At 60.5% G+C, this 54,780-nt stretch carries 62 protein-coding genes and 1 tRNA gene (1 of these 63 only partly in view); 25 read left to right on the plus strand and 38 right to left on the minus strand.

Going from position 1 to position 54,780, the window contains the following annotated elements; translation table 11 throughout:
• Positions 1-165: 165 nt before the first annotated feature.
• The 8 genes from HX875_RS16090 to HX875_RS16125 are packed head-to-tail and all read right to left on the minus strand — an operon-like array spanning position 166 to position 9,679.
• Positions 166-717, minus strand: a complete 552-nt coding sequence (locus tag HX875_RS16090; protein WP_177043890.1) for a GNAT family N-acetyltransferase — start codon at positions 715-717, stop codon at positions 166-168.
• A complete protein-coding gene (locus HX875_RS16095; protein ID WP_177043891.1) occupies positions 714-2,114 on the minus strand; it encodes an LLM class flavin-dependent oxidoreductase in 1,401 nt (466 codons plus the stop codon). Before HX875_RS16095 ends, HX875_RS16090 begins: the two co-directional genes overlap by 4 nt.
• 36 nt (positions 2,115-2,150) lie before the next feature.
• Entirely contained in the window at positions 2,151-3,809 is a 1,659-nt protein-coding gene (locus HX875_RS16100; RefSeq protein WP_177043892.1) for a dipeptide ABC transporter ATP-binding protein, read from the minus strand.
• A complete protein-coding gene (locus HX875_RS16105) occupies positions 3,806-4,669 on the minus strand; it encodes an ABC transporter permease (RefSeq protein WP_177043893.1) in 864 nt (287 codons plus the stop codon). The genes HX875_RS16100 and HX875_RS16105 overlap by 4 nt, the downstream gene beginning before the upstream one ends.
• 15 nt (positions 4,670-4,684) lie before the next feature.
• Positions 4,685-5,737 carry an NADP(H)-dependent aldo-keto reductase gene (locus tag HX875_RS16110; protein ID WP_177043894.1) on the minus strand — a complete coding sequence of 351 codons (1,053 nt, stop codon included), beginning with the start codon at positions 5,735-5,737 and terminating at the stop codon, positions 4,685-4,687.
• Between the two features lie 32 nt (positions 5,738-5,769).
• The gene (locus HX875_RS16115; protein ID WP_177043895.1) at positions 5,770-7,023 is read right to left on the minus strand and encodes an acyl-CoA dehydrogenase family protein; all 1,254 of its coding nucleotides are present in this window, start codon (positions 7,021-7,023) and stop codon (positions 5,770-5,772) included.
• A gap of 23 nt (positions 7,024-7,046) precedes the next feature.
• Positions 7,047-7,979: an ABC transporter permease gene (locus HX875_RS16120; protein WP_177043896.1), complete on the minus strand. Its 933-nt coding sequence runs from the start codon at positions 7,977-7,979 to the stop codon at positions 7,047-7,049.
• Positions 7,976-9,679, minus strand: coding sequence for an ABC transporter substrate-binding protein (locus HX875_RS16125; protein ID WP_177043897.1), 1,704 nt, complete (start codon positions 9,677-9,679; stop codon positions 7,976-7,978). Before HX875_RS16125 ends, HX875_RS16120 begins: the two co-directional genes overlap by 4 nt.
• Positions 9,680-10,102: 423 nt before the next feature.
• On the opposite strand from HX875_RS16125, the gene HX875_RS16130 reads away from it, so the two are divergent.
• Positions 10,103-12,253 carry a TonB-dependent receptor family protein gene (locus HX875_RS16130; protein ID WP_177043898.1) on the plus strand — a complete coding sequence of 717 codons (2,151 nt, stop codon included), beginning with the start codon at positions 10,103-10,105 and terminating at the stop codon, positions 12,251-12,253.
• Between the two features lie 74 nt (positions 12,254-12,327).
• Here HX875_RS16130 and HX875_RS16135 read toward each other — a convergent pair whose 3' ends face one another.
• Entirely contained in the window at positions 12,328-12,948 is a 621-nt protein-coding gene (locus HX875_RS16135) for an NADPH-dependent F420 reductase (RefSeq protein ID WP_177043899.1), read from the minus strand.
• A 52-nt stretch (positions 12,949-13,000) separates the two neighbouring features.
• Positions 13,001-13,942, minus strand: a complete 942-nt coding sequence (locus HX875_RS16140; protein WP_177043900.1) for an SDR family oxidoreductase — start codon at positions 13,940-13,942, stop codon at positions 13,001-13,003.
• A 141-nt stretch (positions 13,943-14,083) separates the two neighbouring features.
• Here HX875_RS16140 and HX875_RS16145 point away from each other — a divergent pair, with 141 nt between their 5' ends.
• Positions 14,084-14,536: a winged helix-turn-helix transcriptional regulator gene (locus HX875_RS16145; RefSeq protein ID WP_177043901.1), complete on the plus strand. Its 453-nt coding sequence runs from the start codon at positions 14,084-14,086 to the stop codon at positions 14,534-14,536.
• A 78-nt stretch (positions 14,537-14,614) separates the two neighbouring features.
• On the opposite strand, the gene HX875_RS16150 is transcribed toward HX875_RS16145, so the two are convergent.
• Both HX875_RS16150 and HX875_RS16155 read right to left on the minus strand, forming a co-directional pair.
• The gene (locus HX875_RS16150; RefSeq protein ID WP_177043902.1) at positions 14,615-15,214 is read right to left on the minus strand and encodes an NADPH-dependent F420 reductase; all 600 of its coding nucleotides are present in this window, start codon (positions 15,212-15,214) and stop codon (positions 14,615-14,617) included.
• Between the two features lie 15 nt (positions 15,215-15,229).
• Positions 15,230-15,964: an SDR family NAD(P)-dependent oxidoreductase gene (locus HX875_RS16155; protein ID WP_177043903.1), complete on the minus strand. Its 735-nt coding sequence runs from the start codon at positions 15,962-15,964 to the stop codon at positions 15,230-15,232.
• A 111-nt stretch (positions 15,965-16,075) separates the two neighbouring features.
• Between HX875_RS16155 and HX875_RS16160 the strand changes: the two genes are divergently transcribed.
• A complete protein-coding gene (locus HX875_RS16160; RefSeq protein ID WP_177043904.1) occupies positions 16,076-16,438 on the plus strand; it encodes a winged helix-turn-helix transcriptional regulator in 363 nt (120 codons plus the stop codon).
• Positions 16,439-16,522: 84 nt separating this feature from the next.
• Here the strand turns inward: HX875_RS16160 and HX875_RS16165 are convergent.
• From HX875_RS16165 to thrS, 9 genes are all read right to left on the minus strand, one after another.
• Positions 16,523-16,599 (minus strand) — tRNA-Pro (locus HX875_RS16165).
• 90 nt (positions 16,600-16,689) lie between these two features.
• Positions 16,690-17,046: a MerR family transcriptional regulator gene (locus HX875_RS16170; protein WP_003174972.1), complete on the minus strand. Its 357-nt coding sequence runs from the start codon at positions 17,044-17,046 to the stop codon at positions 16,690-16,692.
• Positions 17,027-17,329: an integration host factor subunit alpha gene (gene ihfA, locus HX875_RS16175; protein WP_002553164.1), complete on the minus strand. Its 303-nt coding sequence runs from the start codon at positions 17,327-17,329 to the stop codon at positions 17,027-17,029. The genes HX875_RS16170 and ihfA overlap by 20 nt, the downstream gene beginning before the upstream one ends.
• Before the next feature lie 3 nt (positions 17,330-17,332).
• Positions 17,333-19,711 (minus strand): phenylalanine--tRNA ligase subunit beta, encoded by a 2,379-nt coding sequence (pheT, locus tag HX875_RS16180; protein ID WP_177043905.1) that lies wholly within the window; start codon positions 19,709-19,711, stop codon positions 17,333-17,335.
• A 26-nt stretch (positions 19,712-19,737) separates the two neighbouring features.
• Complete coding sequence (pheS, locus tag HX875_RS16185) at positions 19,738-20,754, minus strand: phenylalanine--tRNA ligase subunit alpha (RefSeq protein ID WP_003219939.1); 1,017 nt, start codon at positions 20,752-20,754, stop codon at positions 19,738-19,740.
• Between the two features lie 109 nt (positions 20,755-20,863).
• Complete coding sequence (gene rplT / locus HX875_RS16190) at positions 20,864-21,220, minus strand: 50S ribosomal protein L20 (protein ID WP_003219940.1); 357 nt, start codon at positions 21,218-21,220, stop codon at positions 20,864-20,866.
• 28 nt (positions 21,221-21,248) lie between these two features.
• Positions 21,249-21,443, minus strand: coding sequence for a 50S ribosomal protein L35 (gene rpmI, locus HX875_RS16195; RefSeq protein ID WP_002553160.1), 195 nt, complete (start codon positions 21,441-21,443; stop codon positions 21,249-21,251).
• Positions 21,444-21,502: 59 nt separating this feature from the next.
• The gene (gene infC, locus HX875_RS16200) at positions 21,503-22,054 is read right to left on the minus strand and encodes a translation initiation factor IF-3 (RefSeq protein ID WP_169875357.1); all 552 of its coding nucleotides are present in this window, start codon (positions 22,052-22,054) and stop codon (positions 21,503-21,505) included.
• Positions 22,054-23,976: a threonine--tRNA ligase gene (thrS, locus tag HX875_RS16205; protein WP_048719014.1), complete on the minus strand. Its 1,923-nt coding sequence runs from the start codon at positions 23,974-23,976 to the stop codon at positions 22,054-22,056. The genes infC and thrS overlap by 1 nt, the downstream gene beginning before the upstream one ends.
• Positions 23,977-24,340: 364 nt before the next feature.
• Here thrS and HX875_RS16210 point away from each other — a divergent pair, with 364 nt between their 5' ends.
• Positions 24,341-24,655, plus strand: a complete 315-nt coding sequence (locus HX875_RS16210) for a hypothetical protein (RefSeq protein WP_177044037.1) — start codon at positions 24,341-24,343, stop codon at positions 24,653-24,655.
• A gap of 289 nt (positions 24,656-24,944) precedes the next feature.
• Positions 24,945-25,157, plus strand: a complete 213-nt coding sequence (locus HX875_RS16215) for a cold-shock protein (RefSeq protein ID WP_003179963.1) — start codon at positions 24,945-24,947, stop codon at positions 25,155-25,157.
• A gap of 73 nt (positions 25,158-25,230) precedes the next feature.
• On the opposite strand, the gene HX875_RS16220 is transcribed toward HX875_RS16215, so the two are convergent.
• Together HX875_RS16220 and HX875_RS16225 are read right to left on the minus strand one after the other, a co-directional pair.
• Positions 25,231-25,551, minus strand: a complete 321-nt coding sequence (locus tag HX875_RS16220; protein WP_177043906.1) for an I78 family peptidase inhibitor — start codon at positions 25,549-25,551, stop codon at positions 25,231-25,233.
• A 146-nt stretch (positions 25,552-25,697) separates the two neighbouring features.
• Entirely contained in the window at positions 25,698-26,003 is a 306-nt protein-coding gene (locus HX875_RS16225; RefSeq protein ID WP_177043907.1) for a hypothetical protein, read from the minus strand.
• 145 nt (positions 26,004-26,148) lie between these two features.
• Between HX875_RS16225 and HX875_RS16230 the strand changes: the two genes are divergently transcribed.
• Entirely contained in the window at positions 26,149-26,361 is a 213-nt protein-coding gene (locus tag HX875_RS16230) for a hypothetical protein (protein ID WP_003219951.1), read from the plus strand.
• Positions 26,362-26,394: 33 nt separating this feature from the next.
• Here HX875_RS16230 and HX875_RS16235 read toward each other — a convergent pair whose 3' ends face one another.
• The 7 genes from HX875_RS16235 to HX875_RS16265 are packed head-to-tail and all read right to left on the minus strand — an operon-like array spanning position 26,395 to position 33,363.
• A complete protein-coding gene (locus tag HX875_RS16235; RefSeq protein WP_010175635.1) occupies positions 26,395-27,423 on the minus strand; it encodes a nucleoside hydrolase in 1,029 nt (342 codons plus the stop codon).
• A 26-nt stretch (positions 27,424-27,449) separates the two neighbouring features.
• A complete protein-coding gene (rbsD, locus tag HX875_RS16240) occupies positions 27,450-27,854 on the minus strand; it encodes a D-ribose pyranase (protein WP_177043908.1) in 405 nt (134 codons plus the stop codon).
• Positions 27,851-28,768 (minus strand): ribokinase, encoded by a 918-nt coding sequence (rbsK, locus tag HX875_RS16245; protein ID WP_177043909.1) that lies wholly within the window; start codon positions 28,766-28,768, stop codon positions 27,851-27,853. The genes rbsD and rbsK overlap by 4 nt, the downstream gene beginning before the upstream one ends.
• A 23-nt stretch (positions 28,769-28,791) precedes the next feature.
• Positions 28,792-29,814 (minus strand): LacI family DNA-binding transcriptional regulator, encoded by a 1,023-nt coding sequence (locus HX875_RS16250; RefSeq protein ID WP_003219958.1) that lies wholly within the window; start codon positions 29,812-29,814, stop codon positions 28,792-28,794.
• A 3-nt stretch (positions 29,815-29,817) separates the two neighbouring features.
• Entirely contained in the window at positions 29,818-30,795 is a 978-nt protein-coding gene (locus HX875_RS16255; RefSeq protein WP_003219960.1) for an ABC transporter permease, read from the minus strand.
• Positions 30,792-32,345, minus strand: a complete 1,554-nt coding sequence (locus tag HX875_RS16260) for a sugar ABC transporter ATP-binding protein (protein WP_177043910.1) — start codon at positions 32,343-32,345, stop codon at positions 30,792-30,794. The genes HX875_RS16255 and HX875_RS16260 overlap by 4 nt, the downstream gene beginning before the upstream one ends.
• 58 nt (positions 32,346-32,403) lie before the next feature.
• Entirely contained in the window at positions 32,404-33,363 is a 960-nt protein-coding gene (locus tag HX875_RS16265; RefSeq protein WP_177043911.1) for a sugar ABC transporter substrate-binding protein, read from the minus strand.
• Positions 33,364-33,931: 568 nt separating this feature from the next.
• Between HX875_RS16265 and HX875_RS16270 the strand changes: the two genes are divergently transcribed.
• From HX875_RS16270 to HX875_RS16280, 3 genes are all read left to right on the plus strand, one after another.
• On the plus strand, positions 33,932-35,020 hold the full coding sequence (locus HX875_RS16270; RefSeq protein ID WP_010175648.1) for an asparaginase: 1,089 nt from the start codon (positions 33,932-33,934) through the stop codon (positions 35,018-35,020).
• Positions 35,021-35,249: 229 nt separating this feature from the next.
• Positions 35,250-35,501 (plus strand): DUF1654 domain-containing protein, encoded by a 252-nt coding sequence (locus HX875_RS16275; RefSeq protein ID WP_177043912.1) that lies wholly within the window; start codon positions 35,250-35,252, stop codon positions 35,499-35,501.
• Between the two features lie 4 nt (positions 35,502-35,505).
• Positions 35,506-36,195, plus strand: coding sequence for an endonuclease (locus HX875_RS16280; protein WP_177043913.1), 690 nt, complete (start codon positions 35,506-35,508; stop codon positions 36,193-36,195).
• A gap of 42 nt (positions 36,196-36,237) precedes the next feature.
• On the opposite strand, the gene HX875_RS16285 is transcribed toward HX875_RS16280, so the two are convergent.
• Positions 36,238-36,630, minus strand: coding sequence for an SPOR domain-containing protein (locus HX875_RS16285; protein ID WP_256390381.1), 393 nt, complete (start codon positions 36,628-36,630; stop codon positions 36,238-36,240).
• 247 nt (positions 36,631-36,877) lie between these two features.
• On the opposite strand from HX875_RS16285, the gene csrA reads away from it, so the two are divergent.
• Positions 36,878-37,072 (plus strand): carbon storage regulator CsrA, encoded by a 195-nt coding sequence (gene csrA, locus HX875_RS16290; protein WP_003192511.1) that lies wholly within the window; start codon positions 36,878-36,880, stop codon positions 37,070-37,072.
• 120 nt (positions 37,073-37,192) lie between these two features.
• Here csrA and HX875_RS16295 read toward each other — a convergent pair whose 3' ends face one another.
• Positions 37,193-37,651 carry a DUF2214 family protein gene (locus tag HX875_RS16295; protein WP_177043914.1) on the minus strand — a complete coding sequence of 153 codons (459 nt, stop codon included), beginning with the start codon at positions 37,649-37,651 and terminating at the stop codon, positions 37,193-37,195.
• 212 nt (positions 37,652-37,863) lie between these two features.
• Between HX875_RS16295 and HX875_RS16300 the strand changes: the two genes are divergently transcribed.
• Together HX875_RS16300 and HX875_RS16305 are read left to right on the plus strand one after the other, a co-directional pair.
• On the plus strand, positions 37,864-38,082 hold the full coding sequence (locus HX875_RS16300) for a hypothetical protein (RefSeq protein ID WP_371321481.1): 219 nt from the start codon (positions 37,864-37,866) through the stop codon (positions 38,080-38,082).
• A 116-nt stretch (positions 38,083-38,198) separates the two neighbouring features.
• Positions 38,199-38,513: a hypothetical protein gene (locus HX875_RS16305; protein ID WP_177043916.1), complete on the plus strand. Its 315-nt coding sequence runs from the start codon at positions 38,199-38,201 to the stop codon at positions 38,511-38,513.
• Positions 38,514-38,530: 17 nt separating this feature from the next.
• On the opposite strand, the gene HX875_RS16310 is transcribed toward HX875_RS16305, so the two are convergent.
• Positions 38,531-39,205, minus strand: coding sequence for an HAD family hydrolase (locus tag HX875_RS16310; protein WP_177043917.1), 675 nt, complete (start codon positions 39,203-39,205; stop codon positions 38,531-38,533).
• Between the two features lie 251 nt (positions 39,206-39,456).
• On the opposite strand from HX875_RS16310, the gene HX875_RS16315 reads away from it, so the two are divergent.
• From HX875_RS16315 to HX875_RS16345, 7 genes are all read left to right on the plus strand, one after another.
• Positions 39,457-39,669 (plus strand): phage infection protein, encoded by a 213-nt coding sequence (locus HX875_RS16315; protein ID WP_177043918.1) that lies wholly within the window; start codon positions 39,457-39,459, stop codon positions 39,667-39,669.
• 169 nt (positions 39,670-39,838) lie between these two features.
• The gene (locus tag HX875_RS16320) at positions 39,839-40,609 is read left to right on the plus strand and encodes an alpha/beta fold hydrolase (RefSeq protein ID WP_177043919.1); all 771 of its coding nucleotides are present in this window, start codon (positions 39,839-39,841) and stop codon (positions 40,607-40,609) included.
• A 111-nt stretch (positions 40,610-40,720) separates the two neighbouring features.
• On the plus strand, positions 40,721-40,972 hold the full coding sequence (locus HX875_RS16325; protein WP_177043920.1) for a DUF2790 domain-containing protein: 252 nt from the start codon (positions 40,721-40,723) through the stop codon (positions 40,970-40,972).
• Between the two features lie 50 nt (positions 40,973-41,022).
• Positions 41,023-41,694, plus strand: coding sequence for a heavy metal response regulator transcription factor (locus HX875_RS16330; RefSeq protein ID WP_010175671.1), 672 nt, complete (start codon positions 41,023-41,025; stop codon positions 41,692-41,694).
• Complete coding sequence (locus HX875_RS16335) at positions 41,691-43,091, plus strand: heavy metal sensor histidine kinase (RefSeq protein ID WP_177043921.1); 1,401 nt, start codon at positions 41,691-41,693, stop codon at positions 43,089-43,091. Before HX875_RS16330 ends, HX875_RS16335 begins: the two co-directional genes overlap by 4 nt.
• A 93-nt stretch (positions 43,092-43,184) precedes the next feature.
• A complete protein-coding gene (locus HX875_RS16340; RefSeq protein WP_177043922.1) occupies positions 43,185-43,730 on the plus strand; it encodes a DUF4410 domain-containing protein in 546 nt (181 codons plus the stop codon).
• 100 nt (positions 43,731-43,830) lie between these two features.
• Complete coding sequence (locus HX875_RS16345) at positions 43,831-44,334, plus strand: SPOR domain-containing protein (RefSeq protein WP_177043923.1); 504 nt, start codon at positions 43,831-43,833, stop codon at positions 44,332-44,334.
• A 3-nt stretch (positions 44,335-44,337) separates the two neighbouring features.
• Here HX875_RS16345 and HX875_RS16350 read toward each other — a convergent pair whose 3' ends face one another.
• Positions 44,338-44,763 (minus strand): GNAT family N-acetyltransferase, encoded by a 426-nt coding sequence (locus HX875_RS16350; protein ID WP_177043924.1) that lies wholly within the window; start codon positions 44,761-44,763, stop codon positions 44,338-44,340.
• Positions 44,764-44,928: 165 nt separating this feature from the next.
• On the opposite strand from HX875_RS16350, the gene HX875_RS16355 reads away from it, so the two are divergent.
• Entirely contained in the window at positions 44,929-45,843 is a 915-nt protein-coding gene (locus tag HX875_RS16355) for an SGNH/GDSL hydrolase family protein (protein ID WP_177043925.1), read from the plus strand.
• A gap of 9 nt (positions 45,844-45,852) precedes the next feature.
• On the opposite strand, the gene HX875_RS16360 is transcribed toward HX875_RS16355, so the two are convergent.
• Positions 45,853-47,055 carry an ROK family transcriptional regulator gene (locus HX875_RS16360; RefSeq protein WP_177043926.1) on the minus strand — a complete coding sequence of 401 codons (1,203 nt, stop codon included), beginning with the start codon at positions 47,053-47,055 and terminating at the stop codon, positions 45,853-45,855.
• 212 nt (positions 47,056-47,267) lie between these two features.
• Between HX875_RS16360 and HX875_RS16365 the strand changes: the two genes are divergently transcribed.
• Genes HX875_RS16365 through HX875_RS16375 form a run of 3 tightly spaced genes read left to right on the plus strand, consistent with a single transcriptional unit; the run spans position 47,268 to position 50,708 of the window.
• The gene (locus HX875_RS16365) at positions 47,268-48,671 is read left to right on the plus strand and encodes an APC family permease (RefSeq protein WP_177043927.1); all 1,404 of its coding nucleotides are present in this window, start codon (positions 47,268-47,270) and stop codon (positions 48,669-48,671) included.
• 8 nt (positions 48,672-48,679) lie between these two features.
• A complete protein-coding gene (locus HX875_RS16370) occupies positions 48,680-49,708 on the plus strand; it encodes an ROK family protein (protein WP_177043928.1) in 1,029 nt (342 codons plus the stop codon).
• Positions 49,689-50,708 carry an SIS domain-containing protein gene (locus HX875_RS16375; RefSeq protein ID WP_177043929.1) on the plus strand — a complete coding sequence of 340 codons (1,020 nt, stop codon included), beginning with the start codon at positions 49,689-49,691 and terminating at the stop codon, positions 50,706-50,708. The genes HX875_RS16370 and HX875_RS16375 overlap by 20 nt, the downstream gene beginning before the upstream one ends.
• 1 nt (position 50,709) lies before the next feature.
• Here HX875_RS16375 and HX875_RS16380 read toward each other — a convergent pair whose 3' ends face one another.
• From HX875_RS16380 to HX875_RS16390, 3 genes are all read right to left on the minus strand, one after another.
• Positions 50,710-51,186, minus strand: a complete 477-nt coding sequence (locus tag HX875_RS16380; protein WP_256348114.1) for a hypothetical protein — start codon at positions 51,184-51,186, stop codon at positions 50,710-50,712.
• A 55-nt stretch (positions 51,187-51,241) separates the two neighbouring features.
• Positions 51,242-51,871: a flagellar biosynthesis protein gene (locus HX875_RS16385; protein WP_177043930.1), complete on the minus strand. Its 630-nt coding sequence runs from the start codon at positions 51,869-51,871 to the stop codon at positions 51,242-51,244.
• A 101-nt stretch (positions 51,872-51,972) separates the two neighbouring features.
• On the minus strand, positions 51,973-52,746 hold the full coding sequence (locus tag HX875_RS16390; protein WP_177043931.1) for an AraC family transcriptional regulator: 774 nt from the start codon (positions 52,744-52,746) through the stop codon (positions 51,973-51,975).
• A 211-nt stretch (positions 52,747-52,957) separates the two neighbouring features.
• Between HX875_RS16390 and HX875_RS16395 the strand changes: the two genes are divergently transcribed.
• Positions 52,958-54,574, plus strand: a complete 1,617-nt coding sequence (locus HX875_RS16395) for an APC family permease (protein ID WP_177043932.1) — start codon at positions 52,958-52,960, stop codon at positions 54,572-54,574.
• A 30-nt stretch (positions 54,575-54,604) separates the two neighbouring features.
• Positions 54,605-54,780 carry the start of a 4-hydroxyproline epimerase gene (locus HX875_RS16400; protein WP_177043933.1) on the plus strand. 751 nt of this gene lie beyond the right edge of the window, so the window shows 176 of its 927 coding nt (coding positions 1-176); the start codon lies at positions 54,605-54,607; its stop codon lies off the right edge, out of view.

Raw genomic sequence — 54,780 nt, forward strand, 5'->3', positions numbered from 1 at the left:
CCGAAGCAGGTGAAAATAATCTTACAAGGGAACGCCGAGCCTAGGCGAGGCGCCGACAGGCGGGGCAGAGCGTTTTGGTTACTTTGCCGCTTTTTGCAAAGTGACTCGCTGTAAGAGCGAAACCCTAAGTGGCCGTTACCGAAGAAACGGATATGTACTCACACCTCACCCCACAGAAATCACCAAAGGCACCCGATAGCGCACCAACGGCAACGGCTCATCATGTTCCACCACAGTCTTTTCAGTATGCAGCTCAGCCACAAACCCAAGCGCCCGGTAGAAACCCAGAGCACGCCGATTCCCCTGCACCACCCAAACGGTCGCACTGGTATACCCAGCCTCAACCAACTGATCCCGAACCTGCCCCCAAAGCCGCGTGCCAATCCCCTGCCCCCAAATCCCGGGCAACAGATTGAGCGCACGCAACTCTCCAGTGGCCGACGACGCATCCACATCCCGACTGCTGCCAAAGGACGCCCACGCCACCAACTCCCCATCCAGCTCCACCACCCACACCGACAATGTGCCGCCGGCTAGGGCCTGGGCCAGAAAAGCCGTGCGCTGGGACACGCCACCGTTCAGGTCAGCAAGAAAACGCTCGGACAGAATCTCCCGATACGCCGCCTGCCACGTCTGCAAATGAATGTGCGCCAACTGCGGCGCATCTTCCACCCGTGCCGGCCTGAAATACAGCTCGCCCTGAAGCACCCCGCTCACGACGAAAACCGCAACGGCAACGCCGCCTGAAGCAACGCCGCCGGATCCCGATAACGCGCGCCAAAATGATCATGCGGCAACCGCGCCCGCCCAGCCCCGAACAACCGCTCCCGCAGCGTCTCCCCCTCGTTGTACCGCTCACGAAACCGCCCCCGACGACGCAACTCCGGCACCACCAATTCGATAAAATCCCGCGCCGTCTCAAACGACAAATATTGCCGCAGATTAATCCCGTCGATCCCATCCTCATCCAGCCATTTCTCAATGGCGTCCGCCACCACCGTCGGCGTACCCGCCACAAAAAACCGCTCGCGATTAAAACCACCAAGCTGCGCCAATACCGCCCCAACGGTGGAGTCCGCTTTGTACCGACTCAAACTCTCCCACCCCTTGACCTGCAGACTCACCAGATCACTGATCAACGTATCGCGCGGATACGCCGTCAAATCGATCGCAGACTGCCCATGAGCCAGCGACGCCTCGACACTCACCAGCTTGCGATAACTGTCGAGCTTGGCACTGACCTCCTCATCGGTCCGCCCAACGATCACCCCAGCCATGACGATAAACTTCACCCCCGCCGGATCGCGATCATGCTCCACCGCCTTCTGCCGCATGGCCTGGATATTCGCACGCACCTCCGGCGCATCACTTCCACCGGTGAACACCACTTCAGCATGCCGCCCCGCAAACTCGATGCCGGCAGGCGACCCGGTGGCCTGGAACAGCACCGGCGTACGCTGCCGCGAAGGCTGGCACAGGTGCGGCCCGGCAACCTTGAAGTGCTCACCCACGTGGTTGATGTAGCGCACCTTGTCCGGATCGGTATAGATCCGCCGCTCGCGGTCGACAATCACCGCATCGTCGTCCCACGAGCCCTCCCAAAGTTTGTACAACACGTCGAGGTATTCGTCGGCGATCTCGTAGCGGTGATCGTGGACCACCTCGGTGTCGTGCCCAAAGTTGCGCGCCGCATTCGGCAGGTACGAGGTGACGATGTTCCAGCCCACGCGGCCCTTGGTCAGGTGATCAAGGGTGCTCATGCGCCGCGCAAAGGCAAACGGCGGTTCGTACGTGGTGGAAAAGGTCGCGCCGAAACCAAGGTTTTTGGTCACCCCGGCCATCGCCGGAATCACCAGCAACGGGTCGTTACTGGGGATCTGCATGCCTTCACGCAAGGACGTTTCGGGGCCGTCGCGAAAGCGGTCGTAAGTGCCGATCACGTCAGCCAGGAACACCCCGTCGAAGGTGCCGTATTCCAGCAATTGCGCAAGCTCGGTCCAGTAGTCCAGGTCGTTGAAACGGTGCCGGTTGTTGTCGGGGTGTACCCACAAACCATGGACGATGTGGCTGACGCAGTTCATCTCAAACAAATTCACGTGCAGTTGCTTGGGCACCAGGAGCACTCCTTCGTAGATACTTTTTCCAGGACATCAGATCGCTACGTTCAGGTAGAACGGGACTGGCGTGTAGTCGGTTTCAAGGGTCGGAATCGCGTCGATCAGCGCGCGGGTATAGGCGTGGGCCGGGCGGTCGAACACGGCGCGTACCGAGCCGGACTCCACCACTTCACCGGCCTTCATCACCAGCACGCGCTCGCTGACGTGGTTGATCACGCCAAGGTCGTGGGAGATGAACAGGCAGGCCAGGCCGAGGCGGCGCTTGAGGTCGTCGAGCAGCTCCAGAATCTGCGCCTGCACCGACACGTCCAGCGCCGACACCGGCTCATCGCAGATCAGGATCTGCGGCTCGCAAGCCAGGGCCCGGGCAATCGCGATGCGTTGACGCTGGCCGCCGGAGAGTTCGATGGGCCGGCGCGACAAGGCGCTGGCATCGAGGCGCACCAGTTCCAGCAGTTCCAGGGCGCGGTCGCGCCGGGCATGCCGCGGTACGCCGGCCACCACCAGCGCTTCGAACAGCACACGCTGCACGGTGTAGCGCGGGTCGAAGGAGCTTAGCGGGTCCTGGAACACCACTTGCACTGCACGCCGGGCTTCGCGTTTTTGCTTGGCGTCGAGGTCGGACCAGCGCTGGCCCTTTATCCACACCTCGCCAGCGTCGGCGGTTTCCAGGCCGAGTATCAGGCGGGTCAAGGTGGTCTTGCCACAGCCCGATTCGCCCACCACGCCGAGTGTCTCGCCGCGACGCAGTTGCAACGACACCTGGTTCAACACCGTGCGGGTTTTGCCGTCGGGGCCGACAAAGGTCTTGGACAGCTCGCGCGCTTCCAGCAGTACTTCGCCCTGAGGCGCAGGCTCGGGTTCAACCGCCGTGAGCAGTCGGCGGGTGGGCTGGAAGTGCACGGCCTTGGCCGCCCGCAGCAGCAGTTGCGTATACGGATGACGCGGGTCTTGCAGGACCTGTTCGGTGCTGCCCTCCTCCACGATCACCCCGTGGCGCATCACGGCCACGCGGTCGGCCAGGCGCGAGACCACCGACAGGTCGTGGCTGACCATCAGCAGTGCGTTGTGTTCGCCGCGCAGGCTTTCCAGCAGCGCGATGACCTGAGCCTGCACCGTGGCGTCCAGTGCGGTGGTGGGCTCATCGGCAATGATCAGCCGTGGGTTGCAGGCAATGGCCGAGGCGATCAGTGCACGCTGGCGCAAACCGCCGGAGAGCTGCCAGGGGTATTGGCTGGCGCGCAGTTCGGGTTCCGGCACGCCGACATCCCGCAACAGCTCCAGCACCCGCAGGCGGCGCGCTTCCAGGCCCAATGCGGTGTGCAGGTGCAACGGTTCCTCGATCTCGGCACCCACGCGGCGCAGCGGGTCCAGCGCGCCGAGGGCATCCTGCATCACAAAGCCGATGCTGGCGCCGCGCAGCTGTTGCCAGGCCCGCTCGTTGAGCTGGCGCAGGTCGATGCCCTGGAAAGCCAGCTTGGCGGCCTGCACGTGGGCGTCCTTGCCGGTGAGGCCGGCCAGGGTGCGGGCGGTGACGCTTTTGCCGGAGCCCGACTCCCCCACCAGCGCCAGGCATTCGCCGCGATGCAACTGCAGGCTGACACCGTGCAATACCGGTTCGGCCTGACCGAAGCGTACGGTCAAGTCGCGGATGTCGACCAGTGGGCCGAGGGTATGGATATTCATCGTCATAGGGGCTTTCCTTCGCTGCGGCGCAACAGTTCGCGGCCGATGGCACTGATGGAAACAACGGTCAGGGTGATGATCAGGGCGGGCCAGGCCACCAGCCACGGCGCATTGGCCAGGAAGCTGCGCCCGATGGCCAGCATGCCGCCCCACTCCGGCGCGGGCGGCGGTGCGCCGAAGCCGAGGAAGCTCAAGGCGGCACCGGCGGTGATCGCGCCGCCGATGCCGATAGTGGCGAGGATCAGCACCGGCTTGAACGCATTCGGCAGGATGTGCCGCAGCACCACCGCCAGGTGCGATTGGCCGAGGGTGACGGCGGACTCGACGTAGCCGGCGTTGCGTACGGTGAGGGTTTGCGCCCGCACCAGCCGCGCATACCGCGGCACGCCGGCGATGCCCACGGCAAGGATCAGGTTGGCGGTGCCCTGGCCGAAAAACGTGATAATCACCAGCGCCAGCAACAGGTCGGGAAACGACAGCAGCACGTCGATCCCGCGCATCAAGGCGCCGTCCAGCCAGCGCGGGCCGAGGCCCGCGATCAGCCCGAGCAAGGTGCCCCAGGCCAGCCCCAGCGCGGTGGCGGCCAGGCCCATGAACAGCGACGAGCGCACGCCGTAAATCAAGCGGCTGAGCACGTCACGCCCATTCTCATCGGTGCCCAGCCAATGCACGTTGCTCGGTGCCTGGAATGCCAGGCGCGCCGAGGCATCCAGCGGGTCATACGGGGCCAGCCACTGTGGAAAAACAGCGGCCAGCAGCAACAGCCCGACAAATACTCCGGCGAGCAACAGCCCGGGCCGCAGTTGGGTAAACCCGGCAAGACGCAACGGGTGATTGCCGCTCAACGTTTCAATGCTTTGCGTCATGCCAGGCTCCTGGTACTAGGGCGCGGGGTTGGGAATGCGCTGGTGGATGGCCTGGATCTGCGCCTTGATCTCGTCGCTGAGGCTCACGTCCAGCGCGCCGAGGTTGTCGCGCAATTGCGCCAGGCTGGTTTGCCCGGTGAGCGCGCTGGTGACGAAGGGTTTGTCGATGATGAATGCGAGGGCCAACTGGGCCGGTGTCAGGCCGTGTTGCCGGGCAATTTCCACGTAGCCGGTGATGGCTTCCTGGGCCGAGGCGCTGTCATAACGGTTGAAGGTGCGGTACACCGCCGACAGCCGCGAACCCTCGGGGCGTGCGCCACCGAGGTACTTGCCGGTGAGCGCACCGAAGGCCAGCGGCGAGTACGCCAGCAGGCCGACACCTTCACGGTGGGTGAACTCCGAGAGGCCTCCCTCGTACAGGCGGTTAAGCAGGCTGTAGGGGTTTTGCACGCTGGCAATCCGCGGCAGGCCGAGGCGTTCACTCTGCTTGAGAAACTCGGCGACGCCCCACGGGGTTTCGTTGGAGACGCCGATATGCCGCACCTTGCCGGCCTTGACCTGATCGGCCAGCACCGCCAGGGTTTCCTCGATGGCGACGCTCTGGTTGTCTGCCTGATACGGGTATTCGCGCTGGCCGAAGATGTTGGTGGTGCGGTCGGGCCAGTGCAGTTGGTAGAGGTCGAGGTAGTCGGTGTTCAGGCGCTTGAGGCTGCCGTCCAGGGCTTCGACGATGTTGCGCCGGTCGTGGTGGCTGAGGCCGTCGCGGATGTGCTGCTGGCTGTTGGGGTCACGGGCCGGGCCGGCAATTTTGCTCGCCAGGATCACCTCGTCACGTCGACCACTGGCCGCCAGCCAACTGCCGATATAGCGCTCGGTGGTGCGCCAGGTTTCGGCCTTGGTGGGCGTGGGGTACATCTCGGCGGTGTCGATGAAGTTGATGCCTTCGGCCAGCGCCAGATCAATCTGCTGATGGGCATCGGTTTCGGTGTTCTGGTGGCCCCAGGTCATGGTGCCCAGGCCCAGCACGCTGACTTGGATATCGCTGTTGCCCAGTTGGCGGTAACGCATGGGTGATCCTTTTTTATTCAAGGGTTGGAGGCTCATACCGCACTCGCTTCGTCGCGGGCGGCCTGCTGCTCGGCGTCGGCGGCTTGCAGGCTGCGCCAGGCGGCGTTGGGAGTGACGTCGTTGAGGTAGTAATTGCCCAGGGCCCGTTCGCGAAAGATCGCCGGGTTGTGGGAGGCCAGGGTGCGGGCGTTGCGCCAGTGGCGGTCGAAGCGTCGCGACTCGCTGGTGGCAGAGGCGCCGCCGACTTCGAACAGCAGCGTGGTGGCTTCCAGCACTTGTTCCAGCACAATCTGCTGGGCTTGAAAGGCGCGGATCTCGGCCTCGGTGTAATGCTGTTCGCTGGCGTAGCCGCCCTGCTCCGCGTCGTGCACTTGCTGCAGCACCTCGGCAACGGCCAGCACCTGAGTGCGGGCCGCGTAAGCCAGGCTCGACAGGCGACCGATCACCCGCTGCACCAGCGGGTCATCCTTGGGACTCGATTGCCCCGGCACGCCAAACGCACGGGTGCGGCCTTTGACGAATTCGGTGGCGTCGCGCAGCACCGCGTTGGCGATGCCGGCCAGGGTCGCCAGGTGGAACAGTTGGTAGAACGCGCTCAGGTAGGACTCGGCACGCAGCTCGTCTTTCTTGAAGCGCCGCACGATGTGCTGCGCTGGTACGTCGACCGCCTTGAAGCGGGTGGTGCCGCTGCCGGTGAGGCGCTGGCCGAAGCCGTCCCAGTCGTCCTCGACAGTCACACCCGGCGCATCGGTACGCACCGCAAGGCTGACAAAGTCCTCGCCATCCAGGGCCACAGCGGCAATCCAGTTGGCGTACAGCGTGCCGGTGCAGTAGTACTTCTCACCGTCCAGCTGCCAGCCGGAGTCGACTGCGCTGAGGGTCACCGAGTTGCGGGTGGTGTCGGTGCGCTCGGCCATGGCGGCGCCCCACAGTTCGCCGTCGACGACTTTGGCGAACCAGTAATCCTGGGACTCGCTGTCGCGGCTGGACAGCCGGCCTTCAACAAAACCGAAATGCGCGCGCACGATCTGCGGCAGGTTTGAATCAGCCTCCCCCAGTTCAATCAACAGGCGAAACAACTGCGGCAGGCTGGCACCCAGGCCGCCCTGGGCCTGTGGCACGCGCAGGGCACCAAAGCCGGCTTCCCGCAGCCATGCCACCGCATCGTGGGCCAGCTCGCGCTGCTGCTCGCGGGCGACGGCGGTGTCGGCTATCCGTGCAAATACGTCAGCGAAACGCTGGTGCAAGTCGGCATAACTCACTTCAGCGGGGATCGAAGCACTCATGGTTTTTCCTTCTTCAAAGGCACTCACGCTTGATTGGCCCGGGGGTCGATCCAGCGGTTGATCAAATCGACAGCCAGGTTCACCAGCACGTACACCGTGGCGGCGAGCAAGGTCACGCCCAGCACCATCGGCACGTCTTTGTTGCTGGTGGCGTCGAGCATCAAGCGCCCGATGCCCTGGCGTGCAAACAGCAATTCCACCACCACCGCGCCGCCCAGCAGGCTGGCGAACACGAACCCGGCCAGCGTCACCAACGGCACCAGGGCGTGGCGCAAGGCATGGCGCAGGCGCACGGCGGTTTCCGACAGGCCACGGGCACGGGCCATGGCGATAAAGGGTTGTTCGAGGGTGTCTTCCAGGGACTGGCGCAGCAGTTGGGTCAGCACCGCCGCCACCGGCAAGGCCAGCGCAACGGAGGGCAGGATCAGCGAACGCCAGCCCACCGAACCGGAAGGCGGCAACCAGTGCCAATGAAACGAAAACACCAGCAACAGCAGCATACCAATCACAAACGAAGGCGCCGACGACAGCACCAGCTCGGTGCCTGAAGCAACCGAGCGAACCCAGCGCGAACGGTTGGCAGTGAGGATCGCGCACACCAGCGCCAACACCACCGCCAGCAGCGCGGCGCTAAGGGACAATTGAATGGTTGCGCCGATCTGCTCGGCAATCGCCTGCTGCACCGGGATGCGCAGGCGGTAGGACTCGCCCAGGTCACCGTGAGCTAGGCGCAGCAGATAATTGCCGTATTGCACGATCAGCGGTTGGTCCAGGCCGTACTCGGCCCGCACCCGCGCCAGCAGCTCCGGTGTGGGCATCGCATCCGGGCCGCCGAGGATCGCCAGCGCGGTGTCACCGCCGCTGAAGTTGACGGCCAGAAAGGTCAGCGTCGCCGCGCCCCACAGCACGCCGATGCCCGCCAGCAGGCGCCAGGCGATGGATTTGAACAGGCTCATGGTTGCCCCCGGTCCAGCCAGATGCTGGTGAAGAACGGTACGTTGTGGGAGGTATCGAAAATCACGCCCTGGACTTGTCGGCCATAGGCGGTGAGTACCTGGGCTTCCACCGAAGGCACCGACGGCACGGTTTCAGTCAGGCGCTTTTGTGCTTCGCCGTAGAGCGCCTGCAACTCAACCGGATCGCGGGATTGGCGAGCGGCGCTGAGCACGCGATCCAACTCCGCATCACGGAAGCGCCCAACGTTCTGGCCAATCCTTTTATCGGTGCTGATGGACTCGCTGTGATAAAGCACGAACATGCCGTCGGGTGTGTTGGTGTGCCAGTAACCGTCCGCCATCGCCTGGAACTTCCCGGCATAGCGCCGCTCGATCACCCGGGTCAGCGGCAGCATCTCGACGGTCATCTCAAAGCCGACTTTTTTCAGGTCGGCCTGGATGGCCACCGAAACGCTGCCGGGAAAGGCCGGGCTGCTGTAGGCCAACAAGGTCGCCTTCAGGCGCTGCCCGGCCTTGGTCCGATAGCCCTGGGCGTCGCGCCCTGTCCAGCCGGCGTCGTCGAGCAAGGTATTGGCCGCCTTGACGTCGTAGGCCAGGGCCTCTTTGTTGGGTTGATAAAACCGGGTATTCGCCGCCAGGAAATCGGCTTTGGCGATGTATTCGCCGAAGCCGGAAATCCACGCCAGACCTTCGCGGTCGACGGCTTTGGCCACGGCGCGACGTACTCGCACGTCGTCGAAGGGTGCCTGCTCAACGTTGAACACGATGCCGCGGCTGGGGTTGCCCTTGCGAATCCGGCTGCGCATCACCAGGTTGGGGTTGGCGCGGATGGCGGCGGCGTTCTGGGCTGGGGCGTCGAGGGCGAAATCCGACTGGCCGGACTCAAGTGCAGTGAAACGAATCATGGCTTCGGGGACGTAGCTCAATTCGATACGGTCCAGGTATGCCTCACCCTTGTGACGGGTCACCGGCGGCGCCCAGTTGTAGCCGGGGCGCTTGATGAACACTGCGCCCTGGTCACGGGTGTAGCTCTGCAACGTGAACGGGCCGCTGCCAATGGGATGTTCGGCGATGGTCTTCGGGGCCTCGCGGATCTGCCTGGGGGAGATCATGCTCAGCCAGGACTGCGCCAGCACATCCAGGAAGGGCGTGTAGGGTTCGCGCAAATGGGCTTCGAAGGTGTAGTCGTCGATGACCTTGCCACCCACGTACGGCGCGATATAGGCCGCTGCCAACGGGGACTTGGTCGCCGGATCGCGCATGTGTTCCAGGTTGGTTTGCAGCGCCTGGGCGTTGAATTTCTCGCCGTCGCTGAAGGTCACGTCATCGCGCAGGTGAAAGGTGTAGGTCTTGCCGTCGTCGGAGATGTCCCAGGAGCGGGCCAGCCATGGGCTGATATTGCCCTGCTCGTCCTGATACACCAGGCAATCGAAGAGAATCCGGCCCATCCACTGGATGTTGCCGTTGGATAATGCGTGAACATCGAAACTGCCGGCGTCGGAGGCGGCTGAGACTCGCAAAGTTCCACCGCTACGCCCCGGTGACGACTCATGAAAGTCCGCCGCCGAATAAGTCACTACACCGTTGGTGACCGTGCCATCAGCCGCAGACGTTTCATGTTTCGGTGCCGCAGCCGGCGAACAGGCATTGATCGCCAGGGACAGTGAAAGAACCGCCGAAAGTTTCAGGATGGTTGTCAATGACGCTTCCTTTGAGGAACTCTGAAAGTTTGCAACTACACGATGTAATGCAGTGAGCATGCCAGTCTTCAAGAAATGCCTTTTTGACCAACAGACAAGCGCATAACCCTTACAAACAGGGCTTTTCGCTACCAAATACTTATATGGTTATACCCGCAATATCACACTGGGTTGTTGGTAGCCTTACACACTGCTTATCAACTGTTGCGTTCGCGACAGTTACAGTAAACCGGCTAAAAAAGTTGACTGTTGAGAATTAAACATCGATTCAAAAAAAAGTGTCCCGTAGAACACTTCAACCCCACTAAACCACCGTATTCTTTGATAAATAGCGTTGGCACAGAAACTGCTCAGAGCGAAACAGGCATGACTATTCGAATAGAAAGCTGGGGCTCATTTATCTATTCACAAGGAACACGCTTAATGGATCCAATCTTTCGGGGAGAGTTGCAAAAGTTGACACTTGCCGTGCGGCAGGCAACTTGGCTGGCCATGTTGGGACTGGGCTCGGCCCTGGCATTTTCCGCCAGCGTACAAGCCGATGACGAAGTCACACCCGCCACCGGGACGCGGCTGAAAACGGTGACGGTAGAAGCACGAAAAATCACGCCCGTTGAGGCGGCAAAAAGTCAGTTGTCCGAAGTGCCAGGCGGTACCAGCGTGGTGGACAGCGAACAAGTGGCCAAGGGACGGACCGCCACTTTGCAGGACACCCTCGCCTATCAGCCGGGCGTGTTCGTGCAGTCCACCGGCGGCAACGACGCCGCCAAGATCTCCATCCGCGGATCGGGCGCCAACACCTCGCCGGGGTATTTCCGTGAGGGCATCAAGTTCCTGTTCGACGGCCTGCCGATCACCGGGCCGGGCGGTACACCCTACGAATTCCTCAACGGCTCGGGGGTGAACTACACCGAAATCCTGCGCGGTGCCAACGCCTTCCAGTACGGCGCGCTGAGCCTTGGCGGCGCCATCAACTTCGTCAACCAGACCGGCTACACCGCGCCCGGCCTGCGAGTGCGGGCGGAAACCGGAAGCTACGGCTACAACAAACAAAGCCTGAGCGTCGGCGGCGTAGAAGGTGCGTTCGATTACTACCTGAATGCCGACAACTACCGCAGCGACGGTTACCGCGACTACAGCCTGTCGAAAAGCCAGGGCGTGGTGGCCAACTTTGGCTACCGCTTCAGCCCGCAACTCGAAACCCGAGTGATGCTGCGTTACCGCGACGAGTTCCACAACGACCCGAGCGCCACCACCCTGGATGCGGTCAAACACCGCTCCGACCGCGCCAGTGACACCGCCGAAAGCAGCGGCGCCGGCAGCCGTCGCCCCGGTAGCGTATGGGCCGGCAGCAAGACCACCTACACCTTCGACGACGACGCCACCCTGTCGGTGGGTTTCGTCTACTACCAGTACGCCCACAACAACAGCCCGAACAGCCCGAGCAACCCCAGCTACTGGGACTGGCATGACCTGAGCGCCGTGATCAACTACGACCGCCGCGACACCCTGTTCGGCCACGAAAGCCGCTCCAGCCTGGCCTTCACCTCCACCGAACACCTCAAGGGCCAGGTCGACTCCACCTTCGCCAACAAACAGACGCGCAAGTTCGTCGACTACAGCTCCTCGTTCGATCACGTGTTCTCCGTGGGCAACGACCTGGAACTGGTGGACGGCCTGTGGCTGACCAGCGGCGTGTCAGCGATCAACGTACGCCGCCATGCCGACGTTAAGGAAGCCCTGGTGGCCAACACCACCACTTACCCGAGCGACGTGACCTACGACAACTGGAGCCTGGCACCGCGACTGGGCGTGCGTTATGAGTTCACCCCGCAACTGCAAGTGTTTGCCAACGTCAGCCGCTCGGTCGATCCACCGGCGTCGTGGGAATACTCCGGCTCCGGGCCGACCACGCCGTACGTACGGCCGCTGGTGGAGCAAAAAGCCAACACCGTGGAAATCGGCATCAAGGGTTCGTCGGGCATCTTCGACGGCAGCCTGGCGCTCTACCGTTCGTGGGTGAAAAATGAATTGCTCAACGTGCAGATCATCCCGGCCACCTCCACTGCCGCGGCGATCACCGGGGCCTTCAACGCCACGCCGACGATCCACCAAGGCATCGAGGCCGGCTTGAATACGCGCCTGTGGGAGAACACCTCGGGTGAAAAGGTCACCCTGCGCCAGGTGTACACCTATAACGACTTCTACTACCGGCACGACCCGACCTTCGGCGACAACCAGTTGCCGGGGATTCCGAAGCATATCTACCAGGGCGAGCTGCAGTATCAGCACCCGGCGGGCTTCTATACCGGGGTGAATGTGCAATCGGCGTCGCGTACGGCGGTGGATTATGCGAACAGTTTCTATGCGCCCTCCTACACCATCTTCGGGGCGAACGTGGGGTATGAGACGCCGAGCAAGGACTGGAAGGTGTCGCTGGACGTGAAGAACCTGACCAACCAGAAGTACGTGACGGCAGTGCAGCCGTTGTATGACGCGAAGGGCCAGGATACGGCGTCGTTGTATCCGGGGGATGGGATTGGGGCTTATGTGGCGGTGGAAATGAGGTACTAGGTCGGAAATGATCAAGCATCGGCGGCTGGGGTTAGTCGTAGCCCCAGCCGCCGAGCCCATCACCGAAAAAGGACTCAGCCGATATCGACATTCATGGCGATGTCCCAGGTGCCGGCGCCGTTTTTGGCCAGGCCGATCATCATCAGGCCAAGCCACTCGAGCGACTGGGCCATCTGCAGGCCGCCGACATCCAACGGACGCAGCCCGAGACTCTCGAGGAAGGTCGAGACGCGCGCCTTGGCGTCCACATCGTCCGCCGCGATGAACGCATCGAGGCGTTCACCCTTGGCAAGTACGTGGCCGAAGAGCGTATTGAACGCCTTGACGACATGCGCGGTGGCCGGGGCGACCTTGGCGATCTCCTGCGCGCCGGAGCTGCCCTGGGAAGTAACGAGACCCGAGAGATCGGCAGCGACCGGGTTGGTGATGTCGATGATCACCTTACCGTCGAGCGCTTTCCCGAAGTCGGCCAGTACCGCGAGCGCATGGGTGTACGGTACGGCGAGAATGACGATGTCGCCCGCCGGAGTGGCGCCGTAAGTCCCGGTGATCGCTCCGGATGCGAGCTTGTCGGCAAGCGCCTGGGCCTTGCCGGGATCGCGGCTGACCACCTCGACGGTGTATCCGGCCTTGGCGATGCGGCCGCCGATCGCTGTGGCCATGCCTCCCGAACCGATGATGCTGATAGTGCTCATGTGCAGTCTCCGTTTGAAATCGGGTAGTTTTCCAGCATGTGCCCTCATCCCATCAGCCGGCCGGGAAGTAATGACCGTTATCCAGGTCGGCGAAGAGTCCGGGCTGGGTCGGTTCCCAGCCAAGCAGCCGGCGCGTGATGGCATTCGATGTCGGGGTGTCCAGCGTGACCAGATTCGCAAGGAACCCGAAGTATCCGGGCTGCATCAGCACGTCTGCGGGGATTGGCACGGCCGGCAGATTCAAGCGGCTGGCAATGGCTTCGGCGATCTGACGGTATGGGATAGCGACCTCGGCGATTGCATGCCAGTTTCTGCCCGCCGCGCCTTTTTCCAGCGCCAGGCGAAATACGGTGGCGAGGTCGCGGGCATGCACGGCCCCCCAACGGTTGGCACCGTCTCCGGGGTAGCCGACGACGCCCTTTTCCTTGGCCAGCCCGATCAACAACGCAAGGAAGCCGGCGTTATCGGTGGAGCTGTGCATGATCTCCGGGATCCGCACGATAGAAGACCGTATGCCCTTTTCGGCGAGACCGATCACCGTGGTTTCCACGATGTTGCGAACCCGCAGGGTGTTCTTGTACGGATCGCCGCCAGGAAGGGGCGGATCCTCCTCGGTGGCTGGCCGGCCCAGGCCCTCCCACCCGGGCGAGCCGACGCTACCAGACACGACCAACGGCTTTGCGCTCCCGGCCAATGCTTCGCCATAGGCGAGCATGATTTCAAGCTCGGCGGCCGCAACGGCGTTGATCCCGCCGGTTGGAATCAGATCCTGCCGATGCGCGAGGTGAATGACACCGTCCGAGGCTGCGGCCGCTTCCTTCAGCCCGTCGAGATCCTCGAGATTGCCGCGACGTACCTTGGCGCCGAGCGCAGCAGCCTGCGCCGCGGCCGTGTCGGACCGAGCGAGGGCCGTGACCTCATGGCCGGCAGCGATAAGATCGGAGATGACGTATGGACCGGAATGGCCGGTGCCGCCGGTAACAAAAACATGCATGTGCGTGTTCCTCGTGAGTGATGGGGTGCGCGAAAGGTGTTGGGGACTCAACGTAGGAACCATGCTGGTCGCATCACTTGTAAAAAGCAAGTGATCTGGCGAATCTTACTTGCGCCACGCAAGTGATGCTAAGATGCGGCCATGAAAAAAACTCTCAAAGAAGACTTTCGGTCCCATTGCGCGGTGAACTACGGCGTGGAGATTTTTGGCGACCGGTGGTCGCTCTTGATCATTCGCGACATCGTTTTTGTGGGAAAGAAAACGTATGGCGATTTCCTGAAATCGGAAGAGGGAATCGCGACCAATGTGCTGGCTTCCCGATTGGCCTTTCTGGAGGAGCAAGGAGTTCTCTCCAAGGCCCCCAGCCCCGACGACAGGCGCAAGGACTTTTACACGTTGACCGAGAAGGGCCTGGACCTCATTCCCATTGTGATCAACATCGTGCTCTGGAGCGCGAAGCATGACTCGAAGTCGTACGTGCGGCGCAGCGAGGAGTTTTTTGCTCGATTAAGTCAAGACCCGATGCAGGTGAGCGAGGAAGTGAAGGCGCTGGTCCGCAATGGCGGGTGCATCTTTCCTGAGAGCGGAGGATGAACAAGGCGGCTGATGCCGCCCTGTCTATCGGCGAGGACCTGAGGTCATCTCGCATCAAAATGTGCGATCACTGATCCCTCAATCGAACTTGACCAAGTCCTTGAAGATCAGCTGACCCCAGCTGTTTCCGCGCGCCTGCACAAGCAGCCCGCCGTCCGAAAGCCCGCCAAGCTTGATCGGCGAAAAACCGAGATTTTCCGCGAGCGCACCAATCTCCGCTGCGGCGCCGTCATCGTCACTCGCCAGGAACACGACTCTCCTGCCACCCTGTACGGCCGGGTCCTGGTCTAGAACGGCAGCGGCCAGATGGTTGAAGCCCTTGACCAGTCTCGCACCCGTGAAGGCCTGCGCGACGACCCTGGAGGAAGGCTGACCTCCCAGTTCCTCAGGCGGCACACCGTAGGCATTGGTCACATCGATGACGGTCTTGCCCTTCCAGGTCGGCAGTGTCTTTGCGACATCCGGGTGAGACTCAAAACGAACGGCCAAAAAGACGGTATCCGCCTCGAGGGCTTGCGCCAGTGTGTTTGGAATAACCCCGGGGCCGATCGCGGCCGCTTCGGCTGCAAAACTTTTCGGATCGCGCGTGGTTGCAACGGATACTTCGATGCCTTTGCGGGCAAATGCCTTGGCAAGCGCCTGGCCGAGTTTGCCGAAGCCGATAATGGCGTAACTCATAAAAATCTCCTTTGGTCAGATTTGCGCCAGGCCGCCGTCGACGGCGAGCTCACTGGCAGTCATGAAGCTGCTGTCCCGGGACGCAAGAAACGCGGCTGCCGCTCCGATTTCCGCCGGATCGGCCATGCGCTGGAGCGGATTCATCGAGGCGAAGACCTTCATGCCTTCTTCGCCCATCGCTGCCTTCGCGAGTTCGGTCGCAGTCGGCCCGGGCGACAACACATTGACCCGGATACCCGTGCCCTTCAGATCTTCCGCCCACGTGCGCGCGAGGTTGCGCACGGCCGCCTTGCTTGCGCTGTAGACGCTGAATGCCGGGGCGCCCGTGGTGCCGGCGCTGGATCCGGTCAGGATGATCGAACCGCCCTGCCCCATCAGCGGCAGCGCCTTCTGGACCGTGAAGATCAGGCCCTTCACGTTGGTCTCGAAGGTTTCGTCAATGTGCTCGGCGGTGAGCTTGCCGAGCGCAAGCGGGCTACCCGCCCCGGCATTGGCGAAGACGATGTCGAGGGTTCCGCGCTCGGCCTTCACTGCCGCGTAGAGTCGGTCGAGGTCGGCCTGATCGGAGACCGAGCCCTTCACCGCGCGGGCATTGGGCCCGAGCTCGGCCACGGCGGCATCGAGCGCTTCCTGGCGGCGGCCGAAGATGAAGACAAAGGCACCCTCTTCGATGAAGCGTTTTGCTGCGGCGAGGCCGATGCCCGTAGCGCCGCCGGTGATCACGGCGGTCTTTCCATTCAGTCTGGTCATGACGTGCATCCTTCGTTGGCGTTGTACCCAAGCAGGAAATTGCTTGCTTGAGACGAGGATGCAGCGCTGCTAACCTAAGGACAAGTATGCACCTTTTGGTAAGTATCAAAAATGACGACAACATCTGAAATCTGCGACACCGGCTGCGGGCTCAACGCCACGCTGCGCATCATCTCGGGCAAGTGGAAACCGTTGGTCCTGTTTTTCCTGCGCGGAGGCCCGAAACGCTATGGCGAGCTCAAGCGTTTGATCCCTGGCGTCAGCGACAAGGTACTGATCCAGCAGTTGAAGGACCTGGAAGCCGATCAGGTGCTTGCACGGACCGACTACAAGGAAGTGCCCCCGCGCGTGGACTACACGCTGACCCCGCTTGGCCTTAGCCTGGCGGATGCGATCATCCCGCTGTGCACATGGGGAACCGAGAACGCGGCGCAAATGGCAGACATCTTTGCCAGGCGCGACGCGTTGGCCTAGGGAAGAGCCGGCTGTTCTGTGAAGGGTAAAATGCAGGCAAATAAAAAGGCCGCGAGATAAATCTCGCGGCCTTTTCAAATTATATGGTCGGGACGGAGTGATTCGAACACTCGACCCCTAGCACCCCATGCTAGTGCGCTACCGGACTGCGCTACGCCCCGACTAGGCGTGTTACTGGGTTTGCTTCGCAACGAAGCGATCAGGAATATACCGCAAGCTTTTGAAATGTGGAAGTATTTTAAAAGCCGGAATTACTTCTTCAAAACCACCAGCACATCTTCCAGTTCGGAGATCATCTGGCGGATCAGTTGCTTGTATTGGGTGGTGTCGTCTTTGGCCTCATCACCGGACATACGCTGGCGCGCGCCGCTGATGGTGAACCCCTGGTCGTACAACAACGCACGGATCTGCCGGATCATCAGCACATCCTGGCGCTGATAATACCGACGGTTCCCGGTGCGTTTGACGGGGTTGAGTTGAGGAAACTCCTGCTCCCAATAGCGCAGCACGTGCGGCTTTACCGCACAGAGCTCGCTGACTTCACCAATGGTGAAGTAGCGTTTGCCTGGGATGACGGGCAGTTCGTCGTTATGACTTGGTTCCAGCATAAGCCTCAACTCGGGCCTTCAACTTCTGCCCTGGACGAAAGGTGACCACACGGCGAGCCGTGATCGGGATTTCTTCTCCCGTTTTTGGATTGCGGCCAGGCCGCTGGCGTTTGTCCCGCAGGTCAAAATTGCCGAAACCGGACAATTTGACCTGTTCGTTGTCTTCAAGAGCGTGCCTGATTTCTTCAAAGAACAGCTCGACCAATTCCTTGGCCTCGCGTTTGTTCAGGCCCAGCTCTTCATACAGACGTTCCGCCATCTCAGCTTTCGTCAAAGCCCCCATACGTCACTTCCTTAACGTGGCGTTCAACCTTTGTTCGAGCGAGGTGAGGATATTTTGTGTCGTCGTATTCACCTCATCGTCATTAAGAGTGCGCGATGGATGCTGCCAGGTCAAGCCAACTGCAAGGCTTTTTCTATGCGGATCAATGCCTTTACCCTGATAGACGTCAAATAGCCTGAGGTCTGTAAGCCATTCCCCTGCATTTTCACGGATTACGTCCAGAACAGCACTGGCGGCAACACCTTGATCAGCAATCAGCGCCAGATCACGTCGTACTTCAGGGAAACGCGACAACTCGCTGAATTTAGGCATTTTGCCCGAGGCGACTTCAGCCAAGACTAGCTCAAAAACGAAGACTGGACGGTCCAGCCCCAGGGTTTTCGACAGTTCAGGGTGAATCGCACCCACGAAGCCCACCAGGCGACCTTCACGTTCGATACGTGCGGTCTGGCCCGGGTGCAACGCCGGGTGTTTGCCTGGGGTGAAAGTGAAGGCATCCAGCGCACCGGCAAAGCCCAGTACCGCCTCCACATCGGCCTTGACGTCGAAGAAGTCGACGGTGTCGCGCCCCTGTGCCCAGCCTTCCGGCAGACGGCTGCCGCAGACTACGCCAGCCAGCATCGGCTCTTGCTTCAGGCCATCCAGCTGACCGACAAAACGCAGGCCGCTTTCGAACATGCGCACGCGGTCTTGCTGACGGTTCAGGTTGTGGGATAGCGCTTTCACCAGACCCGGCCACAGCGACGAACGCATGGCGGCCATGTCGTTGGAGATCGGGTTAGCCAGCAACAGCGGCTCGACACCTGGGCTGAACAGTTCGAATTGCTTTGGATCGATGAAGCTGTAGGTCACCGCTTCCTGATAACCACGAGCCACCAGCAGGCGACGCAGTTCCGGCAGGTGCGCACGGGCTTCAGCTTTCGGCTGTGGCGCCAGGCGCGCTTGCGGGTAACGGACCGGCAGGCGGTTGTAGCCGTACAAGCGGGCCAGCTCTTCGATCAGGTCGACTTCCAGGCTGATATCGAAGCGATGGCTTGGCACTTCTACGTGCCACTGCCCTGCTTCACCGGCAGAAATACCGAGACCGAGTGCCGACAGCAGGCGCTCGATTTCAACCGGGTCGATCACCAGGCCAAGCATTTGCTCAACGGCCTTGGCGCGCAGGATGATCGGTGCAACCGACGGCAGGTGCTGCTCGCTGACGGTTTCGATGATCGGGCCGGCTTCGCCGCCAGCGATTTCCAGCAGCAGGCCAGTGGCGCGCTCCATGGCTTCACGGGCCAGTTGCCAGTCCACGCCACGCTCGTAGCGGTGCGAGGCGTCGGTGTGCAGGCCGTAGGAGCGGGCCTTGCCGGCAATGGCGATCTGATCGAAGAAGGCGCTTTCGAGGAAGATGTCACGAGTGGTTGCGGACACGCCGCTGTGCTCGCCACCCATCACACCGGCAATCGCCAGGGCGCGGGAGTGGTCAGCGATCACCAGGGTGTCGGCGCGCAGGCTGACTTCCTGGCCATCGAGCAGCACCAGCTTTTCGCCTTCTTCGGCCATGCGCACGCGGATGCCACCGTTGATTTCGGCGAGATCGAAAGCGTGCAGCGGTTGACCCAGCTCCAGCATCACGTAGTTGGTGATGTCGACGGCAGCGTCGATGCTGCGCACTTCGGAACGGCGCAGACGCTCAACCATCCACAGCGGGGTTGGCTTGGACAGGTCGACGTTACGGATCACACGACCCAGGTAACGTGGGCAGGCGTTGGGTGCCAGCACTTCGATGGAACGTACTTCGTCGTGCACGGCAGGGACGGCTGCAACCGCCGGACGTGTGACGACGGCGGCGTACAGCGCGCCGACTTCACGTGCCAGGCCGGCCAGGGACAGGCAGTCGCCGCGGTTCGGGGTCAGGTCGACCTCGATGCTGGCGTCTTCCAGTTCCAGGTAGACACGGATGTCCTGGCCCACTGGTGCGTCGGCCGGCAGTTCCATCAGGCCATCATTGCCTTCACCGACCTGCAGCTCCGCCTGGGAGCACAGCATGCCGTTGGATTCAACGCCACGCAGCTTGGCCTTCTTGATCTTGAAGTCGCCCGGCAGCTCGGCACCGATCATGGCGAACGGGATTTTCAGGCCCGGGCGCACATTGGGCGCTCCGCACACGACCTGGAAGGTTTCCGCACCATTGCTGACCTGGCACACACGCAACTTGTCAGCATCCGGGTGTTGCTCGGTGCTCAGCACCTCGCCCACTACCACGCCACTGAAAACACCGGCGGCCGGCGTAACGCTATCGACCTCAAGGCCGGCCATCGACAGACGGGCAACCAGCTCGTCGCGACTTACCTGCGGGCTTACCCAGCCACGCAGCCATTGTTCACTGAATTTCATCCTGCTCTCCTAAAGATCCGTTACGACTAGCGAAATTGCGCGAGGAACCGCAAGTCGTTGTCGAAGAACAGACGCAAGTCGTTCACGCCGTAACGCAGCATGGCCAGACGCTCAACGCCCATGCCGAAGGCAAAGCCCGAGAATTCTTCCGGGTCGATCCCGGACATGCGCAGCACGTTGGGGTGAACCATGCCGCAACCCATCACTTCCAGCCAGCCGGTCTGTTTACAGACACGGCAGCCTTTACCGCTGCACATCACGCATTCCATGTCGACTTCAGCGGATGGCTCGGTGAACGGGAAGAACGAGGGACGGAAACGCACCGCCAGCTCTTTCTCGAAGAACACCCGCAGGAACTCTTCGATGGTGCCTTTGAGGTCGGCGAAGTTGATGTCGCGATCAACCAGCAGGCCTTCGACCTGGTGGAACATCGGCGAGTGGGTGATATCGGAGTCGCTGCGGTACACACGGCCTGGGCAGACGATGCGGATCGGCGGCTTCTGCGATTCCATGGTGCGGACCTGTACCGGCGAGGTATGGGTGCGCAGCAGCATGTTCGCATTGAAATAGAAGGTGTCATGCATCGACCGGGCCGGGTGATGGCCTGGGATGTTGAGCGCCTCGAAGTTGTGATAGTCGTCTTCGACCTCAGGGCCTTCGGCAATGCCGTAGCCGATGTGGGTAAAGAACTGCTCGATACGTTCCAGAGTCCGGGTAATCGGATGCAGGCCGCCCGAGGTCTGGCCACGGCCAGGCAGGGTCACGTCAATGGACTCGGCGGCGAGCTTGGCCGCAAGATCGGCCTCCTCGAGCGACGCCTTGCGCGCATTGAGAACCTCTGTAACACGCTCCTTGGCCACGTTGATCAGCGCACCGACTTGCGGACGCTCTTCAGCCGGCAAATTCCCCAGGGTCTTCATCACCTGAGTCAATTCACCCTTTTTGCCAAGGTAGTGAACCCGGATTTGTTCCAGGGCATTGATATCTTCTGCGCTTTGCACAGCCTCTAGTGCTTGAGAGACCAGCGCATCCAGGTTTTCCATGTACAGACTCCAGATACAAAATAGGGGAAGAGCTTGAAGGCTCTTCCCCTATTTAAGACGTTTAACACCTTGGGCCACGAAAGCGGCCCAGGGTGACTGTCGGGGGTACTTAAGCCAAGGTGGCTTTAGCTTTCTCGACAATCGCAGCAAACGCCGCTTTTTCGTTCACTGCCAGATCAGCCAGAACCTTACGGTCGATCTCGATGGACGCTTTTTTCAGGCCAGCGATGAAACGGCTGTAGGACAGACCGTTAACACGTGCACCAGCGTTGATACGAGCGATCCACAGAGCGCGGAACTGACGTTTTTTCTGACGACGGTCACGGTAGGCGTATTGGCCAGCCTTGATAACCGCTTGCTTGGCAACACGGAATACGCGTGAACGCGCGCCGTAGTAGCCTTTAGCAAGTTTCAGAATTTTCTTGTGGCGCTTACGCGCCATGACGCCACGCTTTACACGAGCCATGAGTTACTTCCTCTATTCTTGACTAAAATTAACGAAGGCGCAGCATGCGCTCGACTTTTGCCACGTCAGACGGATGCAGCAAGCTGCTACCGCGCAGTTGACGCTTACGCTTGGTCGACATTTTAGTCAGGATGTGGCTCTTGAAAGCGTGCTTGTGCTTGATACCGTTAGCAGTTTTCAGAAACCGCTTAGCAGCACCACTTTTAGTTTTCATCTTTGGCATGTTCGGTACTCCGCATTCAGTTGATAAACATAATCAGAAGGCCTGCCGTGCCCTATTGATTACTTCTTCTTTTTCGGGGCGATGACCATAATAAGCTGGCGTCCTTCCATCTTCGGATGCTGTTCGACCGAACCGTACTCGAGCAGGTCAGCTTCAACCCGCTTGAGGAGTTCCATCCCCAGCTCCTGGTGGGCCATCTCACGGCCGCGGAATCGCAAGGATACCTTGGCCCTGTCCCCATCACTCAGGAAACGTACCAGGTTGCGCAGTTTTACCTGGTAATCCCCTTCCTCCGTCCCTGGACGAAACTTGATTTCTTTTACTTGAATCTGCTTCTGGTTCTTCTTCGCCGCGGCAATCTGCTTCTTCTTTTCGAAGATCGACTTGCCGTAGTCCATCACCCGGCAAACGGGTGGGATTGCGTCGGCGGAGATTTCCACCAGGTCCAATTTGGACTCTTCAGCAATACGAAGCGCTTCATCAATCGAGACGATGCCAATCTGCTCGCCGTCAGCGCCAATTAACCGAACCTCGCGTGCCGAGATATTCTCGTTGATCGGGGCTTTCGGTGCAGCTCGTTTATCTTGTCTCATTTCACGCTTAATAATAATTACTCCGAATCTGGGCGACCACGCCGGGAAACCGCTTGCGCGAGGAACTCAGCGAACTGGGCGACGGGCATCGAGCCCAGGTCAGCACCTTCACGAGTACGCACAGCGACAGTCTGCATCTCGACTTCCCGATCTCCGATAACCAAAAGATAGGGAACCTTGAGCAAAGTATGCTCGCGGATTTTAAAGCCGATCTTTTCATTTCTCAAGTCGGACTTGGCACGAAACCCGCTTTCATTGAGAGTTTTTTCAACTTCAGCGGCAAAATCTGCCTGTTTATCAGTGATATTCATGATCACTGCCTGTGTCGGAGCCAGCCACGCAGGGAATGCACCCTCGTAGTGCTCGATCAGGATCCCGACGAACCGTTCGAACGAGCCGAGGATCGCCCGGTGCAGCATAACCGGGTGTTTACGGCTGTTGTCTTCGGAGACGTATTCGGCTCCCAGACGGATCGGCAGGTTAAAATCGAGCTGCAGGGTACCACACTGCCAGACGCGACCAAGGCAATCTTTCAGCGAGAACTCGATCTTCGGACCGTAGAACGCGCCCTCGCCCGGTTGCAGGTCGTACGCAAGGCCCGCGCTATCAAGCGCGGCGGCCAGTGCAGCCTCGGCGCGATCCCACAGCTCATCGGAACCGACGCGTTTTTCCGGACGAGTGGACAGCTTCATTTCGACTTCGGTAAAGCCGAAATCGCGGTACACGTCCATGGTCAGCTTGATGAACGCAGCGGATTCGGCCTGCATCTGCTCTTCGGTGCAGAAGATGTGGGCGTCGTCCTGGGTGAAGCCGCGCACGCGCATGATGCCGTGCAGCGCACCCGACGGCTCGTTACGGTGGCAGGCACCGAACTCGGCCAGACGCATCGGCAACTCGCGGTAGCTCTTCAGGCCCTGGTTGAACACCTGTACGTGGCACGGGCAGTTCATCGGCTTGATGGCGTAGTCGCGGTTTTCCGACTGGGTGGTGAACATGTTGTCGGCGTAGTTGGCCCAGTGCCCGGATTTCTCCCACAGGCTGCGGTCAACGACTTGCGGAGTCTTGATCTCCAGGTAGCCGTTGTCGCGCTGAACCTTGCGCATGTACTGCTCGAGCACCTGGTACAGGGTCCAGCCGTTCGGGTGCCAGAACACCATGCCCGGCGCTTCTTCCTGGAGGTGGAACAGGTTCAGGCGCTTGCCGATCTTGCGGTGGTCGCGTTTTTCGGCTTCTTCGATGCGCTGGATGTAGGCCGCCAGCTGCTTCTTGTCAGCCCAGGCAGTGCCGTAGATCCGCTGCAGTTGTTCATTCTTTGCGTCACCGCGCCAGTAGGCACCGGACAGCTTGGTCAGTTTGAACGACTTGAGGAAGCGCGTGTTCGGCACGTGCGGGCCACGACACATGTCGACGTATTCTTCGTGGTAATACAGGCCCATGGCCTGCTCGTCCGGCATGTCTTCCACCAGGCGCAGCTTGTAGTCTTCGCCACGGGCGGTGAACACATCGATCACTTCGGCACGCGGAGTGACCTTCTTGATGACGTCGTAATCTTTCTCGATCAGCGCGTGCATGCGCTGCTCGATGGCTGCCAGGTCGTCCGGAGTGAAAGGACGCTCGTAGGCGATGTCGTAATAGAAGCCTTCGTCGATGACCGGGCCGATGACCATCTTCGCGGTTGGGTACAGCTGCTTGACCGCATGGCCAATCAGGTGCGCGCAAGAGTGGCGAATGATCTCCAGCCCCTCTTGATCCTTGGGCGTGATGATTTGCAGGCTGGCATCAGAGGTGATCAGGTCGCTGGCGTCAACCAGCTTGCCGTCGACCTTGCCGGCCACGGTGGCCTTGGCCAGGCCGGCACCAATGGATGCGGCGACCTCGGCTACGGAAACCGAATGATCGAATGAACGTTGACTGCCGTCGGGAAGAGTAATAGTTGGCATGGCGCCTCCTCTCCTAGTGGTGACCCCTACCAAAGGTCACGTGGGTTGGGATGAGCCAGTACAAGATCCAACACCAGGCCGTTCAGTGATGAACGCCTGCCTTACAGCGGCAGGAGCCTTTCGGCCAACCGATAATCGAACCAGAGTGACTGGAGTTAAACAAAAAAGACCTTGGCAAGGCGGCAAAGGGCGCGCCGGAAAATAGCCAAGCGAAAGATGCTAGCACAGATGAACGGTCATGGCGCCGGCTCCGCTTCATGAAACGCAAATTCCCGGCTTTTAGCGCCAAAAGTGAACTTGAACTGTACGGCGAGCCTCAAACACACCGAGAATCACCGTTCGTCCACGACTCCAGGAGCATTTCATTATGCGTTTTACCTCGACTTTCGCCCTTGCTGCATCCCTGACCTTCATGTCCCTTGGCGCGCACGCTGCCGCACCTTCGAACTGGCCTGCCGGCGCGCGGGACAGCTTCATCAAGGATTGCAGTGCTGCCGCCCAACAAAGCGTTGATGCCAAAACCGCCAAAGACCATTGCGAATGTGGCGCGGACAAGATCAATGCCGAATTGAGCGGTGCGGAGATCAAGGAACTCATGACCAACCAGAACGCAGATCCCGCGCTCAAGAACAAAGCTGTCGCGGCTATTTCGTCCTGCAAAGTCGTGAAGAAAAAGTAATATTCAGGCCCTGCCAGACCAGTTAATGGACCAAAAACAGCCCTGAAAACTGCCATTTCTCACAAATTACGCAGCTTTTACGGCTTTTTTTACCAGCTGATATTTCGTGCAGAAGCCCCGTAGATCGGGGCTTTCAGCCAACCAAGGCATGAAACACAACGCGATTGATTAGCAAACAATGCCTTGGGGGGGCTCCCAAGCCGAACATTTCGACTATGATAGCTCGGTGTGCCCAGTTGGCCTGAGCAGCACAGCACTACTGAAAATATATGTTTCTTGGAGATACACCATGTCTAATCGCCAAACCGGCACCGTTAAATGGTTCAACGATGAAAAAGGCTTCGGCTTCATCACTCCTCAAGGTGGCGGTGACGACCTGTTCGTACACTTCAAAGCTATCGAAAGCGACGGTTTCAAAAGCCTGAAAGAAGGCCAAACCGTTTCCTTCGTGGCTGAGAAAGGCCAAAAGGGTATGCAAGCTGCACAGGTTCGCCCAGAGTAATTTCTGCGCTGATCTAAAAAACCCCGTCCATGTGACGGGGTTTTTTATGGCCTGGATAAAAGCGCTGTAACAATCAGCCGCAATTGACCCGATTGATCACCAGGTTGTCATCGGTGTTGAGGTTCAGGCGGTCGGAGCGGTATTCCAGGGTGACCATGTCGTCTGGCTTGAGGATTCGTGCGTTCTGCGCACCGGCGCGGCTACGGGCCTGTTCCAGCAGTTGTGGCGAAGCCTTCTGGCCGATTGCGAATTCGGCCGCCTTCGCCTCACAGCGGCTATGACCGGCATCGGTCACGGCAGTGTCTTTGGCTGGCTCAGAGGTACCCGAGGTGCTGCAGCCCGTCAAGACAAGCGCAGCCAACAAAGTACCGAGTGATGCGAGCTTCCAAGGCATGAAGCCTCCTTTGAGAAAAATGGACAGAGATCGTGCGACCATGGTTTGGCCGTTTGGTTTCAGAATTGTCACAAATGGCCGTGGGCCAGTCTGCCTGAGTCGACGCTTCAGATTGGCGAATCAATCGTCACCAGATATGAACGCACTCAGTAGATGTCGATGTAATCAAACGGCGGCTTCGGCCAGTTCTGCTTGAGGGCGTTGAAAATCTGCATCACCCACACTTCATCGCTGGCCGCGACGTTGCCGACATAACCGGAACCCGCCGCCCAAGTCTCCAGGCGGAACAACAGGCCATCGATATCAACACCGCCCACCACGCCCGAAGAGATGTAGGCAATGCCGGCCTTGGTGACGCGCAATTGGGTGTGAACGTTGTCACTGGCGCTGGCAAGCAACTGCCTCACAGCGTCCAGCGTGAGGCTCTCGGGGTTGTTCAAATCGATCTGCACGCGGCTTGCCCTGGCAATTAAACAGGCCGACAGTGTCGCACAGCCCTCCCCTCATGCCTAAGTAGCAGTGTCAAACGCTGCGCAAAATGGTTAACTCCACGCGCCAGTTAATGCACCAACCGCCTTTCAGCCTCGCGAGACACCCATGACCATCGTGACGATCCACGCCGACATCAAAGCCAAGTGGCCCCACGGGCAAAGCTCCTACAGCCCGGGCAGCCCGGAGGAGTTGGCAATCATCGGTATCGACCTGCTGGTCAAGGAACTGGGAACACAGGCCGCGCAGGCATTTATCGGCCAGGTATTCGAGAAATACCCGGCCGATCACATGGGGGCACCAGACCCCGAGCGCGAATAAGACCCGGCCGACGAGCGTCGACCGGTAGACCGCTTACTTCAGGCGACCAAGACGTTCGGTCAGCAGATCGAAGAAGCCCTGGGCATCGCCGTTTTCAACCCAGAACGCGTTCTTCGGTTGTTTCAGGCCGTCGTACCAGTCGACGATGGTCTGGCCGAAGGTCGGGCCTTCACGGCTGTCCACCACCACGTTGACCTCACGGCCACTGAACAGCGAAGGCTTGAGCAGGTAGGCAATGACGGTTGCGTCATGCACCGGGCCACCCGGGATGCCGTAGTGCTCCATGTCGCCTTTGACATATTCATTAAGAATATCGCCCACCACCTTGCTCGCGTTGTTGTTCAACGCAGCAATCTGCTTCAGGCGTGCGTCGCTGGTCAGCACCTTGTGGGTCACGTCCAACGGCAGATACGTCAGCTTGACGCCACTTTTGAGCACGATCTCGGCCGCGATTGGGTCCGCGAACAGGTTGAACTCAGCCACCGGCGTGATATTGCCGCCGTTGAAGTGCGCGCCGCCCATCACCACCACTTCCTTGATGCCTTGGGTGATTTCCGGTGCCTGGGTCAATGCCAGCGCCAGGTTGGTTTGCGGGCCGAGCATGGCGATGGTGATGCTGTGAGGCTTGGCGGTGCTGAGGGTCTTGATCAGGTAATCAACGGCATTGCCCTCGGCCAGGCCTTTTTTCGGCTCATGCACGGTGACACCGGAGATACCTTCCTTGCCGTGGATGTTTTCGGCATAGATCGGCGTGCGCAGCATCGGTTTAGGCGCACCGGCGTAGACCGGGATTTCCTCGCGCCCTGCCCACTCGCGGGCCAGGCGCGCATTGCGAGAGGTCTTGTCGAGACGCACATTGCCGGCAACGGTGGTCAGCGCGCGAATCTTCAACTCATCGGGCGAGGCCATGGCGAACAGCAGGGCCACCACGTCATCGGCACCGGGGTCGGTATCGATGATCAGGTCGATTTTTTCCGCCCCATGGGCGCTTGCAGCAGTTAGCACGGACAAAAGCAGCACACTCCGGAACAGGTGTCGCAGGGTTTGGGTACCACGTTGCATGACGCACTCCTTGTCGTTGGGAAATTCTAGAACGTTACGCCGGAGACCAGCGCGATATTGCAGTAAGGCTGGCACTCGCCGGTGCGCACCACCGCCCTCGCCTTGCGGCTGAGCTGCTTGAACTCTTCGTGGCTGACCAGGCGGCGTTCGCCAAGGGCGGCCTGCTCGGTCAGGGTATTGAGATCAGCCAGGGCCGGCGGTTGCTTGAGCAGGATTTCTTCGGCAAGCACGTGGCTTTCTACCTGCATTTCGCTGAGCACGATGCGCAGGGTGCTGACGAAATCCGGGATGCCTTTGGTCAGTGCCAGGTCGATCAGCTCGACGCCCGGCGGCACAGGCAGGCCGGCATCACCGATCACCAGAATGTCGCCATGGCCAAGGGACGCGATCAGCCGCGACAGCGCGATATTGAGCAAGGGAGTCTTTTTCATGAGGGCACAAAACCTTGGACGTCATGCAATGTAGGAATGGAGGGTTGTGCGCCGGCCCGGGTCACGGACAACGCCGCCGCCACCTGGCCGAAACGAATGGCCTCGGCCTCGCTCTTGCCGTTGGCCAGCGCCGCCGCAAAACCACCAACGAACGTGTCACCGGCAGCCGTGGTATCCACCGCCTTGACCTTGGGCGCCACTAGGTGCTCAAAGCCGTGGCCGTCGGCAAACAACGCGCCTTCGGAGCCGAGGGTAATGATCACTTTGCCGGCACCGGCCTTGATCAAATGCGTGGCGGCGACCTTGGCGCTGTCCAGTGAGTCGACCACCACGCCACTCAAGGCCGAGGCTTCGCTTTCATTGGGAATCAGGTAGTCGATGGCAGCGTACCAATCCTCAGGCAGCGGACCGCTGGCCGGCGCCGGATTGAGGATCACGGTCTTGCCCAGTGCGCGACCGCGCTTGAGGGCATGGCCGACGGTGTCCATCGGTGTTTCAAGCTGGCAGACGATGACGTCGGCGGCCTGCAGCACGTTATCAAATGTCTGCAATTTGGCAGGAGTCAGCTCGCCGTTGCTGCCGGCGACGATAACGATCGCGTTCTGGCTGCTGTCATCCACCACAATCAGCGCCACACCGCTGGAACCGTCGACGGTGCTGACGGCCTGGCAATCGATACCTTCCACCAACAATGCATCGCGCAGTTGCGCGCCATAGGCATCGGAGCCCACGCAGCCAACCATCGCGACCTCGGCCCCGAGGCGCGCCGAAGCGACCGCCTGGTTCGCGCCCTTGCCGCCCGGGACGGTAGAAAACGATTGGCCGATCAGGGTTTCACCGGCGCGGGGCAGCCGGCTGGCCCGGGTGACCAGGTCCATGTTCAGGCTGCCTATTACCACTACTTTTGCTGGCATACATCAGTACTCATCAATTCGGTTCAGCGGTATTGGGCGAACACACCGGCCAACGGCGCCGTCGACTCGCGCAGGACAATACTCGGCGTCACGATGCGTTGATCGATCGGCAATTGGGGTGTCGCAATTCGTCGCAACAAAAGCTCGGCTGCCATCTCTCCCAGTTGCAGGATCGACTGGCCTACCGTGGTCAGCGCCGGGTACACGTACTGGCTCATTTGAATATCATCGAACCCGATCACCGACAGCTCGCCGGGTACGCGGATATTGCGTTCGGCAGCCGCGCGCAAGACGCCGAAGCCGATCATGTCGTTGCCGGCAAAAATCGCGCTGGGCGGATTATCCGCCAGCAGCTGCGCCGCAGCCGCGTAACCACCGGTGCTGGTGAAATCACTTTCCAACACGCGTCCGGCAGGCACTTCCAGCCCGGCCTCGGCCAGGGCGCGGTAGTAACCCGCCATACGCATCTGCGCCACACGGGTATGGCTCGGGCCACCAATGCAGGCAATGTCGCGATGGCCCAGATCCAGCAAGTGCCGGGTCGCCAGGTAAGCGCCCTGTTCGTGGTCGATGCGCACCAGGTCGACATCGATCCCGTCCAGCGCCCGGTCGACGATGACCATGGGCGTGCGCACCGCTTTCAGGCCCGTCGCCAGGCCGCTGTCGTCACCGCCAACGGAGGTCACGATCAGCCCGTCGATGCGTTTTTCCAGCAGCACCCGCAGGTAGCTGCGCTGTTTTTCGGCATTGTCGTCGGAGTTGCAGAGGATCACGCAATAGCCGTTACGCTCGCAGTAATCCTCGATGCCCCGCGCCAGCTCCGCAAAATACGGGTTGAGGCTGTTAGGCACCAACAGGCCGATGGTCGCGGTGGTCTTGGCCTTCAGCGATCGCGCGACCGCACTGGGCACGTAGTCGAGCTGCTTGATGGCCGCCTCGACCTTGATCCGCACCGGCTCGCTGACCGGGCGCGTCTTGTTCACCACATGGGACACGGTGGTGTAGGAAATCCCCGCCAGCGCAGCCACATCCTTGATCGTTGCCATGGCTCAGGCTCGCCGACTGGCGCGCTGGCTACGGTAAGTATCCAGCACCACCGCGATCACGATCACGGCACCGGTGATGATACGTTTGGTCGGTTCGGTGGCACCAATCTGCGCCAACCCTGCCGCCAGTACCGAGATGATCAGCACGCCGAAGAACGTGCTGATCACCGAGCCACGCCCACCCATCAGGCTGGTGCCACCGATCACTACGGCAGCGATCACTTGCAACTCCAGGCCGGAACCGGCGTTGGGGTCTGCCGCTTCCAGGCGGGAAATCTGGAACAGTGCCGCCACGCCGGCCAGCAGGCCCATCAGGCTGAACACCAAAATCTTGTAGGGCTTTGGATTGATCCCGGCCAGACGCACGGCCTCTTCGTTGGTACCGATGCCGATCAGGTAGCGACCGAACACGGTACGCGTCAGCACCAGCTGCGCGGCGATAATCACCAGCAGAGCGATGATGAACGACGGAGAAATCCCGAAAGCCACCGGGTTGGACAGCCAGGCAAACGAATCACCGATATAGGCGGTGCGCGAGCCGGTCATCTGGTACGCCACGCCGCGGGCCATTTCCAGCACGCCGAGGGACACGATGAACGACGGGATGCGCCAGGCCACGGTGATCGAACCGGTAATGGTACCGGCCAACGCAGCGCAACCCATGCCCAGCACAGCGGCCGGCAACACACTCCAGCCCCAGCCGAGAATCGCCACGCTGACGGCGGATGCGGCCAGGGCCAGTACCGAGCCCACCGACAGGTCGATGCCGCCGATAATCAGCACGAAGGTCATGCCGACCGCCAACACCATCAGGTCGGGAATCTGGTTGGCCAGGGTGCTGAAGGTGTCGTACGAGAGGAAGTGGTCGCTCAGGAACGAGAACAGCGCAATCATCGCCAGCAAGGCACCGGCCAGGCCCAGGTAGGTGCCCAGGCCGTAGAAGTTGCCGCCACGTTTTGCGGGGGAAGAAGTGGTTTTCATGGGGTATTCCTAGGCGCTGCCTCATTGAGCAACGCATCACGTTTCTGATAGCCGGCAAAAGCAGCGGCAAGCAATTCGTCCTGGGTCCAGCTGTCGCGCTCGAAGGTCTCGATCAGGCGCCCGGCGGAGAGCACGCCGATACGGTCACAGATCAGCATCAACTCGCGCAGGTCGCTGGACACCACCACCAGCGCCTTGCCCTGGCGGGTCAGATCGCCGAGCAAAGCGTAAATATCGAATTTGGCGCCGACGTCGATGCCCCGGGTGGGCTCATCAAACAGCATCACCTCACAATCGCGCTCCAGCCAGCGGCCAATCACCACTTTCTGCTGGTTACCGCCCGACAGCTCGGACACCAACTGCGCCGGGCTGGAACTGCGGATGCGCATCGCGTCGACCTGGCGTTTGGCCAGGGCGGTTTCATCGCGACTATTCACCATGCCGGCACTGGACACTTTCGGCATGTTGCCCAGGGCGATATTGGCGCCGATGGATTGGGTCAGCAGCAGGCCTTCGCCTTTACGGTCCTCGGTGATCAGGGCGATGCCATGACCGACCGCGTCGGCGGGCGAGCGAATGCTGACGACTTGTGCAGGCGTGCCCAGGGCGACGGTGCCGCTGTCGGCCAGGTCGGCCCCGAAGATCAGGCGCAACAACTCTGTACGGCCGGCACCGATGAGGCCGGAGATGCCGTAGATCTCGCCGGCACGCACTTCAAACGACACGTCGCGGACCTTGTCCGAGCGCGTCAGGCCTTTGACCGTCAACAGCGGCGCGCCGATGGTGCGCGGGCCCAGGTCGATTTTCTCGCCCAGTTCGCGGCCCACCATCAGCGTGACCAACTGCTCGCTGTTGTAGTTGGCCATTGGCTCGACACACACCAGTTTGCCGTCACGCAATACCGCGATGCGCTGGGCGACACGGGCCAGTTCTTCGAGCCGGTGGGAAATATAGATAATCGCCACGCCCCGGGCTTGCAGGCGGGTGATTTGCTCAAACAGCATCTCGACTTCACGGGCGGTCAACATCGCCGTGGGTTCGTCGAGGATCAATACGTGGCAATCGCCGATCAGGTTGCGGGCGATCTCGACCATCTGCTGGTGGCCGATGCCGAGGCTGCCGACCAGAGTGTCCGGGTCGATGGCGTCCAGGCCAACCTGGGCCATGGCTTCAATCGCGGCCTTGCGCAATTGCTTGCGGCTGATCCAGCCACCGTGGCTGGGCAGGTTATCGAGGAACAGGTTTTCGGCGACCGTCAGGGTCGGCAGCAGGTTGAGTTCCTGCATGACCATGCGGATGCCCTGCTCTTCGGCCTGGGTGCGGCTACCCGGCGTGTAGGCCTGGCCATTGAACTGCATGTGGCCGTCGGTCGGTGTGACCAGCCCACCGATGATCTTCGACAGGGTGCTTTTACCTGCACCATTCTCACCGGTAAGCGCCAACACTTCCCCACGATTGAGCGTCAGGGTGATGTCGGATAGAACCGGTTGGGCATAGGTCTTGCCGATACCGCTGACCGAGAGGACAGCGTTCGGTGCGGAAGATGACATAGGAACGTCTCCAGGCGTCCGCTCGGGGTGAGCGGACGCTGTTTTGTGCTGCCGGGGATTACTTCTTGAGGATGAGTTCGACCGGGGTTTCGATCATGCCATCCACGGCATCGACTTTTTCACCCTTGACCAGTTTCAGAGCGTTCTGGATACCGAACACGGCTTGCTGGGCAGCGGCCTGGTCGGCGGTGGCCAGGACACGGCCGTCCTGCAGCATCGGCTTGATGGCTTCGATGTTGTCGTAGCCAACCACGAATACCTTGCCCGCCTTGCCGGCGCCGCGCACGGCGGAGACTGCGCCCAGTGCCATGTTGTCGTTACCGGCCAACAGTGCCTTGATGTTCGGGTTTGCCTGGAGCATCGCAGCGGCAATCGCGTTGCCCTTGTCGATTTCCCATTCGCCGGACTGGGTGGAGACGATCTTCATGCCGGCGGCATCCATCGCATCCTTGAAGCCAGCGGTACGCTGCTGGGCGTTGGTGGTGGTGGACACACCTTCGATGATGCCAACCTCGTCACCCTTGGTGAGGTGCTTGGCCAGTTCTTCACCCACCAGGCGCGCGCCTTTGCGGTTGTCCGGCCCCACGAACGGAATATTCAGGGATTTGCTTTTCAGCACGTCCACATCAAGACGGTTGTCGATGTTGACGATCTTGATGCCTTTGTCGGAGGCCTTTTTCAGCACGGTGACCAAGGCTTTCGAATCAGCAGGAGCAATGACGATGGCGTCCACTTTGGACAGGATCATCTGATTGACGATATCAATCTGCGCAGCGGTATCGGTTTCGTTCTTGATCCCGTTGGTGATCATGTCGAAATCGGCGGCGTGGGCTTTCTGGTATTCCTTGGCACCGTCTTGCATGGTGACGAAGAATTCGTTGGCGAGGGATTTCATGACCAGGCCGACCTTGGGTTTGGCGGCGGTCTCGGCGGCAAATGCAGAGGAAAGAGGCAGGGCAGCGGATGCGGCAGCAAGCACAGCGACAGCAAGAAGACGTCCAGCAAATGGCAGCTTCATGGGTTCACTCCGATCTTATGATTATTGTGAGCAACGCTTGCACCGAAGAACGCTTCGGCAGCCATCCCACCCGGGCGACTGATACGAGTTTTCACGACACTCGGGGGGCACCCCGTGAAACAACTCGCAAACGTTTGCGTTAGATCAAACTATGAGAAGCTTGTCGAGATTTGTCAACGGGAGAAAACAGCCTTTTGATGAATACGCTCTACGCCCTGCCCTCGCGGCCATTGGCTGCCCTCATTAAACGTCGGCGCCGTTTGCTCGTTCTCTGAAACGACAGGTCGCGGTGTGCCTGCCACGTATAACGCCCTCTCTTTTCCGTCATCCTTTTCGGACAACCGAACACTCACCCGCCAGTTTGTTCGGAAAGCCGGACACAAAACAAAAATCACCGGCTGAAAACCGAACAAAAATAGATATAAATCAATAAGTTAAATTCTATTTAATAACAAAATACCGCTGGTACAAATCCTGCTCTTACTCAGCACCTCGCGGCGCTCAGAACCGCCCGGGTGTTTCTAGATGAACCTGCATCAGCACTCATCCAAAACTAGAGAGAAGAATAATGAAATCTGCGTTGAAAACTTTCGTCCCGGGCGCGTTAGCCCTCCTGCTGCTGTTCCCTGTTGCCGCTCAGGCAAAAGAAGCTGAAACCAAGCAAAAACTGTCCAACGTGGTGATCCTCGCCACTGGCGGCACCATCGCCGGCGCTGGCGCCAGCGCGGCCAACAGTGCGACCTACCAGGCCGCCAAAGTCGGCATCGAACAATTGATTGCCGGTGTTCCTGAGCTTAGCCAGATAGCCAATGTACGCGGCGAGCAAGTGTTGCAAATTGCCTCCGAAAGCATCACCAACGAAAACCTGCTGCAACTGGGTCGCCGCGTCGCCGAACTGGCAGACAGCAAGGACGTCGATGGCATCGTGATCACCCACGGTACCGACACCCTGGAGGAGACCGCCTACTTCCTGAACCTGGTGGAAAAGACCGACAAGCCAATCGTGGTGGTCGGCTCAATGCGCCCGGGCACTGCCATGTCGGCTGACGGCATGCTCAACCTGTACAACGCCGTTGCCGTAGCCGGCAGCAAAGACGCCCGCGGCAAAGGCGTACTGGTGACCATGAACGACGAGATCCAGTCGGGTCGCGATGTCAGCAAGATGATCAACATCAAGACTGAAGCGTTCAAGAGCCCATGGGGCCCGCTGGGCATGGTAGTTGAAGGCAAATCCTACTGGTTCCGCCTGCCAGCCAAGCGCCACACCATGAACTCGGAATTCGACATCAAGACCATCAAAAGTCTGCCGGATGTCGAAATTGCCTACTCCTACGGCAACGTAAGCGACACTGCCTACAAAGCCCTGGCCCAGGCCGGTGCAAAAGCCATCATCCACGCCGGTACCGGCAATGGTTCGGTGTCTTCCAAGGTGGTGCCTGCCCTGCAGGAACTACGCAAGCAAGGCGTGCAGATCATTCGCTCTTCCCACGTGAATGCCGGCGGTTTCGTTCTGCGTAACGCCGAACAGCCTGACGACAAATACGACTGGGTGGTTGCCCACGACCTGAACCCGCAGAAAGCCCGCATCCTGGCGATGGTCGCCCTGACCAAGACTCAGGACAGCAAGGAACTGCAACGGATGTTCTGGGAATATTGATCGCCCTCAGGCCTGGCCGGTAACGGTTGGGCCATCCCGCTCGTGGCGCACCGCGAGCGGGTCCAACTTCCCCCGCTTTACCCCTCGCGCAAAAAATCCTTGAAAAACAAAGCCCTCCTACACCAAATCGGCAAAAACATTGTCAGAAGAACTTCTTGAATTTTAAGCAGTTGCGAAATTGCCCACAGTTAAATACTGTATGCACGTACAGCCTAATAAGGAATACTCCGTGGCAAAGCCCTCCTCCGCCGTATCGACAACCCCTGATGCCTACGAACGCCTGGCCGTTCGCGTGCAGAAAATCATCAATTCCACCAATGCCCAAAAAAACAAGGCGGCGTTGATTTTCCGTTTGCCGGAGGAACCGGAAGACGAGTGGGCGCGACTACTGGAGGAGATTGCAGAAAACGACAACGTCACCCTCGCCTATCGCGATGACGGTGGCGTGCAGATTTTCTGGGTTGTGCCGAAGGAAGATTGAGTCAATGAGTGTCCGTTTTATCAGTGTGCTGTTTGTGTTTTTTGCTGTCACCGCTCACGCGCAAGCCCCCAAGACCTTCAGCGAAGCCAAGAAAATCGCCTGGAAGCTTTACCAGCCGCAATCCACGGAGTTTTATTGCGGCTGCAAATACAACGGTAACCGGGTGGACCTGAAAGCCTGCGGCTATGTCCCGCGCAAGAACGCCAACCGGGCGGCACGTATCGAGTGGGAGCACATTGTTCCCGCCTGGCAAATCGGCCATCAGCGCCAGTGCTGGCAGGACGGCGGGCGCAAGAACTGCACCCGCAAGGATGCGGTATACAAGCGTGCCGAGGCGGACCTGCACAATCTGGTGCCGAGCATCGGCGAGGTGAATGGCGACCGTAACAACTTCAGTTTTGGTTGGCTGCCGGTGCAAAGCGGGCAATACGGGTCGTGCCTGACGCAGGTGGACTTCAAGGCCAAGAAGGTCATGCCTCGCCCATCCATTCGCGGAATGATCGCCCGTACTTACTTCTATATGAGCAAGCAGTATGGCTTGCGCCTGTCGAAGCAGGATCGGCAGCTCTACGAGGCCTGGAACAAGACTTATCCGGTACAACCCTGGGAACGCCAGCGCAATCAAACCGTGGCGTGTGTGATGGGGCGCGGCAATGAATTCGTCGGCCCGGTGAACCTGAAAGCCTGCGGCTGAATAAAAACGCGGGAGCGCTGGCGTCTCCCGCAGGCCGGTAGCTTACTGTGCAACCTTGTGTTCGATGACCTCGGACACGGTGTCATTCTTCTTCGCCGTGACCAGTTTCTGGGTCAACTGCGCCTGCTTCGCTTCAGCCTCGGCCTTGGTGCTGAACGGCCCCATCAATACCTGGTCCTTACCGTCTTCCTTCACCAGATAGAAACTGAAACCGTGTTCGAGCAACCACGCGGTCAGGTCAGTCATCGCCTGGAGCTTGTGATCCGGCGGCCCCACCCATACATCCCACTCTTGAGAGGCGATCGCACCGACCGCAGGTTGGGCCTGGGCGGGCGCCTCGGCAACGGCAGGCCTGGCCTTGGGCGCATCGACGCTTTTACCTTCACCGCAACCGGCCAATGCCAACACCGCAATTGCCATCGCTACTTTACGCACTACCCTGCTCCTTAGAGGATCAAAGAGGCGACTTTATCATTCACTGTCTATTCTGGCCGTCATAAACGTTGGCTTAAACAATGCGAATGATGTATCGCAGACCTGTATGATGGCGCCATGGGAATTAATGCCGCCTCTATGCGTCCTAAAAGAGGCAGCCACAGGGAAGCGCTTCGCAGTAAGCTACACACATCCGACATCTGCCCTGTCTGAACATGTGCCTTTCAAAGCAATCAAGGAGAAGTCCATGCTGATACTCACCCGCAAAGTCGGTGAAAGCATAAATATCGGTGATGACATTACCATCACCATTCTGGGCGTTAGCGGCCAGCAAGTAAGAATCGGCATCAATGCTCCAAAGGACGTTGCCGTGCATCGCGAGGAGATCTACCAACGTATCCAGGCGGGCCTGACGGCTCCGGATAAAAACCAGACACCTTGAAGCGCCTCCAGTAGCCAGCCCTTTCGTTCACTGTAACGGCTGGCGAAAACCTCTTTAGCCTGCTCGCGGCTTTACGCGGCCAGCGCGCCCTATTTCCCTCGCTCCAACCCCGGGCCGCCTTCAGCCAAGGCCGACGCCGCGCGCCATACCCGTTGCCGCGATCATCATCAGCACAACCAGCAGCGCCTGCAGGTGGCTGATGCGTGCAAAAAGACCTGCCTGGTGCAGATCCAGACGCGTGCCCCGAACCAAGCCGATACGCCATTTGATAAAGCGGATCATCGGCGCGAGCTCAAGTAACAAAATTAATGCAAACAGCGTCATCTTCACGTGAAACAACGGCTGGTGCAGGTAATACTCACTGCCTTTTTCGTAACTGCCAAAGGCCCGCAGGCCACCGGTTATCAGGAGCACCAGAGCACTGATCCCCCAGATGTTGTCCGCGATCAACACGCTGCGTACGGTGGATGGGGCACTATCAGAAACACCGCGCAGGGCCTTGCCCCGCGCAAGCACGGCTGATAACGCCATGGCGAATGCCAGTAAATGAACGACTGCAAGAAACCACTGGATGAACATAAGGCGTACTCCCTTCTGTCTGACACATGGCAGGAACCCTGTTCAGTAATAGCCGCTGGCTGCGTTACACGCATGAAACAACCTGCAAACAAAGGGAACTTGTTGAATGTTACAGAGCCGAATCTCGTGACAAATCTTTTACAGTCTGCAGCGCGCCAAGGAGCACGTTGATGAGGCGACCTGGTAAACAACCCCACTTATCCAAGTCCTGGATGATCGCCGTGCTGATAGGCGTGGTCTTTTTTGGGCTGGAATATGGTCTGCGGTACAAAATGGAGGGCACCTCCGACAAGGCCTACTCCTGGCTGGACCTGACGCTGTTCCTGAGCGCCTATTTGTTTTTCTTCTGTCTCAAGCCGATCCAGGCCGCCATTCATCGAAAACTGTGCCGGCGTGCTCCTCGCCGCGAGCGCCGGAAAGCGTCCTCCTGATCCCAGGCAGGGCCCCCGTGAAACCCCGTTTAATCGCTATCAGATCGCCGGTATTTACAGCCGCCCGCCACAACCTATGCTAGGGCGTGCACGGTCAGTGAAAGGTTGCAGCGCAGATGGACACTCTGAGCAAAACTGAAATCGAAGCGGCACTGGCAGCGCGCCTGCCGAGCTACAAAGTCGTATGCACCCTGCATGCCGACGGCACGCTTTCGGCGGTCCTCAGCGGCCCGGAAGCTGATCACTTTGCGGTGACCGGTATCGTCCGGGCGCACCATCGAGGGCCGGAGGCGATTGCCAGGCTCGCCAGCGAAATCCTCAAGGAAATGGTGTTGTCTCGTCAGGGGCTCAAGAGCAACCGCCTCCAGACGCTGGCCGACAACGACCCCGCTGCTGAACCGTCTGCTTACAAAGAAGGCCGATCCGGGTAACCCGATCGGCCTTCTTTTCATGTCAGGCGCTGTAAGTGCAGCAGCCCGGCATCATCGCGCTGAACCTGCAAATGCTCGTACCCGGCAATCGACGGGTGCTCGGTGACCATCGGCACAAGGTGCGTCGACGTCACCACCATCACATCGGCCCCTGCCGCCTCACCGGCGCGAATCCCGACGCTGGCATCTTCAAACACCAGGCAGTCCTGTACCGCCACGCCCAGCCGTTGCGCACCGAGCACATAACAGGCCGGATCCGGCTTGCCGCTGGCGACGTCCTCCGCCGTGACCAGGACCGCCGGCGGATTGATCCCGGCCGCTTGCATACGGCGCAGGGCCAATGCCCTGGGCGCAGACGTGACCAGCGCCCATTGATCGCCAGGCAACGCGTTGAGAAATTCCACCGCGCCGGCAATCGCCACTACCCCTTCCACATCCTCGAGTTCAGCCTCGGTGATCCATTGCGCCTCTGCCTGCGCATCAACACCGGGCAACGCCTGACGGGTGATGGTATCGATGGCCCGGGCGCCATGGATGGTCTTCAGGAACGCCGCGACATCCAGCCCATGGCGTTCAGCCCAGGTGGCCCAGACGCGCTCGGCGGCGGCAATGGAGTTCAGGAGCGTACCGTCCATATCGAACAGAAAGGCACGGTAACGATTGGCGAATACAGCTGAATCGCGGGTGGACACTGCTCGGCTTCCTCTAGCTTTCGTCACCCGGTCTTGGGTGCTGACGAACCACTTGCCTGATGCAATCTACGGATCGGCCCAAACGCTGTAAACCTTATTCCGGGCGACGGTTTTGTATCGGACTGTATGGAAACCCTGCCTGGATACGCGGACCTGCATTTGGCCACGCCCGGGCACACATGGCGGATACACCGCGAGGATCAACTACGACCACCAGCCAATCCGGCTGCCTCACTCGCAGGAGCATCACCATGTTCAATTTCTCGAAAGCTTCCTCCCTGGTATTCGGCCTGGCGGTCGTCGCAGGCCTCGGGCTGTCATCCGTGGCGTCGGCCCACACCCACGCCGCGGTAGTCAAAGGCGAAGCTTCGCACCTGGTTGCCGAGGGTGGTGCGGACCGCCTGCATGAGCGCGGCCTGGCAGAAGGTGGCGCCGAGCGCGTGCAGGCAGCCCGTACGGTGTGATGCGGCATCACACCACGCTGAACCCGGGCAGCCTCCAGGCTGCCCATTGCATTACAAACTTGTCATTAAGCTGTCAGTGTTGCCAGCACCCTCACTTCATACAGTGAAGTCGTCAGTCACCCACAGCGGGTGACCCAACTTCCCACTGATAAAGAAGCGAGCCCGCCCCATGAAACCTGCAAGCAAACTCTGCCTGATCGCCGCCAGCCTGTTGATGCTGGGCACCGGCGCCGCCGTAGCCGGCCCGATTGCCCCGGTGAAAGCCAACAACGTGGTACTGGTACACGGCTCCTGGGCTGACGGCTCCAGCTGGTCCGAAGTGATCACCCGCCTGCAAGCCGCCGGCCTGCATGTGACCGCCGTACAAAACCCGCTGACCTCGGTGGCAGATGACGTCGCCGCCACCAACCGCGTACTCGATCAACAGGACGGTCCTACCGTGCTGGTGGGCCATTCCTACGCTGGTACCGTGGTCAGCGACGCCGGGGCCAACCCGAAGGTCAGCTCGCTGGTGTACGTCGCCGCCCGCGCCCCGGATGCCAACGAAGACTTCGTCGCCCTGTCGGCCAAGTATCCGTCCACGCCCGTACGTGCAGGCGTGGTGGAGTACGACGGCTACCTGACCCTGAACCAGGATGCCTTCCTCAAGTACTTCGCCGCCGACGTGCCTCGCGCCAAAGCCATGGAGTTGTACGCAGTCCAGCAACCCATCGCCAAGACTCTGTTCAGCGGCCGCACCGTCAACGCCGCGTGGCACACCAAGCCGTCCTGGTATGCGGTGTCCAGCAACGACCAGACCATCAACCCGGACCTGGAACGCTTCCTCGCCAAGCGCATGAACGCCACCACCATCGAGCTGCCGTCGAGTCACTTGTCGCTGGTTTCCCACGCCAAGGAAATCACCGACCTGATCCTCGAAGCGTCCGGTCGCCAGCCTTAAGCCCTTCATTACGATCTTGTCATCATCCTGTTGGTTGGCTGTTTGTGTCCCCTGGTTACTGTGAACTCACTGCCGCAGACCGGCAGCCAACCCTTAAAGAGAGATACCGCCATGAAAACTTTTATCCTCGGCTTTGCCGCCCTCCTCGCCACCGGCTCGGCCTTTGCCGATACCACGACCTCGGTGATCCACGACAAACCTGGCTTCTTCATGCACATGGACGTGGCGAAAGTACTGTCGAGCACCGACACCTACGGCCAGTGCGGCATCGTCCCCGCCCGCCTCGACTACCTGGACAGCCAGGGCCGCGAACACGTGCTGGACTACCAGGTACAGGGCATCGGCTGCCCCAATGACAATTGATCGGGCTACACTTGCGCCACGCACAACCGGCACATCAACAGGGCAATCCCATGAATATCCTCGTAGTCGAAGACGAGCCCAAGGCGGGCAACTACCTGCTTAACGGCCTGCAGGAACTGGGTTACTCCGTGAGCCTCGCCCGCGATGGTGTGGACGGTTTGCACCTGGCCCTGGAAACCCCGTTCGACGTGATCGTGCTGGACGTAATGATGCCGAAGATGGACGGCTGGGAAGTGCTGCGTCGCCTGCGCAAGGAAGCCGATACGCCGGTGCTGTTCCTCACCGCCCGGGATGACATCGCCGACCGCATCAAGGGCCTGGAGCTGGGCGCCGATGATTACCTGATCAAGCCGTTTTCCTTCGCCGAACTGGTGGCGCGCCTGCGCACCCTGACCCGGCGCGGGCCGAGCCGTGAAGAAGAACAACTGCAGATCGCCGACCTGCAGATCGACGTGCTCAAGCGCCGCGTCACCCGCGGCGGCGTGCGCATCACCCTGACCAACAAGGAGTTCGCCTTGTTGCACTTGTTTGCCACCCACCAGGACCAGGTCCTGTCGCGCTCGCTGATCGCCTCGCGGGTATGGGACATGAATTTCGACAGCGACACCAACGTGGTCGACGTGGCCGTGCGCCGCCTGCGCCTGAAAATCGACGACCCGTTCCAGCTCAAGCTGATCCACAGCGTGCGCGGCATCGGCTACCGCTTCGATACCCAACCATGAGCCAGCCTCGGCATTACTCCCTGACCCTGCGCCTGGCACTGATCTTTGCCTTGCTGGCCTTCGCCCTGCTGGCCACTCTCGGCGTAGCACTGTACCGCGAGCTTGAGCGCGAACTGATCCACCGTGACGACGCCGCACTGATCTACCGCGTCGACCAACTGCGCAACCTGCTGAACGACAGCAACACCCTGGACCTGATCAAGACCAAGCCGGAGCTGTTCCAGAACATGCTGGGCAACCGCGAGTCGGTGCTGAGCATCGCAGCGCCCGGGCAGAAGCCATTGCTGGAGGTGAACCCCGGTAACATCGACATGCCCGACGTGACCCCGGTACCCCGGGACCACACCCTGGAATTCGCCGACGTGCAGCACTTGCCCGGCATCAACGGCGTGCCCTTCTCTACCCTGGCAGCCACTATCGATTCGGGCGACCTGGGCAGCCTGCAAGTCACCACCGGGCGGCTGATGACCGAGCGCACCGCCGTGCTCGCCAGCTATCGGCTGAGTGTCTACATCCTCGCCAGTATCGCCGCGCTGGTGCTGGCGGTGGTCGGCTACCTGATGGTGCATCGCGGCCTGCTGCCATTGCGGCGCCTGGCGGTGCATGCCCAAGGCATCGGCGTGGGTAACCTCGCCGCGCGCCTCGACAGCCACGGCGCACCGAAAGAACTGCTGCCGATGATTGATTCGTTCAACACCATGCTCGAACGCCTGGCCAAGGGCTTCGTGCAATTGGGCCAGGTCTCCACCGACATGGCCCACGAACTGCGCACACCGATCAATAATTTGCTCGGAGAAACCCAAGTGGCGTTGCAGCAACACCGCAGCGTCGAGGCCTACCAGCAACTGCTCGCCTCCAACGTCGAAGAGCTCGAACGCCTGGCGCGCATGCTCGACAACATGCTGTTCCTGGCCCGCACCGACCCGGCCAGCGCCCTGCGCCAACGCCAGGAACTGGACGCGGCCGACGAAGTGGAACGCATGGCCGACTACTTCGAAGGGCTGGCGGGCGACGTCGACATCAGCATTCTCGCCCAAGGGCACGGGGTGATCTGGGCCGAACCGATGCTGCTGCGCCGTGCCCTGGCCAACCTGTGTGCCAATGCCATCAAATATGGTGCGCCAGGTACCGAACTGCTGATCCGCGCCACGCCCTGCGCCGAGGGTATCAGCCTGAGCGTGACCAACCACGGCGCGACCATTGCGGCGGAGCACTTGCCGAGGTTGTTCGAGCGGTTTTATCGCGTGGATGAATCCCGGGAACGTTCGGCCCATTCCAACGGGTTGGGGCTGTCGATTGTCGCGACCATCATGCTATTGCATAACGGCCGGTACAGCGTGAGCAGTGAAGACGGCGTGACGTGCTTCGCGTTGTTTTTCCCCGGGCGGGAGGCATAGCTGCTTGCCATGGAGCAGGGTCTTCAAGCATCGTAGCGCCCCCATCGGATACGGTGGCTTCCCCTCTCTCAATCTCTGTGGATACGGAAATCAATGAAAACCTCCAAGGCCCTGTTTGCCCTGTCGTTCGCTGTCGCCCTTTCGATGCTGGGTGGTTGTGCCGCCAAGGTAAAAAGCGGCGGTACAGACGCCCTGGCCATTCCGGAATCGGCCAAACAAAACCTGGTGGTGAGCTTTAAAGGCAACACCACCGTCGAGCAAAACCAGGACTGGCCACTGCTCAAGCAACAATGGGGCGCGGCCCTGCAAACCGAAGCGCAACAGGCCGGTTATAGCCTCAAGGAAACGCCAACCATCAACACCGGCAGTGCCGACGGCGTGGGCATCACCATCAACGTCAGCAAGTTCCGCTACCTGACCGCGGGCACCCGCTACGCTGCCGGTGCGCTGGTGGGCAACGCCTGGGTGTTCTCGAAAGCCGACTTTTCCGACTTGAAGTCCGGCGCACCGCTGGGCGCGCGCACCTATGAAACCGAGTCTTCGGCGTGGGAAGGCATTGCGTCGGCCATGACCCAGAAGCAAGTCCAGGCGATTGCCAAGCAAGTAATCGCGGATATCAAGAACGCCAAGGCGCAGTAATCCCCTGGCGGGTATCCATGTTGCCAGCGCTGCGAGTGCCGACGTTGGGCTATGCCCGGCGTCGGCATTGGGCTCGCTAAATAAAGACAAGGACGAATAAATGAGCATCTACCCTCCCCTTTTGCTGGCACTCGCCATTGTGACCGCCTACGTGGCCAGTCAGCGCGGCCGATCAGGGCCAAGATGGTTTGCGATAGCCGTGTTCGTGCCCGTGGTCCCGCTGATTGTCCTCCTGCTGCTGCCACGCATTCCCAAGACCGGTGTTGACGCCCTGGTGCATGAAGACCTGCGCCCCTGCCCCGCCTGTTCCAGCCCCATCAAAGCCGCCGCCGCGCAGTGCAAACACTGTGGCGCCGAGGTGGAGCCCATCGCCCTGAAAAATCGCAGCGGCTGGGTCGTGCGCATTACCGCCGATAGCGATGAAGGGTTTGGCCTGCTGGTGGCGCAATTGCAGGAACTCGATGTGCCCACCGTTCTCGATGAACCTCCCCACGCCTTTGTCGGCCCGTTTGAAGAAAAGGCCCAGGCCCAGAATGTGCTCAGGTATTTGAAGTCCGATCAGGGTTTGGACGGACTGGTGACGTGGCGGTCCGTGAGTCGCTAGCCCTCAGGCCAGGTGCTTCTGGAAAAAGTGGCGTTTGTGCCCTGGCGGGTAGTCGGCGATATGCCCGAACTCGCTGAAGCCCAGTTTTCGATAAAAGCCGGGAGCCTGGAAGCTGAAGGTATCCAGCCAGATCCCCGCGCACTTTTTCTCCCGCGCCAGGTCCTCTGCCGCCTGCATCAGCTTTGAACCGGTGCCTTGGGTGCGCATCGATTCAGGCACGCTCAAGAGTTCAACAAACATCCAGCCATAAGAGATTTTCCCGTAGAGGCCGCCCACCACGTCCTGGCTGACAGGATCGCGCAGCAAAAGCCCGAAGGTTTCAAACGGGTTCTCGCCACACTGGCTGATGTTGTACGCCCTCAGCGGCTGGAGGATGGCCTGGCGCTCTTGTTCCGTAACGTCGAAAGACAACTCTATCGCTGATGCCATCTCAATCTTCCTGATGTGAATGCCCAATCCGGCGGACATTAGCAGCGATAACCCCCTGTCGCATACAGAACAGTCCTTGCGCCCTCAGCTACACACAGGTCGCAACCGCCCCAGGACAAATACCGCGTGGCCGGTACTCTGGGATGACCACCCGGGAGATTTCCAATGACTTTACGCGCTTGCCTGGCCGCTCTATTGGTACTGACCGCCTCCACCGCCTGTGCCGCCCCGCGCTACGATCACCTGTATGCATTCGGCGACAGCTACTCCGACAACGGTGCGGGTGAACGCTTCACCAAAACCCTGGCCACGCAGAAGGTCAAGGATGCGCAGGAACTGCCCGGCTCGCTGTATTGGAAAGGCCGCTGGAGCAACGGCCCGACTGCCGTCGAGAACCTGGCTCGCGCCTTGAAGACCCCCTTGACCGACTACGCCGTCGGCGGCGCCAAGAGTGGCAACGGCAACTACTACGCATGGATGGAACCGGCGCGCGACACCGGCGTTTCGGGCCAGATCGCCGACTACCTGAAATCCGCCAAGGCACACAAGGCGGACCCGAACGCGCTGTATTTCATTTTCATCTCGGCCAACGACTTTTTTGAATGGGCCGACTTCTCACACCCCGAGTCGGTTGCGGTGCTCAGCCAGAACAGCGTAGCGAATATTCAGAAAGCCACCGAGACACTGATTGCCGCAGGCGCCAAACATGTGATGGTGGTGGGCACCACGGATTTGAGTCATGTGCCGGCCGTGGTGCAGGGCAATCAAGTCGAGAACGCGAAAAGCTACCAGCAGGCGCTCGAACAAAAGTTGCCGGTGGTGCTCAGCACATTGGCCAAAACCCATCAGGTCAGCATCAGCTACTTCGACCACGTGGCGTTCAGCGACCAGCTGCGCGCGGCTCCCGGGGTTGCGGGGTTGAAAGACCTTGATACGCCTTGCCAGCACACCTATCCGGACGTGAAGCCCGTGTGTAAAAACCCGGACGCGCATTACTACTGGGATGAATGGCACCCGACGCGCAAGGTCCATGCCCTGGCCGCCGAGGCGATGCTTGAAACCCTGAAGGCCAGACGCTGACAACCGGGTTTATTCTGGCTTGAGCAGCGCCTCATAGTCCGGGCTGATTTCCGCCAGGATCATCAACGCCGCCGCGCCCAGCGCCACCGCGTCGTGCCCGGCGGTGCCCATTTGAATGCGTGGGTGCAGGCGATCCGAGCGGCTGCTGATGGAGCGGCTCAGGGGTTCGAGGCGGGCGATCAGCCGGACCAGAATCGCTTGGGGCAGAAAGCCGCTGATCAGGATGGTCTGCGGGTCGAGTACCGACTCAAGAATGTTGATGGCCTGCTTCAACGCGGGCGCCGCTTCGTCGAGCCAGGCGTCGACGCCTTCGTTGAGTTCCTGATCATTCATGTCCCAGGTCGCCAGGTCCTGCTCGGCCGGATGCCCCAGATGCTCCAGCAGTGCGGCGATGGAGATGTAGCGCTCCAGACAGCCCTGATTCCCGCAATAACAGGCCTTGCCGTCAGGGATCACCGTCATGTGTCCTATCTCGCCGGCGTTGTGCCAATGCCCGGAATACAGGCGGTTATCCAGATACAGGCCCGCCCCCAGGCCGCTGCCGATAAACAGGTGGACGAAGTTGTGCAGGCCGCTGGCGATGCCATACAGGCGCTCGCCCATGGTTGCCGCGGTGGCGTCGTTTTCAATCAGCACCGGCAAGCCGATGTCCCGCTGCAACCGTAGCGGGATGCCCGGGTCGTCCCAGCCGGACATTGCCGTGGGACCCACACAGGTCATGCCTTCAACGCTGAAAGGCCCCGGCAAGGCAATACCGACACCGAGGAAACGGCCTCCCGGACGTTGCTGGCAGAAGTCCTTTACGCAGCCCACGATCAACGGCAACGCCTGATCGAACGTCGGGTAGCTGACCGTCAACGTCACCTGCGCCACCGTCTCGCCGAGCAAATCGAGCAACACGGCAATGATGTGATGTTGTTCGATATGAAAGCCGATTGAGTAGCCACCTTCGGGGTTCAGCGACAGCGGCACCGGCGGCTGGCCACGGCCGCCCTTCTCGGCCGCGTGCGCCAGCAGAACGCCCTCGTCCTGCAGCTCGGTGACGATGTTCGACACCGTCTGCGCCGTCAGCGAGGTCAGCCGCGTGAGATCGGCACGGGTCAGGCGCCCGCTCTGGCGAATGGCTTCCAGGATCACCCGGCGGTTGTGCTGTCGGGCATGTTCGGCGTTGGTGCCGGTGGTCACCGCACGTTTGAGCTTGGGATTTTTCATGGGCTGATAATCCGCCGCCGCAATTAATTAAATCAAGTTGAATTAATACTCACATCGTGCTTTTCTTAGCGCCTCGGACGATTGCGCCTACAGCAATTTCCGATTACGCCCCATAAAAACAATGACGGGTCGATAGAAGCCCCTGATGGCACGCAACCCCTTTGCAACTGCCCTTCTCCCCTTCTGTCACTCGATTAAGAGGTCGTTACCCCATGAGCACGTTGACACCTGTCGATCCGGACTTACCCAATGGCAAACGCAAAATCGGTCTGTTCCCCGCCATCACCCTGAACATGAGCCAGATGTGCGGCGTCGGGCCGTTCATCACCATTCCCACCATGATTGTGATCATGGGCGGCCCCCAGGCTTACCTCGGCTGGATCCTCGGCGCCTTGCTCGCCCTGTGTGACGGGCTGGTATGGGCTGAACTCGGTGCCTCTCTACCGGGCGCGGGCGGTACTTACAATTACCTGCGGGAAGCCTTCGGCAAGCGCACGGGCAAGCTGCTGCCGTTTCTGTTCGTGTGGACGGCCATGCTGTTCATCCCGCTGATCATGTCTACCGGCATCATCGGCTTCGTGCAGTACCTGACGTGGTTCTGGCCGAACATGAGCCAGACCGCCGGTAACCTGATCGGCCTCGCGGTGATCTGGCTGGTCATCGTCATGCTGTGGCGCAAGATCGAGTCCATCGCCAAATTGAGCGTCGTGCTGTGGGTGATCATGCTGATCAGCATCGGTGCGCTGATCGCCGCTGCCTTTACCAATTTCCATGCCGACCTGGCCTTCAGTTTCCCCGAGGGCGCGTTCAACCTCGGCGACAGCAGTTTCTGGCTGGGTATGGCCGGCGGCCTGACCATCGGCATTTACGACTACCTGGGCTACAACACCTCCGCGTACCTGGCCGGTGAAGTCGAGCAACCCGGGAAGGTGATTCCCAAGTCAATCGTGTTTTCGATCCTGGGCATTCTCGCCATCTACCTGTTGATGCAAGTGGGGGTTTTGGGTGTGGTGGATTGGCACCGCATGCTCGACCCCGAATCCGCTGCCTACAAGTCCGTCGCCTCGGTCGTACTCAGTGAAACCTGGGGCAGCACTGCCGCCGGGATCGTCACCGTATTGATCCTGATCACTGCCGTCGCTTCCGTGTTTGCCGGGCTGCTGGGCGGCTCCCGGGTGCCGTTCGAAGCCGCGAAAGACAAGGTGTTTTTCAACGCCTTCAGCAAGGTCCACCCCAAGCACGCGTTCCCGACCTACGGCATCCTGAGCATGGGCCTGCTGACATCCGTGGGCTTCATGATTGGACGCCTGACCGACCTGAATACGCTGATTCAGTTGCTGACCACAGTGATGATCCTGGTGCAGTCGGTGGCGCAGATCATCTCGCTGCTGGTGCTGCGCAAGACCAAGCCACACCTGGCACGACCTTACAAAATGTGGTTGTACCCGGTGCCCGCGATTATCGCGCTGCTGGGTTGGGTCTATATCTATATGGCGTCCAACCATAACGCCCCGGGTGCTTACCCGATCCAGTGGTCGCTGGTGTGGGTAGCGGCCGGCAGCGTGGCATACCTGCTGTGGGCGCGGGTGCAAAAACTGTGGCCTTTCGATAAGTGATGAGCGTTATGCACGAACCATTGGAAACAACGGGCGCTGCGGCGCCCCGGCAAGGGCTGCTGCTGGCGATTGATGTCGGCGGCACCAAGACGCAGGTCGCCTGCTACAACATTGCACACCCGCGCATGAATACACGGATTCTCGCGACCCACGCCGACGGTTTATCCGGTGTGCCGGCACTGCAACGCATCCTGGATGCCGCCCATGCCTGCGTGGCCGAGTTCGGCGACCTGCCGGTGCTGAGCGTGGCGGCGGTGTTTCCCGGGGTGGTGCGCGGGCCCACCTTGCTGATGGCACCCAACACCCCGGGCTTCGAACACCTCGACCTGCACGGGTTGATCGCCCAGGCATTTGGCAATGCCCCGGTGGCCCTCGATAACGATGTGAAGGCCGGCGCCCTCGCCGAAGTCCGCTGGGGCTCGCTGGCCGGTGTCGATAACGCGATCTACCTGAACCTGGGCACCGGCCTTTCGGCGGCGGCGATTGCCAACGGCAAGCTGATTCGCGGCCACAACGGCGCGGCCATGGAAATCGCCTACCTGCTGTCACCGTTTCTCGACCCGGCGCAGCCTGATCAGTGGCGTACCTATGAGCACGGTGGCGCGCCGCTGGAAGAGCTGTTCTCCGGTAACGCCTTGAGCGAGTTGGCGGCGCAGATGCTTGGGCACGGGCATCAGCCGCTAGACCTGTTTTCCAGCGTCGACCCGCAGGTACGCCAGGCGCTGGAGCTGCGCATCGCCGCGTGCGCCGTGCAAGTGGCCAACCTGGCGGTGGCGCTGGATGTGGAGCGCATCGCAATTGGCGGTGGCCTGTACCGCCAGGCCTCGACGCTGGCGCCGATCCTCGAACAGTTGATCCGCCGCGTGGTGCCCTTCCCGCCCACCATCGCCGCTGCGCATTTCACCCACGATGCTCCACTGTGGGGGGCCCTGAGCATGGCCATGGACGCCGTCGGCTTGAATGGCATCGCGCAGCAGGTGCTCAACGCCGGCAACACCCTTTATCAGGAGTTGAGTCATGTCATTGATGCTCAGTGAAACCGCGTCGATCCCGACGATCCTGCAACGCATGCTTGATGATGACCGCGCCGTGCGGGCACTGGCCGCGCAGTTGGCCAGCGACTTGCCGGATCTGATCATCACCGTCGCGCGGGGCAGTTCAGACCACGCGGCCGCTTACTTCAGCTACGCCATGATGAGCCTGATGGGCGTGCCCTGCCTGTCGATTCCCCTGTCACTGGTCAGCCTGCAACACCCGCCGCTGCGCCTGAAAAAATGCTGGGTGGCCGCCTTTTCCCAGTCGGGTAAAAGCCCGGATCTGATCGACAGCGTGAGCTATCTGCAACAACGGGGCGCGGCCTCGGCAGCGCTGGTCAACACCGCTGACTCGCCACTGGCAGCCATCACGGGGAATGAAATCCTCTTGCCCGCCGGCCTGGAACAAAGCGTGGCGGCGACCAAAAGTTATGTAGCAATGTTGATGGCGAGCGCTCAAATCGTGGCCCGCTTGGCGGCCGATAACACCTTGAGCCAAGCGCTGCTGTCGTTGCCGCAGCAGATGAGTGAAGCCGCCGGCGAGGACTGGTCCCGGGTGCTCGACGTGCTGCAAAACGCCGACAAGATGATCGTGATCGGTCGTGGTGCCGCCTTGCCGATTGCCCAGGAAGCCGCGCTCAAGCTCAAGGAAACCTCTGGTATTCAGGCCGAAGCGTTTTCCAGTGCCGAGGTACGTCACGGGCCCATGGAAATCATTGAAGAAGGTTATCCCGTGCTGGTGTTCGCCCCTTCGGGTCCGGAGCAGGCGGGCACCCTGGCGTTCGCCGAAGACATGCGCGCACGGGGCGCCAAGGTGATGGTGGTGGCCCCACATGGCACGGTTTGCAAGGGATTGTTGACCAGCGTTCCGACCGGCCATCCCGTGCTGGAACCGTTCACCATGATCCAGGGGTTTTACCTGATTGCCGCGCGTCTGGCCGTGGCGCGCGGGCGTAATCCGGATCAGCCAAGGTTTCTGAAAAAGGTCACGCAAACCCACTGACTCAAGGGGAACAGCCGCCTACCACGGCTTCTTTCCTGAACGACTCAGGCGCCTGCCCGGTGCTTTTGTCGGTGATCTCCACCCCGCAGCCACTCACGGGTACCGCCTGAATAATTTGATAAGTCGCGCCAACGGCAGGGATAAAACTGGCCACGTTGGCGCAACTGCGAAAATAATTTGCGCCTTCCTTGTTGGCGCCACCGCTGCTCATGACATTCACGTAGACGCGTCGATCGGGGATCAGTAAAAACCGCTCGCTGGCCTCGCCTTTGCGAGTACCCAGCACGCCGGTCTCTGCCGTGTCATTGCAGCCCGGGTCGTAGTAGGCCCAATACATTTGCACGCCACCGTTGAGCAGGGTGTTGGTTCCCTGGATGGCTTCAAGTGTGGCGTGGGGAGCAGTGGGGGCGGGTTGCTGGTAAAAACCGACACAACCTGTGGTCAGGCTGCAGAACAGCGCCAGGGCCAGTTTTTTCAAAGGCAGATCTCCATGAAAAAAGCCCTGTCATCAAGACAGGGCCAGTCGTTGTCCATCAGAGTTTCTTGAAGGTTGCCTGGGAGACTTCCTGAAGACCGGCTTCGGTGATTTTCTTCCAGTCGCTTTCAGTCACCGCCTGCATGCTTTCCTTCTTGCGGGTGATCACTTCCAGGGTGTTGGGGGCCGAGGTTTCGATGCGCAGATGAGACTTGTTGTTCACGTCCACCGAGAAGAAACCCGGGGTAAACCAAGACCAAAACTCGACGATGTGCACCTTCACCGGCTCTGCACCCGTTGCGTTGGCTTCAGTCACCACTTCATAACCCGCCTGCTTGTAGGCCAGGGCTACAGACTCACTGACCAGTTGCGACACCGTACGACCGGACGGCAACAAAACGTCACCCAGCCCTTTCCCGTAGGTGTTGCGCTTGCGGGCGATAGCGCGCTCGGTGATGGTTTTGTCCGTCACTTCGTCGTTTTTCAAGGAGGGGATATCGGCTTCGGGAGGATCAATCTGGAACACACGCTCGTCCACGGCACTGATCAACACCTTTTTACCGTTGCTGGCTGCAGCGACGTGAGCAGCGCTCAGCGGTGCAACGTTCACATCGACTTCCGAACGGCTGGTAGCGCAGCCCGCCAATACCATCAGTGCCACCATCCCCAACGCTATCCGAACGCTCATCTGAATCACCTATTCCATATCGCCATCATTGGCTTGGCCGGGATCGGCCGCGGGTGATTGTATCCGAGTGATAGCAATTAGACATCAACCTCTACATGACATTAACTGCCGGTTGCCTGCCGATACTGCCTCGGCGTAAACCCGGTCAACGCCTTGAACTGCCGGGTAAACGCACTGTGATCCGTATACCCACACTGCAACGCCACCTCAGTAATCGGCATCTCGGTATGCAGCAGCCGGTGCGCATGTTCCAGGCGTACCTTCTGGATCATCTGGCGCGGCGTCAGGTGGAACACGCGCTTGCAGTAGCGCTCCAGTTGCGCCACTGAAATCCCGGCGATCCGCGTCAATTCACCCAGGGTAACGCGCCGGTTGAAATGCGTCCGAATGTGCTCGTCCACCGCCGCCAGGCGTTGATAGGCCGGGTGGGTTTCACTGGCGGTCTGCAGGTCGACCGAGATGCCCGCCAGGCCGATGATTGCACCGTCGCGGTTATACAGCGGCCATTTGTGCGTCAGGCACCAACCCGGCTCGCGGGTGCCGTACAGGTGCAATTCCAGCTGATCCTCCAGGACAAATCCCTGCTCCAGAACCCGCCGATCCTGCTCGGTGTAGCCGGGCCCCAACTGCGCCGGAAATACCTCGGCGCTGGTTTTTCCCAGCAACGGTTGCAGGTGCTTCAACCCGCACCGCTGCACCAGGGTACGGTTGGCCAATACGTAGCGCGCCTGCACGTCCTTGATAAAGATCGCGGCATTGGGAATCACGTCCAGCATCGGCAACAACAGCCCCACGCCGGCCAGTAATTCTTCAATGGTTTGCGGGCGGTGGGTCTCGCTCCCTTGGCAAAGGGTTGCGAACGCGCTCTGCATCATGACGCTCTCTCCTGCATTTTGCGGACAGGCCAGGCGCCCGGCGGGCGGTGCCTGGCGAGCAGATTGCCGCATGGTGGCGGCCATGTCGAGTATTCGAAACTGTGCTGATTTCGTCATCGCAGCCTGCGCAAAACATCAATCGCGGCGCCGTTGATGGGTTCACTGTATGGCCACTGCATGCCTATCCAATAACCCACAAGAAGGCGCCGCCATGTCAGCCCAAGGCAAGTTCAAGAAACAGCTTTCATTGATCGACCTCACCTTTATCGGACTGGGAGCGATCTTCGGTTCGGGCTGGCTGTTCGCGGCCAGTCACGTCTCCGCCATCGCCGGGCCGGCGGGGATTTTTTCCTGGTTGCTGGGCGGTTTTGCCGTGCTGCTGCTGGGCATCGTGTACTGCGAACTGGGGGCGGCATTGCCCCGTGCCGGTGGCGTGGTGCGCTACCCGGTTTACTCCCATGGCCCGCTGCTGGGCTACCTGATGGGCTTTATCACGCTGATCGCGTTTTCGAGCCTGGTGGCGATTGAAGTGGTCGCCTCACGCCAATACGCTGCGGCCTGGTTTCCCGAACTGACACAGGCCGGTTCCAGCAACCCCACCGTGCTTGGCTGGTTCGTACAGTTTGCGCTGCTCTCGCTGTTTTTCGCCCTCAACTACCGCAGCGTAAAGACCTTCGCCATGGCCAATAACCTGGTCAGCGTGTTCAAGTTCATCGTGCCGCTGCTGGTGATCGGCGTGCTGTTCACCTTCTTCAAGCCGGAGAATTTCCATTCCCAGGGCTTTGCACCGTTCGGCCTGTCGGGCATCGAAATGGCCGTGTCCGCCGGGGGGGTGATTTTCGCTTACCTGGGCCTGACGCCGATCATCTCGGTGGCCAGCGAAGTGAAAAACCCACAACGCACCATTCCGATTGCGTTGATCCTGTCGGTGCTGCTCTCCACGGCGATCTACGTGCTGTTGCAGACCGCCTTCCTCGGCGGCATCCCCACCGAAATGCTCGCCAACGGCTGGGCCGGCGTGGCCAAGGAACTGGCCCTGCCGTATCGCGATATCGCCCTCGCCCTGGGTGTGGGCTGGCTGGCCTACCTGGTGGTGGCCGATGCGGTGATCTCCCCCAGCGGTTGCGGCAATATCTATATGAACGCCACGCCACGGGTGATCTACGGCTGGGCGCAGACCGGGACCTTCTTCAAGGTCTTCACGCGCATCGATGAAAAGTCCGGCATCCCGCGCCCGGCGTTGTGGCTGACCTTTGGCCTGTCGGTGTTCTGGACCCTGCCCTTCCCGTCGTGGGAAGCGCTGATCAACGTGGTGTCCGCCGCGCTGGTGTTGAGCTACGCCGTAGCACCGGTTTCTGTTGCCGCGCTGCGCCGCAACGCGCCAGACCTGCCGCGCCCGTTCCGGGTCAAGTGGATGGCGGTGCTCGGCCCGCTGTCGTTCATCATCGCCGCGCTGATCGTCTACTGGTCCGGCTGGAGCACCGTGTCGTGGCTGCTCGGCCTGCAAATCCTGATGTTCGTGGTGTACCTGCTGTGCGGGCGTTTTGTGCCGACCCTGCACCTGAGCCTGGGCCGCCAGGTGCGTTCCTCCGCCTGGCTGATCGGCTTCTACGCCGTGACCATCCTTCTGTCGAAACTCGGCAGCTTCGGTGGCCTGGGCATCCTCAGCCACCCCTTCGACACCGTGGTCGTCGCCGTTTGCGCGCTGGGTATTTATTACTGGGGCGCAGCCACCGGCGTGCCGGCCCATCTGGTTCGCCTGGAAACCGAAGACGACGAAAGCGAAGCGCCTGAGCCCGACATCGGCCGAGTGCAGCTTGCTTCCTGAGCCTCAGCCCACCCCTGAATGGATAGCGATATGAAACGAGTCCACATCATTGACTCCCACACCGGCGGCGAACCCACGCGCCTGGTGATGAGCGGTTTTCCCGAGCTTGCCGGCGAAACCATGGTCGACAAGCTCGACGACCTGCGTACCCGGCATGACCAATGGCGCAGGGCGTGCCTGCTGGAACCCCGTGGCAACGATGTACT

Origin of the sequence: Pseudomonas yamanorum, from assembly GCF_013386765.1 — a bacterium.
Lineage (GTDB): Bacteria > Pseudomonadota > Gammaproteobacteria > Pseudomonadales > Pseudomonadaceae > Aquipseudomonas > Aquipseudomonas yamanorum_A.

What these genes read in the sequence shown, in the direction of transcription:
- HX875_RS16320 (WP_177043919.1), top strand. Translation starts at nt 39,839, where the DNA reads ATGAAACCTGCAAGCAAACTCTGCCTGATCGCCGCCAGCCTGTTGATG.
- ihfA (WP_002553164.1), bottom strand. Translation starts at nt 17,329, where the DNA reads ATGGGGGCTTTGACGAAAGCTGAGATGGCGGAACGTCTGTATGAAGAG.
- HX875_RS16120 (WP_177043896.1), bottom strand. Translation starts at nt 7,979, where the DNA reads ATGAGCCTGTTCAAATCCATCGCCTGGCGCCTGCTGGCGGGCATCGGC.
- HX875_RS16335 (WP_177043921.1), top strand. Translation starts at nt 41,691, where the DNA reads ATGAGCCAGCCTCGGCATTACTCCCTGACCCTGCGCCTGGCACTGATC.
- HX875_RS16215 (WP_003179963.1), top strand. Translation starts at nt 24,945, where the DNA reads ATGTCTAATCGCCAAACCGGCACCGTTAAATGGTTCAACGATGAAAAA.
- pheS (WP_003219939.1), bottom strand. Translation starts at nt 20,754, where the DNA reads ATGGAAAACCTGGATGCGCTGGTCTCTCAAGCACTAGAGGCTGTGCAA.
- HX875_RS16145 (WP_177043901.1), top strand. Translation starts at nt 14,084, where the DNA reads ATGAAAAAAACTCTCAAAGAAGACTTTCGGTCCCATTGCGCGGTGAAC.
- HX875_RS16115 (WP_177043895.1), bottom strand. Translation starts at nt 7,023, where the DNA reads ATGAGTGCTTCGATCCCCGCTGAAGTGAGTTATGCCGACTTGCACCAG.
- HX875_RS16255 (WP_003219960.1), bottom strand. Translation starts at nt 30,795, where the DNA reads ATGAAAACCACTTCTTCCCCCGCAAAACGTGGCGGCAACTTCTACGGC.
- HX875_RS16130 (WP_177043898.1), top strand. Translation starts at nt 10,103, where the DNA reads ATGGATCCAATCTTTCGGGGAGAGTTGCAAAAGTTGACACTTGCCGTG.
- HX875_RS16340 (WP_177043922.1), top strand. Translation starts at nt 43,185, where the DNA reads ATGAAAACCTCCAAGGCCCTGTTTGCCCTGTCGTTCGCTGTCGCCCTT.
- HX875_RS16350 (WP_177043924.1), bottom strand. Translation starts at nt 44,763, where the DNA reads ATGGCATCAGCGATAGAGTTGTCTTTCGACGTTACGGAACAAGAGCGC.
- HX875_RS16150 (WP_177043902.1), bottom strand. Translation starts at nt 15,214, where the DNA reads ATGAGTTACGCCATTATCGGCTTCGGCAAACTCGGCCAGGCGCTTGCC.
- HX875_RS16155 (WP_177043903.1), bottom strand. Translation starts at nt 15,964, where the DNA reads ATGACCAGACTGAATGGAAAGACCGCCGTGATCACCGGCGGCGCTACG.
- HX875_RS16135 (WP_177043899.1), bottom strand. Translation starts at nt 12,948, where the DNA reads ATGAGCACTATCAGCATCATCGGTTCGGGAGGCATGGCCACAGCGATC.
- HX875_RS16170 (WP_003174972.1), bottom strand. Translation starts at nt 17,046, where the DNA reads ATGCTGGAACCAAGTCATAACGACGAACTGCCCGTCATCCCAGGCAAA.
- HX875_RS16270 (WP_010175648.1), top strand. Translation starts at nt 33,932, where the DNA reads ATGAAATCTGCGTTGAAAACTTTCGTCCCGGGCGCGTTAGCCCTCCTG.
- HX875_RS16360 (WP_177043926.1), bottom strand. Translation starts at nt 47,055, where the DNA reads ATGAAAAATCCCAAGCTCAAACGTGCGGTGACCACCGGCACCAACGCC.
- HX875_RS16390 (WP_177043931.1), bottom strand. Translation starts at nt 52,746, where the DNA reads ATGATGCAGAGCGCGTTCGCAACCCTTTGCCAAGGGAGCGAGACCCAC.
- HX875_RS16370 (WP_177043928.1), top strand. Translation starts at nt 48,680, where the DNA reads ATGCACGAACCATTGGAAACAACGGGCGCTGCGGCGCCCCGGCAAGGG.
- HX875_RS16250 (WP_003219958.1), bottom strand. Translation starts at nt 29,814, where the DNA reads ATGGCAACGATCAAGGATGTGGCTGCGCTGGCGGGGATTTCCTACACC.
- HX875_RS16260 (WP_177043910.1), bottom strand. Translation starts at nt 32,345, where the DNA reads ATGTCATCTTCCGCACCGAACGCTGTCCTCTCGGTCAGCGGTATCGGC.
- HX875_RS16300 (WP_371321481.1), top strand. Translation starts at nt 37,864, where the DNA reads ATGATCGCCGTGCTGATAGGCGTGGTCTTTTTTGGGCTGGAATATGGT.
- HX875_RS16295 (WP_177043914.1), bottom strand. Translation starts at nt 37,651, where the DNA reads ATGTTCATCCAGTGGTTTCTTGCAGTCGTTCATTTACTGGCATTCGCC.
- HX875_RS16220 (WP_177043906.1), bottom strand. Translation starts at nt 25,551, where the DNA reads ATGCCTTGGAAGCTCGCATCACTCGGTACTTTGTTGGCTGCGCTTGTC.
- thrS (WP_048719014.1), bottom strand. Translation starts at nt 23,976, where the DNA reads ATGCCAACTATTACTCTTCCCGACGGCAGTCAACGTTCATTCGATCAT.
- HX875_RS16230 (WP_003219951.1), top strand. Translation starts at nt 26,149, where the DNA reads ATGACCATCGTGACGATCCACGCCGACATCAAAGCCAAGTGGCCCCAC.
- HX875_RS16365 (WP_177043927.1), top strand. Translation starts at nt 47,268, where the DNA reads ATGAGCACGTTGACACCTGTCGATCCGGACTTACCCAATGGCAAACGC.
- HX875_RS16330 (WP_010175671.1), top strand. Translation starts at nt 41,023, where the DNA reads ATGAATATCCTCGTAGTCGAAGACGAGCCCAAGGCGGGCAACTACCTG.
- HX875_RS16325 (WP_177043920.1), top strand. Translation starts at nt 40,721, where the DNA reads ATGAAAACTTTTATCCTCGGCTTTGCCGCCCTCCTCGCCACCGGCTCG.
- HX875_RS16375 (WP_177043929.1), top strand. Translation starts at nt 49,689, where the DNA reads ATGTCATTGATGCTCAGTGAAACCGCGTCGATCCCGACGATCCTGCAA.
- HX875_RS16160 (WP_177043904.1), top strand. Translation starts at nt 16,076, where the DNA reads ATGACGACAACATCTGAAATCTGCGACACCGGCTGCGGGCTCAACGCC.
- HX875_RS16315 (WP_177043918.1), top strand. Translation starts at nt 39,457, where the DNA reads ATGTTCAATTTCTCGAAAGCTTCCTCCCTGGTATTCGGCCTGGCGGTC.
- HX875_RS16100 (WP_177043892.1), bottom strand. Translation starts at nt 3,809, where the DNA reads ATGACGATGAATATCCATACCCTCGGCCCACTGGTCGACATCCGCGAC.
- csrA (WP_003192511.1), top strand. Translation starts at nt 36,878, where the DNA reads ATGCTGATACTCACCCGCAAAGTCGGTGAAAGCATAAATATCGGTGAT.
- HX875_RS16355 (WP_177043925.1), top strand. Translation starts at nt 44,929, where the DNA reads ATGACTTTACGCGCTTGCCTGGCCGCTCTATTGGTACTGACCGCCTCC.
- HX875_RS16265 (WP_177043911.1), bottom strand. Translation starts at nt 33,363, where the DNA reads ATGAAGCTGCCATTTGCTGGACGTCTTCTTGCTGTCGCTGTGCTTGCT.
- HX875_RS16235 (WP_010175635.1), bottom strand. Translation starts at nt 27,423, where the DNA reads ATGCAACGTGGTACCCAAACCCTGCGACACCTGTTCCGGAGTGTGCTG.
- pheT (WP_177043905.1), bottom strand. Translation starts at nt 19,711, where the DNA reads ATGAAATTCAGTGAACAATGGCTGCGTGGCTGGGTAAGCCCGCAGGTA.
- rbsK (WP_177043909.1), bottom strand. Translation starts at nt 28,768, where the DNA reads ATGCCAGCAAAAGTAGTGGTAATAGGCAGCCTGAACATGGACCTGGTC.
- HX875_RS16305 (WP_177043916.1), top strand. Translation starts at nt 38,199, where the DNA reads ATGGACACTCTGAGCAAAACTGAAATCGAAGCGGCACTGGCAGCGCGC.
- HX875_RS16345 (WP_177043923.1), top strand. Translation starts at nt 43,831, where the DNA reads ATGAGCATCTACCCTCCCCTTTTGCTGGCACTCGCCATTGTGACCGCC.
- rbsD (WP_177043908.1), bottom strand. Translation starts at nt 27,854, where the DNA reads ATGAAAAAGACTCCCTTGCTCAATATCGCGCTGTCGCGGCTGATCGCG.
- HX875_RS16385 (WP_177043930.1), bottom strand. Translation starts at nt 51,871, where the DNA reads ATGAGCGTTCGGATAGCGTTGGGGATGGTGGCACTGATGGTATTGGCG.
- HX875_RS16110 (WP_177043894.1), bottom strand. Translation starts at nt 5,737, where the DNA reads ATGCGTTACCGCCAACTGGGCAACAGCGATATCCAAGTCAGCGTGCTG.
- HX875_RS16140 (WP_177043900.1), bottom strand. Translation starts at nt 13,942, where the DNA reads ATGCATGTTTTTGTTACCGGCGGCACCGGCCATTCCGGTCCATACGTC.
- rplT (WP_003219940.1), bottom strand. Translation starts at nt 21,220, where the DNA reads ATGGCTCGTGTAAAGCGTGGCGTCATGGCGCGTAAGCGCCACAAGAAA.
- HX875_RS16105 (WP_177043893.1), bottom strand. Translation starts at nt 4,669, where the DNA reads ATGACGCAAAGCATTGAAACGTTGAGCGGCAATCACCCGTTGCGTCTT.
- HX875_RS16280 (WP_177043913.1), top strand. Translation starts at nt 35,506, where the DNA reads ATGAGTGTCCGTTTTATCAGTGTGCTGTTTGTGTTTTTTGCTGTCACC.
- rpmI (WP_002553160.1), bottom strand. Translation starts at nt 21,443, where the DNA reads ATGCCAAAGATGAAAACTAAAAGTGGTGCTGCTAAGCGGTTTCTGAAA.
- HX875_RS16395 (WP_177043932.1), top strand. Translation starts at nt 52,958, where the DNA reads ATGTCAGCCCAAGGCAAGTTCAAGAAACAGCTTTCATTGATCGACCTC.